The following is a 57,671-nucleotide window of genomic DNA, read 5'->3' as shown; positions in this document are numbered from 1 at the left end:
ATTCCACACAATTTTGTTCAATGTTTCGGTCACTAACCACCAGGCGATGCGGTATACCAATTAAATCATGGTCAGCAAAGAGGGCGCCTGCACGCTCATTTCGATCATCAAGTAATACTTCAACTCCTGCATTACTAAGTTGTTGGTACAGAGCCTCAGCTTGGTCTTTAACTACTTGAGATTTATGTCCATTCAATGGAATAATTACTATTTGGAACGGCGCAATATTTTGTGGCCAGATAATTCCTTGTTCATCATGGTGTTGCTCGATTGCTGCAGCAACGACACGAGTGATACCTAAACCATAACAACCCATCAACATTGTTTCTAATTGACCTTGCTCATTAATTACAGAGGCATTCATTGCTTTGGCATATTTATCGCCTAATTGGAATACATGACCCACTTCAATACCACGACAAGAGTGCAGTGTACCCTGGCCATCTGGGCTTGGATCCCCATCTTTTACATTACGTAAGTCGTATTCTTGGTAAACTTCGATATCTTTATCCCAAGCAGCATACTGGTAATGTTTATCCGCTTGATTCGCACCACAAACAAACTCATCCATAGCAAGCGCATGGTGATCTGCGATTACTGGAATGGATAAGCCAATAGGTCCTAGTGAGCCAATTGGAGCGTTTAATGTTTTTAGAATGCTTTCTTCATCAATAAATTGTAATGGAGAAGCAATGAGAGGATGTTTTGTTGCTTTTACTTCGTTAAGCTCGTCATCACCACGTAAAACCAAAGCAACCATAGGATGTTCTTTACCGCGTACAATTAAAGTCTTGATCATCTTGCTGCTGGCGATATTTAGGAATTTTGATACTTCAGCAATCGTTTTTTGTTCTGGTGTATCAACCAATGCAATTTTTTGCGTAGTAGGATTTGTTGATTTGGCAGGTTTTAGACTAATTGCTTGTTCTATATTCGCTGCATAGTTACTTACATCACTATAGAAAATTAAGTCTTCGCCAGAATCCGCAAGTACTTGGAACTCATGAGAGGCAGAACCACCAATAGCACCTGTATCTGCTTCTACGGCACGATATTTTAGACCCATACGATCAAAAATACGGCAATAAGCCTGGTACATGTCTTGATAAGTTTTTTGTAAACTTTCTATACCTAAGTGAAATGAATAAGCATCTTTCATAATAAATTCACGGGCACGCATTACACCAAAACGTGGTCTGATTTCATCGCGGAATTTAGTTTGGATTTGATAAAAGTTTGCTGGCAATTGTTTGTAAGATTGCAGCTCATTACGCATAATGTCTGTAATTACTTCTTCATGAGTTGGACCGTAGCAATATTCTCTTTGGTTAGAGTCTGTCATGGTGAGCAGCTGTCCACCAAAAGTTTCCCAACGTCCGGTTTCTTGCCAAAGTTCTGCGGGTTGTACCGATGGCATGAGTACTTCCATGGCATTGGTGCGATTCATTTCTTCACGAACGATTTGTTCTATTTTACGAAGTACTCTAAGTCCTAGAGGCATCCAAGTATAAAGGCCTGAGCCTAGTTTACGGATCATCCCAGTTCTCAACATCAATTGATGAGAAACGATTTCAGCATCGTTAGGAGTTTCTTTTAGGGTAACTAAAAACCATTGTGACGCACGCATTTATGCTCCTGAAAGTAATTTCGTAAATTCAGGCATTATATACCCAAGAAATGCCAAAATACTATTAAAGCGGGGTATTAGGGATACTGTTTTTCTTGATTTTTAAGGTTAGTTACAGGAGTATTCGTTTTTTTGTATACCGCCTCAATGAAAGCCTGCGCTGAGATAGGTTACCAAGCAACGCGTTGTATTGGTTGCGTTGGTAGGGAGTGACTTCTCATTTCAACCGTGGAAGTATTTATAGCAGTAATCATACCACTGTTTCGCTGACTGCTAATTTTGCATAAACGATACGTGTTTGCTGGGCTTTACAGCCCAGCTTGCTTTTAATGGTGTACTTTAGCATCCTTTAATACTTGAGCGATTTTAGAAGCTAAATGAGTATTCTTATCACCATCTAATTGTGCAAGTTCTTTTGCATAATCACTATAGTGTACTTCACCACTTTGAACATTATAAACAGCCCCAACAACGGCAACATCATCCTTTTCAATCATGTCTTGGATTGCTGGGCTGCGCTCATAAATATTTTGCAAAGTATTCGCTACATTTAGCTCAGTAATGTGGTTCACAAAATGGGAATTCTGACCATTACGATTTGATGTGGTTTCTGTTTCGGCATTAATTGCCGGTTTTATTTTGGCTAGCAATTGCGTGATATGTCCTTGCTCTACGCCATTACACGCAGATTGAATTGCGCCGCAACGTGTGTGACCCAAGACAACGATTAGCTTAACACCAACCATATTACAGGCATATTCGATACTGGCCAGAACATCGTCATTAACTACGTTACCCGCAACACGCACACAGAAAATATCACCGAAAGTCATATCAAAAATGGTTTCTACAGGTACCCGTGAGTCAATACAACCTAATACAATAGCAATTGGATGTTGTTCTTTTGCTGTGTATTGAACATCAAGATGAGTTAATCGGTGAATGCGCTCATCAGCTAGAAAGCGGCTATTTCCCTCATTTAAGATGTTAAGTACTTGCGATGGGGATAGGTGAGATTGCACATCATAAGTAGTGACATTAATAAAATTAATATAATTATGAATTTTATAATGCTCTTTGAATCCGGTCAGGTTTGTTGAAATTTGCTTCAGTGGTGCTTGTTCCTCTTTAAACTCTTTCAGTAGTTCAGAAATTTCTTTATCAATATACTGAGTATAATGAGCATCAATAATTAACTGAGAACCATTGGGAATTGAGTCAAGTTCTGCAATTAACGTTGATTTGTTTAAGAATGTTACTTGCTGTGGCAGTATCAGTCGGCTGGTTATTCCATTAGGATAAATCTCTTTAATAATATCAATACGTGCTTGGCTATTTGATTTCAAGATGAAAAATAAGCTTACGGCCAGACCGATTAAAATACCTATCAAAAGATTAAATACAATAATACTAATAACCGTCGCAATAAAGGGAATGAAGCGATCGATACCTTGAGCATAGATTGCGCGATAAATGTCGGGTTTGTTTAATTTATATCCTGTGTAAATGAGAATTGCTGCTAATGAGGATAAGGGGATTTTGTTAAGCGTTCCCGGAATTAACATCACGGCAAAAAGAATAAATACTCCATGTAAAATGATGGACATTTTAGTTCGTGAACCAGCTTGGATGTTAATCGAAGTTCGTACAATCACTGATGTAATCGGGATCCCACCGAGTAGACCTGCGGTCACGTTTCCCACACCTTGAGCGACCAATTCACGGTTAGTAGAGGCATGACGTTTTTGTTTATCCAGACGCTCCCCTGCTTTAAAGTTAAGTAAGGTTTCAAGTGATGCGACAATGGCAATAATAACCCCGTAAAAATAGACTTTGGCATTACTCCATGCAGTCCAGTCAGGATGTACTAATTTACTAATAAAGTCTGAGACACTTTCACTATGGGGAATATTAACCAATTGAGGCGTATCTTGCATCAATTCAGAGTCAGCCCACATATATACTTCATTTAAGAGTACACCCAGAATTACTACAATAATTGGAGCGGGTATTTCCTTAAGCACTTTATTTTTGGTTTTATCAAAGTAGATTAAAATGGCTAAAGAAAAGAGTGTAATTATCATTGCTCCGTTATTAAGGTGATTATAGAGGGTGAGCAGGGGACTTAAGGTAATGACATCCGTAGTTTCCATTAAGTGGGTTTTCAGTTCATTAAAATCACTAGAGTGAGTAAAGGCTAGTGGTAATTCTTTGATAATTAATAAAATACCGATTGCACAAAGTAAACCTTGCACCACATTTGAGGGAACATAATCCGCAACAAACCCCGCTTTTAGGCTACCGATAATAACTTGCAGCATACCGGCAAGAACTAGGGCGAATAGGAAAGAATTGAAGTCTCCTATCTGGGCAACAGCGGTGACTACAACGGCGGCCATCCCTGCAGCGGGACCACTCACGCTGACTTGTGAGCCACTTAATGCACCTACAATAATTCCTCCAATAACACCACTTATGATTCCTGAAAATAGTGGGGCTCCGGAAGCGAGTGCGATTCCTAAGCAGAGTGGAATTGCCACTAGAAATACGACTATCCCTGCGACTAGATCAAACTTTAAATAGCGTTTGGCGTAGATTCGAAATTTACGTACATCAAACATCGTTTCTGCTAGCATGAATAGTATCCTATATTGAAAATTATTTATCAGAGCCTGCTTTAAGTTACTTACTTTTATAAGCCCCGTAATTTTAGACTAAAGTGTAAGCTATTGAAACATAAATGTTACAGAAACGTAACTATTATGTAACGGTTTTGTTAAGATTGGCTTGGGTTGTTGGCTTTACACCCAAAAGAGTTCGTAACGTTCATGGTTTACGGATTTCACGGTGTTGTATTCAGGTTACATTGGCTTTTTTTAAATACATCGAGATGCTTTTGGTCTAAGTGATGTTAGAGAAATTAAATTGAAAACCTGGTTGCTCGCATTGCTCGCAACCAGGTTACAGCAGGAAAAAATGAGGGATGCTTCGCTTAAGATTCTTCAGATGTTTCAAATTCTTCCGCAGAAAAAAGTTCATCTGCTTCGTTTCTGTTTTCAGTAATCAGCTCATGCTCTAAGTTTTTAAAATTCCACATGCTTTGATCCATTAGCTGGCTTGGCTTAATACTTTGTAATGCATGCAAAATATTGCTTGGAACTTTGGGGTTTTCCTCGGCAAGCTGATCAATTAAACGCGCTACTTTTTTACGCATTAAATTTTCTTGGGAGCCACAAAGATTGCAAGGAATGATCGGGAACGCTTGTTCATTGGCAAAAGTAATAATATCTTTTTCTTGTACATAACTTAATGGGCGTATGACGATATGCTTTTTATTATCGCTTAGCAGTTTGGGTGGCATAGAACGAAGGTCACCATTATATAAAATAGACATCATTAATGTACGGATTAAATCATCGCGGTGATGACCCAAAGCAATTTTGTTATAGCCATTTTCTTCTGCATAACGATAAATAATACCCCGGCGTAAGCGTGAGCATAAAGAACAATAGGTTTTACCCTCGGGAACCTTTTCTTTCACGATGCTGTAGGTATCTCGTGTCAAAATTTCATGTTTAATGGAACGATCAGCCAGCCATTGGCGCAGTGTTGAGTCATCCCAGCCAGGTTGTGCTTGATCCAAAGTAAATGAAAACAGTTCAAATTTATTACCTGAACGACGACGTAGTTGATCAAGAATAGTTAACAGCGTGAAGGAATCCTTGCCTCCTGATAAACAGACCATTACGCGGTCACCGCGCTGGATCATATTAAAATCTGCAATGGCTTTGCCAGTGTAATGCAGTAGTTTTTTTTCAACTTGAGACGGATTGGACATGATAAAACCTTGTTATTTGCTTGTCTTACTGGCGATATGAGTGTTAACGCGCATCGTTGCCAGCCATGAATTGACGAGTTGCAGATCATTAACATTTAATGAACCGGCAAAGTATTTTAAAGTCAAAACAGAATTAATCAAGTTGTATTGATCATTAGCTAATTGCTGTTGGGCTTCGAACAAACGTTGTTGTGCGTTTACTACGTCAACCATGGTACGGGTACCTACTTCGAATTGGGCTTCGGTACTTTCTAATGAATTTTGTTGCGAGATAATTGTTTGTCTATCCGCCTTTACTTTGCTAATCCCATCAATGATCGTATTGAATGCGATACGGCTATTCACGACCACGTTGCGATAAGCTTGTTCCATTTGCTCGCTACTTCCTTGGAAATTATGCTGAGCTTGGCGTGTTTGGGAACGAACCAATCCTCCTTGGAAAACAGGGAAATTTAAGGCTAAGGCTACATTCGCTTGTTTCTGGTTTTTTGGAAGCAGGGGGTTATTGTCAGCATTAGTCACCTGGTTAAAGGTTTGAGCACTGTTTCCCTGAATCGCAATGGTAGGCCAGTTACCTGCTGAAAGCGCTTTGACGTTTTCTCGCGCTACGTCAAGATTATATTTTGCGGCAAATAATTTGTAATTTTGCTTTAAGCCGGTATCGACCCAAACATTAACGTTGTTCGGCTCAGGTCTTATCAGCGGGATTTTACCATCACGCAGAGGGGCTAATGCCTCATAAACATGATTGGTTAATTTTCTTAAATTTTCATACTGATTTATTTTATTATTACGAGAGGCAATAACCGTAGCTATAGATTGATCATAGGCGGCTTTAGCTTCATAAACGGAGGTAATTGCATCCAGACCAACTTGAAAACGTTGTTGCGCTTGCTCGTATTGGCGTTTGTTGGCTCTTTTTTTCGCTTCGGCAAATTCTAAAGTGTCTTGCGCATAAAGCACATCAAAATAGGCTTTTGCCGTTCTCAAAATTAAATCTTGTGCTGAATCGTTAAATGTGGCTTGTGCTGCTTTAACATAGGCTTTGGCTTGGCGTACTTTAGCCCATGATTCATAATTGAATAATGCTTGCGAGGCGGTTACTTGCCAAACTGCGGAATTATAATATTGGGTAGTAGCTCCAAAGGCTGAGGAATTATATTCAAAATAATTACGATTTCCCTGGCCAGAAAGGGTGAGTTGTGGAAGCAATGCAGCTCGTGCTTGAGGCACTGCTTCTGCATTGGCCATGTACGTATCATAGGCATTCTTGAAAATCGGATCATTTGCAAGGGCCTGTTGATAAACATCCATTAAGTCTGTTGCATAAGCAAATGAAGACAGTCCCATGGTTATGAGAGAGCAGAACAGCAGCTTTTTCATTATAAGATTCACCCTAAAAATACAGAGTCCGTCTTCCTGCGGCTTTGTGTTGAATAATTTTTTCTTATCACCTAATGCCATTTAGTTAGCAATTATGGCCATTCCCACACTGACAGGAATGACCGATAATGACTTAATGGCAGAATACTAATTCTTGATTTAGAATGTAAATTCTTTTGGCTTGAGCTTATCAATTAATAAAGGAATTCCTGTTTCCAAAAGCATTGATTTTTGCCAATTTCCTTGGTGATCTAATTGGTGTAATACACCTTTCATTACAGGCATGTTTCCTTCAATTGCAAATAATTTTCCGCCTGGTAATACTTGCAACATATGGGTTTCAGTTAACTTTTCTACAGCGCCAGTAAAAATAACAATATCGTAAGGAGCTTTTTCTAACCAACCCTGACAGGCATCGCCAGTAATCAATTCTACATTGTCACAATTATGCGCTTTTAATTTACGGGCTGCATTCGCAGTAAATTCAGAATAGTAATCTACGCTAATTACTTGTTTGCATAATCTGCTCAGTAATGCAGTAAAAAAACCACTACCTGTACCCACTTCAAGAACCGTTTCAGTACCTTTAAGTTCTAAAGACTGAAGAATGATCCCTTCTTCCAATGGAGTAAGCATACGCTGGCCATGCTCTAGAGGAATTTGCATATCTGAATAGGCAAACTGAGTATATTGCTCAGGGACGAATTCATGTCTTGGTATTAAATCATACAAGCTCAGAATTGACTCTTCTAAAACATCACCAGTTCGTAACTGTTGTTTAACCATGTTCGTGCGTGCGTCTTGATAACTCATTTGTTCTACCGTATTCATTGTGTTTAATGGGTTAAAACTCTGCGACCATCTTAGCAAAAAATTAGCTTATGTGCTAAGAAATAATGTCCGAATCCTTAATTTCGTGGTGACTGTGGTTAAAGTTTGTTATGATCCGCAAATTTATCGTAATTCACTTCGAAAAAGCAAATGTATTGTTTGCTTGATAAGGAGCGATGCAACTGTTGTTTCTAAGTTAATGTATAGGAGAGAACCGTGCTTGACCAATTTAGCGATTTTTTGCAAGGCGAATTAGAACAGCTGAAAAGTGAAGGACTCTACAAATCAGAGCGTATCATTGATAGTCAACAACAGGCTGATGTGACCGTAAATCATAAAGAAGTGATTAATCTTTGTGCGAACAATTACTTAGGTTTAGCAAATGATCCTCAATTAATTGCGGAAGGACAAAAAGCACTTGAGCAATACGGTTATGGTATGGCTTCAGTACGGTTTATTTGCGGAACTCAAGCACCACACAAACAACTGGAACAAAAAATTAGCCAGTTTTTAGGTAAAGAAGACACTATATTATATTCTTCTTGTTTTGATGCGAATACTGGTCTTTTTGAAACCTTATTGGGTGAAGAAGATGCGATCATTAGTGATGCCTTGAACCATGCCAGTATTATCGATGGTGTACGTTTATGTAAAGCTGCGCGTTATCGTTATGCAAATAATGATATGAACGCCTTAGAAGATCAGCTCATTGCAGCAAAAGGTGCGCGTTTTCGTTTGATTGCTACCGATGGCGTATTTTCTATGGATGGTATTCTTGCGAACCTCCCCGCTATTTGTGACTTAGCAGACAAGTATGATGCGATGGTTATGGTAGATGATTCGCATGCCGTTGGTTTTATGGGGAAAACAGGTCGTGGTACTCCTGAGCATTTTGGCGTTAGTGAGCGCATTGATATTATTACTGGTACCTTAGGCAAAGCTTTAGGCGGCGCTTCGGGTGGATATACTTCGGCAAATGCAACGATTGTTGAGTGGTTGCGTCAGCGTTCCAGACCTTATTTATTTTCTAATACCCTTGCTCCAGTGATTGCACATACTTCCTGCGTGGTTTTAGATAATTTAATGAAAGATAGCCATTTATCAGAAAAATTAAAGCGTAACAGTACATATTTCCGTGAAGGAATGTCAAAATTAGGCTTTAAGTTAATACCAGGTGAGCATGCAATTATTCCGGTGATGTTAGGAGATGCTAGCTTGGCTGGACGCATGGCTAATCGTTTGCTGGAATTAGGTATTTATGTAGTTGGTTTTTCTTATCCCGTGGTGCCTAAAGGTTTAGCACGTATTCGTACGCAAATGTCTGCAGCACATGAGTTGCACCATTTAGATAAAGCTATTGCTGCATTTGAAACAGTAGGTAAAGAGTTTTCGGTTATATAAATAGGGACATTATATTGGAGCGTCTTCGCACCATAGCGACTGAAGAATAATTCACTATTTTGAGGTAATTAAATGAAATCATTAGTCAAAGCTAAAAGAGAGCCTGGAATTTGGATGGAAGATGTAGCCATTCCTGAATACGGCGTTAATGATGTTTTAATTAAAATTAAGAAAACAGCGATTTGCGGTACTGATATTCATATTTATTCTTGGGATGATTGGGCGCAAGCGACTATTCCTGTTCCTATGACTGTAGGACATGAGTTTGTGGGCGAAATCGTGGCTTTAGGCCAGGAAGTTCAAGGTTTGAGTGTTGGTCAACGCGTTTCTGGTGAAGGGCATATTACTTGTGGTTATTGCCGTAATTGTCGTGCAGGCAAACGCCACCTATGTCGCAATACTTTAGGTGTTGGTGTCAATCGCCCTGGATGTTTTGCTGAATATTTAGCATTGCCGGCCTCGAATGTTATCGTTCTTCCTGACAATATTACAGATGAGCAAGCATCGATTTTTGATCCATTTGGTAATGCAGCTCATTGCGCCTTGTCTTTTGATGTAGTGGGTGAGGATGTTTTAATTACCGGAGCAGGTCCTATCGGTATTATGGCTGCAGCAATCGTTCGCCATATTGGTGCGCGTCATGTTGTGATTACTGATGTGAATGATTACCGTCTGGACTTGGCACGTAAAATGGGTGTTACCCGTGCGGTGAACGTTAAGTATGAAAAACTTTCTGATGTTGTCGCAGAGCTTGGCATGATTGAAGGTTTTGACGTAGGCTTGGAAATGTCAGGTAACCCATTAGCCTTAAATGAAATGATGAAAGCTATGACTCATGGTGGTCATGTTGCAATGTTAGGTATTCCGCCACAAGAAACCCCAATTGACTGGAACCAGGTAATTTTTAAAGGGCTAGTTATTAAAGGTATTTATGGTCGTGAAATGTTTGAAACCTGGTATAAAATGATTGCCATGTTACAAAGTGGACTAGATATTTCACCGGTAACCACGCATCATTTTCCAGTAGATGACTACCAAAATGCATTCCAAATTATGGCATCAGGTCAATCTGGAAAGGTTATTTTAGACTGGACCTAAGATTTTATAGAGTAGGGGCTATTTACATAGTCTTTAAATAAAGCGGAGTTTTTATGTCACAATATATTTTTACCATGAATCGTGTCAGCAAAATTGTTGAAAACCAGCGGTTTATATTAAAGGATATTTCATTAAGTTTTTTTCCTGGCGCAAAGATTGGTGTGTTGGGGTTGAACGGTTCTGGTAAGTCCACGCTGTTACGTATTATGGCAGGAGTAGACACCCAGTTTGAGGGTGAGGCAAGACCACAAGCAGGTATTAAAATTGGTTACCTGGAGCAAGAACCACAGCTCGATTTGGATAAAACGGTGCGCGACATTGTTGAAGAGGGCGTATCTGAGATGAAGCAGCATTTAGTGCGATTCGATGAAATCAGCATGCGTTTTGCTGAGCCAATGAGCGATGATGAAATGAATCAGTTACTTGCTGAACAAGGCGAGTTACAAAACGTCATTGAAGCTGGCGGCGGTTGGGACCTGGATAGAAAGCTGGACATCGCAGCTGATGCACTAAGACTACCTGAGTGGGATGCGATTATTCGCAATCTGTCTGGAGGAGAGCGCCGTCGTGTTGCGTTATGCCGTTTATTACTTTCTAACCCTGATATGTTACTACTTGATGAGCCAACTAACCATTTGGATGCCGAGTCAGTAGCGTGGTTAGAGCATTATTTAGAAGGCTTCCCAGGAACCGTAGTTGCGATTACGCATGATAGATATTTCTTGGATAATGCCGCTGAGTGGATCTTGGAATTAGACCGAGGGGAAGGCTTCCCTTATAAAGGTAATTACACCGCTTGGCTTGAGCAAAAAGAAGCTCGTTTAGAAATGGAAAAGAAACAGGAAGATTCGCATCAACGAACGATTAAGGCTGAGTTAGAGTGGGTACGTACTTCTCCGAAAGGACGTCATGCTAAGAATAAAGCGCGTTTACAACGTTTTGAAGAGATGAATTCTAAAGAGTTCCAGAAACGTAATGAAACCAATGAAATTTATATCCCACCAGGTGAGCGTTTAGGTGAATTAGTATTCGAAGGCGAGCAAATTACTAAAGCATTCGGTGACCGAATCTTAATTGATAAGTTTGACTTCAAATTACCTAAGGGCGGTGTTTTGGGTATCATTGGTCCAAATGGTGCTGGTAAATCAACCTTTTTGAAAATGATTACTGGTCAGGAGCAGCCTGATAGCGGTACTATTCGCATTGGTGAGACAGTACAGTTGGCTTATGTAGATCAGCTTCGCGATGAATTAGATTCGAATAAATCCGTTTGGCAAGAAATTTCCGATGGCCACGATATTATGCAGGTGGGTAGTTTCCAAATGCCTTCGCGTGCTTATGTTGGACGGTTTAACTTTAAAGGAACTGATCAGCAAAAGAAAATGTCCCAACTTTCTGGGGGAGAGCGCAACCGCGTACATTTAGCAAAATTGCTAAAGAGTGGTTGTAACGTCTTACTACTTGATGAACCCAGTAACGATTTGGATGTTGAAACCTTACGTGCGCTGGAAGAGGCACTGTTAAACTTTCCTGGTTGCGCTGTGATTATTTCGCATGATAGATGGTTCTTGGATCGAATTTGTACCCATTTCATGGCGTTTGAAGGTGATTCACAAATTGTCTTTATTGAAGGAAACTACAGTGATTATGAAGCAGATAGAAAACGCCGTTTAGGTGATGCTGCAAATAGACCTTCGCGGATTAAATACAAAAAGTTAGAATCTTAAGAGTGTTTTATATTGCTGTTAGGTGAATAAGATGTTAGCTCTATCGACTTCCCGCAGCTTGTCTGCGGGAGCCTGAAATCTTGCTACATTGCTGGATTCCACGGACATGCCGCGGAGGGTCGAATAGGGTTCTGAACCAAGTCTTAGCATCACGCTCAGACTTAATTGATGTACGTTAATCCTTCTCTTGCAGGAAGGAGATTTATTTTTTGGAGAAAATGTCTAAATGAAGAAGTTATTTTGGGCCGGTTTGCTGTTATGCCTTGGGTTAACATCCTGCGTAGACTTAGATGAATCTACTTTAATTACCGATGATGCAGGTTATGTGCACCGAACCATTCATTACACCAAAGACAAACGTGGACGTAGCTATTTTCCGATGAAAATTAAAGCAACTGGTGAAAAGCGTTTTGTGTTCGATCCTAAAGCATCTGCATGGGCTGCTTATGATGAAGATGGCAATCGCTTATTAACGGGAGCAGGTTCTGCTGGGGTTGATACTTGTGAAGAAAACTCAAGTCAGTCATGCAGAACAGTAACTGGTATGTTCCGTGTTTATAACAAGCAAGGTATTAACTGTCGTTCAGGAGAATATCCTGTAGATACACGCGGTGGAGCTAAAATGCCGTACTGCATGTACTTCTATCAAGGATTCACTATTCATGCAGCCTATGATGTTCCAGAGCGCCCATCTAGTCATGGTTGCGTAAGGGTGTTCCCAAGTGCAGCAAAATGGTTAAATGAAAACTTTATGAAGATTGGTACTAAAGTAATCATCTTGGCTTACTCAGACCAAAATGGTGTGAGTCGTTCCAATGCTCAGTTATTTTAAATAATGCACATAAAACCTGTATCGGGCTACGTCCTTCAGAGTAACCTGGTTGCTTGCAACCAGGTTACTCTGAAGGTTTGAACGTAGTCCGTATTAGACACAGTCGTAATACGGGATGCAGTGACAGGCCTGATTAATTAGGCTTACCTATAACGGGCTGGTTTTGCGGAGCATTAGGAGTATTCTCAGCTGGTGGGCGAGTATCAAGATTGGTATTCTCTGGGTTATTTACCAGCACAGGTTTTTTCGTAGTAACAGTACCGCGTGGAGTCGCAATCATTTGGGTAATTCCCAGATCCCCAGTCGGTTTACGATTAACCGTTAACTCAACACTCAACAATTGACTAACTTTTTCTTTCTCATTCCGATAAACCACGACTAAAGGCAAAGTGACCTTCCACTGATTATCTTTCGCATCAGTAATAAACCCTTGCCCATCAACATGACTGCTGACCTTTAAACTTTGGGATTTAATCGCCTCGATATTACCTGACTTTTGCAATGCACTACTAAAACCAGTCCAACCTTGTTCAGTAAAACAGGTCTGTAATTTTTGCATTTGTGCATCTAAAGTATTGGGTTCAAAACTAAATGACTGAATTGCCGCTTTTTCTGACCACGCTAAAACAACAGATTGTTCAACGCTTTTAACCTGAGCCGGAATTTTATAATTACAATCAATAACCACGCTAGGTGCGAGGGCTGAGGGAATCTGAGCTGCTGGAACTGCACTAGGTCCTGATTGTGGGGTGGCAGGCGGAGTTGCTGGTGGCGTTGGATCAGCAGCATATACTTGAGTGCTAATTAGAGTAGCTAAGGCACTCCAAAGTACGGTTTTCTTCATGAAATAACTCCTTTAAATTGTGTGCAGCAATTCTGCGATAATAAGCGCTGCCAGTCTGGCCGTTTTTTGATCCTGATCCAAAGGCGGCGAAAGCTCTGCAATGTCTAAACTGACTACTTTGCCACTTTGCATGATGTATTTCAAGAGTGGCAATATTTGCCAAGGGGTTAGCCCCAATGGCTGCGGGGCACTTACCCCAGGGGCAAAACATTCAGCTAAAACATCAAGACAAATAGTTAAATAAATATGATCCAGATTCAGCATAAAATCATCAAGAAAAGCCAAATGCCAGGCAAGACTTTTCTCATAAATATCTTCTGCTGTTAAATAACGTACATTTAATTCTGCTGCACGACGAAACAACGAAGGAGTATTCCCCATCTGCTGTATACCCAGGCAACAATAATCAAATTTACGCCGATTTTCTTCACACCAGGCGGCAATTTGTGAAAAAGGAGTTCCTGAGGTTCCAAGTTGATCTTTGGGGTAAGGGCGCAAATCAAAATGCGCATCAAAATTAATAATACCCAATCGCGTGTAATTCGCTGCTAGCCCCTGATGGTGTGCCCACGCAATTTCATGCCCCCCACCTAGAGCAATGGTTTGGTGTCCCTGTTGATGGCAAAAATTAATCAAACTAGCAAATTGGCTTTGTGCCAATTCCAGCTCATCCTGTTCACAGACAATATTTCCTAAGTCGACATAAACTTTGTTATTGGAGCAAGGGAGCTTTGCTAATTGAGTTTTTATTTGGTCAGGACCTAGTTTTGCCCCTGGTCTACCCAGGTTACGTCGTACTCCAGCATCGCTAGCAAAGCCAACAAAAACGGTTTTCTTCTCTTTGCTAATTAAATCGGTTTGTTGCGTGGGAAAAGTTATTTTTTGGAAAAAACGTTCAGCATTGGGGGTATCTTTTCTTCCCTGCCATAAAAGCGGGTCAGCATGTCGATAATTGGACAGATTTTCAAACATTAATATTCTCCCTGCATTAGGCTACATATCTTGAAAGTTATTGATTCTATAGTACTTGCCATAAAAAAAGAAATTTTGCCTTTACTCGGTTAAAATATGCCAACTTAATCTAATGTCTGGTATTATCTGAGTACACTTAGATAGAAGATACAGAGGATATTGTGTTTATTATTACTGGCGGTGGAAGTGGTATAGGGAAAGCTTTAGCCTTATCTTTGGATAAACGCGGTAAAAATGTATTAATCATTGGGCGTCGAGAGCGGTTATTGAAGGAAACAGCAGCTACGGCGACAAACATTCAATATTTCTGCGCAGACGTTGCAACACCTGATGGATTAGCCGCTATAAAAATGCATCTGGATTCGGTACCGCAAATTACTGCACTGGTTAATAATGCAGGTACTTTAAACCCCTTGAGCTTATTAAAAGATGTTAAGCCTCAAGAATGGCAAAATGCAATAAATACTAATTTAAATGCACCACTTTATTTATCACAAATGTTATATGCCAAGTTAAATCGAGGTCGTGTGTTAAATATTGGTTCCGGAGCTGCTTATTTTGCGATAAAAGGTTGGGGCGCTTATTGCGTTTCAAAAGCTGCATTAGCTATGTTGTCCAAGTGCTGGCACTTGGAATCTGAATCGGTTGCTTTTGCTAGTGTAATGCCAGGGATTATTGACACGAATATGCAAGTTCTGGCTCGTAGCGATGAAAATCCAGATTGTGATCAAGGTAATTTTTATAAGCGTCTGAAAGAGAAAGGACGTTTGGTGGCACCAGAAACTGTTGCAGAATTTTTAACCTGGTTATTATTGGATGTTGATGCACAAACCTATGCTTCTAAAGAGTGGGACATTTACGACACGAGTCACCATGTGTCATGGCTTAAGGCTCCACATCAAGTTCTTCATTGGGATTTTTGATGTCTGCTTGCGATAAATTATTAGTTAATGCAAGGACTATTGATGCTTTAGGCAAACAATTAGAACAACAGGCAATTGCTATTAGTGAGGGCATTATTTCCTGGTGTGGTCCGGAAGCTGAACTGCCTGCACACTTTAATGAAACTAAAGAGCGGGTTGATTGTCATGGTCAATTAATTACTCCAGGCTTGATTGATTGTCATACACATTTGGTTTTTGCGGGAAATCGAGCCGCAGAGTTTCAGATGAAACTATCTGGTGTCAGTTATGCAGAAATTGCTCAGGCTGGTGGTGGAATTATCTCTACGGTAAAGCAAACTCGTGCGGCCTCAGAAGACGAACTCATCCAGCAATCATTACCGCGAATTTTAGCCTTAAAAAATGAAGGGGTAACCACGGTAGAAATTAAATCAGGCTACGGTTTGGATTTGCCTACTGAGCTAAAAATGCTACGTGTGGCTAAACGTCTGGGAGAAATGACTGGTTTAAGAGTACGTAAAACTTTTTTGGGTGCGCATACAGTTGGCCCTGAGTTTACCGGAAATAGTCAAGCCTATGTGGATGTGTTGTGCCAGGAAATGCTTCCCGCTTTAGCTGATACGACTTTAGTTGATGCCGTCGATGTCTTTTGTGAGTCGATTGCTTTTTCGCTTGCGCAGACAGAGCAAATTTTTCATGCGGCGCTTGCATTAAATTTACCAATAAAATGCCATGCAGAGCAATTATCTAATTTGGGGGCGAGTGAGCTTGCTGCTGAATTTGGCGCTTTATCCTGTGATCACCTCGAGTTTTTAGATGAGATTGGAGCACAGGCGATGGCTAAGTCCAATACCGTAGCGGTATTGCTTCCCGGTGCTTATTATTTTTTACGCGAACAACGTAAACCACCGGTAGATTTATTACGCCAGGCGGGAGTAGGAATGGCTATTGCTAGTGATTGCAATCCAGGCTCCTCACCAACTGCATCATTAAGATTGATGATGAGTATGGCATGCCAGTTTTTTGCTTTATCTGTTCCTGAGGTATTGGCTGGAGTAACGAGCCAAGCAGCGAAAGCTTTAAGTTTAGACAAAGAGGTTGGCCAGATTGCTCCTGGTATGGCGGCAGATTTGGTATTATGGTCCGCCACTGAGGGGGCTGCGCTGTGTTATTATTTTGCATATCCATTGCCTCACCAAACAATGATTGCTGGTCAATGGGTATCTAAGAATGATTTTGGATTTGGGAACTAAATTATGATGAACCAATTAAAATTCGTTTTATCGCTGTTAGTTATTTTTTCTTCTTTTGCTGCACAGGCAGTTACTCCGGCATTACTTAAGAAAGAAACATCGACCTATATCATTGATGTAAAATACCCACAAGGCTTTAAAGACGCGAAAGTAAATACGGTAGTAAAGGCTTTTATTGAACAAACGCAAAAAAGTTTTTTTAATGAACTATCTGAAGATGAAAATGTTGCTTTAGATGTTTCAGGTAAAAGTGGGCTAAATATTACTTATGCGATTCCTTACGAACAAAATAATGCGTTGAGTGTGCGTTTTAATGTTTCTATTTATCATCGCGGTGCTGCTCATCCATTAAATACGACTGCTGTGTTGAATTTTGTTGATAATCGCCAAGTTGAGCTTGCAGAGTTATTTGTTAATGGGGCAGATTATTTAAAGACAATTTCTGAAATCAGTAGCAAAGATATTACCGCAAAGAATATCTCTGATTCGAAATGGATCAATGAAGGGACTAAGCCAGTCGCAGAGAATTACCATGTTTGGTCTTTCTCGCCAAAAGGACTTGAGATCATTTTTGATAGCTATCAAGTGGCGGCTTACGTTTATGGCCCACAAATAGTTTCAATTCCTTTATCTGCTATTTCAGCGATGTTGAAACCTGAAATACAAAAAGTTTGGAAGTCTTGATGAGTGATACACCTTTTATAGCTGCCGATAAAAAAGTAGCCGAATTAACTTTTCGGGTCATTATTTTGGCCATAATATTGACCGTATTATTGGCTATGTCAAACGCCTATCTGGCGTTGAAGTTAGGTATTTTAACTTCTGCATCGATTCCTGCAGCCATTATTTCCATGGGAATTTTACGTTTCTTTAAAAATCCGACTATTTTGGAAAACAATGCCGTGCAAACAGCGGCCTCCGCTGGAGAGGCTGTCGCTGGCGGTATTGTATATACCATTCCCGCCCTAATCATTATTGGCTATTGGAGTCATTTTGATTACCTGACGAATTTTTTTATTGCAGTGAGTGGGGGAATTCTTGGCGTTCTGTTCTCAATTCCTTTGCGCCGTATTTTAGTTAATGATCGTAATTTAAAATTCCCCGAAGGGCGAGCTATTGCTGAGGTATTAAAATCCTCGGTAGAAAAATCCAAAATTAGCGACATCTTGATGGGGGGGGCGATTGGCGGTCTAATTGAATTGTTGCAAACGGGGTTTAAACTTATTGCAAACAGTTGGGGATATTGGTTTGTTGTTAAGCGTTCTTTATTTGGTTTAGGTGCTGGTTTTTCTGCAACCATGATAGGTGCTGGTTATTTGGTCGGGCATGATATGGCCATCAGTATCTTTTTGGGCGCTATCATTTCCTGGTTAGTTGCTTTACCTATAGTAAGCCGTGTTTATCCTGAATTTTTAACGCATTACAACCCAGAGCAAGCCGCTTCATTCTTATGGAATAGTGAGATGCGTTATCTGGGGATAGGAGCTATGCTATTTGCTGGTATGTGGACTTTTTTGAAATTAGTTAAGCCATTGTCTAAGAGCATTCAAACCTCTTTCAGTACCTTTGTAGCGAAAAGTCGGATGGATCTGCAAGTACCGCGTACAGACAAAGACATCCCACTTCCTTACCTGCTTATGGGGATAGGGGTGATGGCTTCGATTTTATTTTTATTTTTCCAATTAGTGTTGCCTTTAGCACAAGTGGGATTGGATAACGATTATTCACCTACGCTAGTATTTTTCGCTGTGCTGTACGTCTTATTTATTGGTTTTATCTTTTCGGTAATTACGGCCTATTTTTCGGGAATGGTTGGGGTTACTGCCAGTCCTGGAAGTTCAGTGGTTATTTCGGGAATGTTATTTGCTGCATGGTTGCTATTAGTTGCTATCGATCATTTCCTGCCGTTGCCATTAAGCCCTCAGCAAATACAGGCAGCAGAAGCAATTACTATTATGATTGGTTCGGTAGTTACTGGAGTTGCGGCTATTGCGAATGATAATACCCAGGATTTAAAAGTAGGGCAGTTGGTTGGTGCTACTCCCTGGAAGCAACAGCTCATGCTTTTGCTTGGGGTTGTGGTTTCTTCGCTGGTAATTCCACCAGTAATGCAGTTACTATTTAATGTTTATGGTATTGCTGGGGTAATGCCGCATCCTGGAATGGATGTGAGCCAATCTTTACCGGCACCCACAGCCGCCTTGATGGCTGCAATAACAGAAGCAGTGTTTCAAAATTCATTGCCTTGGAATATGATGTTTGTTGGCTCTGGTGTCATTTTAGTAATCATTTTCCTGAACCATATCTTTAAAATAAGACGCTTCCTAAACTTGTCCATTCTTGGGGTTGCGATAGGCATGTATTTACCTCTTTCCTCCTCATTTCCTTTATTCATTGGTGGGATGATAGCTTTATTTGTACAACGGCATTTACGTCGTGTTCAGAAAGATAAGGAAGAACAGGTTACGAGAAAACAAAAGGGTACTTTAATTGCTTGTGGTTTAGTTGCTGGTTCAGCGATCATTGATGTATTGCTCGCCATTCCATTCTCCATTGCGAAAAATCCTGATGCACTACAATTGGCTGGTGCTGGTTGGAAGAATGCCAGTGTATATTTGGGTGCTTTATCCACATTATTATTAGCCTGGTGGATCAATCGCCGCGTCTGTTCTGGAAAAATTTAAATGTAGGTCTGGCCCATTGTCGGACCATGGCCCGATCCACATTTGATCTCTAGTTAAATTTCATCACGTTCTGATTTGGTTTTGAAAGAAAATAAGCCTAAACCATATAAGGCTAGGGAAGCTGGTAGAGCAGCACAGGCTAACCATTTCTCCCCTTCTCGATAATGACAAAGGACAGTTTGAATTGGTCTATATTTGGTCAAAATTCTAAAATATAAGCATTATGAACGTTATTACTAGTTTATACAGTCATTAGGTAGGTTTGAGAAATATAGGCTGGGCTTGACAGCTCAGCCTATGGGGACATTTTACAACGATGCAATACGAATCTTATGTTGTAACAGCTTTTCTTTAGCTTGTTGTGCTTGAGCCAGTTTTTCCTGTTCTTTCGTAATAATTTCAGGAGGCGCTTTATCCGTAAATTTAGGGTTATCTAATTTACCTGAGGCCAAGTTAATGTCTTTTTCCAGCTTTGCTAATTCTTTAGCTAGGCGAGCTAACTCTGCTTCCTTATCAATTAAATCAGCCATTGGAATTAAAAGCTCAATTTCTCCTAGTACTGCAGTAGCAGAAACAGGGGGTTTTTCGCCAGCTTCCAAGTAGTTAATTTGTGTTAACTTGCTTAAAGCTTTTAATGTATGCTGATACTTTTCCATACGTTCTTTGAGTTCAGGAGTGTAGTTACGAACATACAATGGGATTTGTTTTCCTGGGGAAATCGACATCTCACTACGAATAGTACGTATTGCTTGGATTGCAGATTTTAGCCATTCCAATTCTTCTTCAATGGTATCATTGAGGAATTCTTCATCCACTTGAGGATAGCTGCTTAGCATGATGCTAGCATTGCCATTCTCGTTGGTGAGTTTTGACGTACGTTGCCAAATTTCTTCGGTAATGAAAGGCATTAATGGATGCAGTAGCTTCAGGATTTGATCCAATACGTGGAACAAGGTTTTACGAGTACCGCGTTTTAATGGAGCTAGTGCATGCTCATCATGGAGGATGGGCTTGGATAATTCCAGGTACCAGTCACAGTATTCATGCCAGACGAATTCATAAACAGTATTGGCTAACAAATCAAAGCGATAGGTTTCAAAATAATGATGTACCTTGCTAATGGTTCGTTGTAAGCGGGATAAAATCCACTGATCTGCTGGGCTGTATTGGAATGGACCATCTCCGAAATCAACTTGCTCTTCATCTGTATTTAACAATACATAACGGGCAGCATTCCATAATTTATTACAGAAATTACGATAGCCTTCTACACGGGCCACATCAAAACGGACATTACGTCCAGTTGATGCTAATGAGCAATAAGTAAAGCGCAACGCATCCGTTCCATAGGCGTTAATGCCTTCAGGAAATTCTTTGCGAGTCGCTTTAATAATTTTATCGCGAACGGATTGCAACATCAGATTGGAGGTACGCTTTTCGAGCAGTGAATCCAAATCAATACCATCAATCAGGTCAAGTGGATCTAACACATTACCTTTTGATTTAGACATTTTATGACCTTCGTTATCACGGATTAGGCCAGTAATGTATACGTCTTTAAAAGGAACTTTTCCAGTGAACTTTAGACCCATCATAATCATGCGCGCAACCCAGAAGAAGATAATGTCAAAACCTGTGACTAATACCGAAGTAGGGTAGAACTGTTCCAGTTCTGGAGTACGTTCCGGCCAGCCTAAGGTTGAAAAAGGCCATAGGGCAGAGGAGAACCAGGTATCCAGAACATCTTCATCCTGTTTTAACAGGGTGCCTTCTTTAATCTTGTATTTGAAGCGAACATCATTTTCACTGTAACCTACATAAACATTACCGTTGCTGTCGTACCAGGCTGGGATACGATGCCCCCACCATAATTGACGGCTAATGCACCAATCTTCAATATTTTCCATCCATTGAAAATAAGTTTTGCTCCAGTTTTCTGGGATAAAACGAATTTCCCCATTTTTAACCGCAGCAATAGCAGGTTCGGCTAATGGTTGGATTTTTACATACCATTGATCGGTTAATAGAGGTTCAATGATAACATTAGATTTTTCACCACGAGGCACTTTTAATTTATGCGCTTCAGTTTTAACTAAGAAGCCTTCTGCTTCCAAATCTTTAATAATTTGTTCACGCGCAACAAATCGGTCCATGCCTTGATATTTTAATGGAGCATTTTTGTTAATTAATGCTTTTTTGGTAAAGATATTGATTACTGGTAGTTGATGGCGTTTCCCAACTTCATGGTCATTAAAGTCATGGGCTGGGGTGATTTTAACGCAACCACTAGCAAATTCTTTATCAACATAGTCATCGGCAATGATGGGGATGGTGCGATCGCAAAGTGGTAATTGTAACTGCTTGCCAATTAAATGCTTAAAGCGCTCATCCTCAGGGTTTACTGCAACTGCAGTGTCGCCGAGCAAGGTTTCAGGACGAGTAGTGGCAACAATTAATGACTCAGTAGAGTCTACAACAGGGTAACGAATATGCCATAAAAAACCATCTTCTTCTTCAGATAATACTTCCAGATCTGATACCGCGGTTCCTAATTTAGGATCCCAGTTAACCAAGCGAGTTCCACGATAAATTAAGCCTTCATCATGAAGCTGTACGAATACTTTTTGGACCGCAGCTGATAAACCTTCATCCATGGTGAAGCGTTCTCTAGTCCAATCAACAGAAGCACCTAAACGTCGCATTTGTTGGGTGATGGTATTACCGGATTCTTCTTTCCATTGCCATACGCGTTCCAGGAATTCTTCACGGCTTAAATCTTTTCTATAAATGCCATTGGCTTCTAATCGGCGTTCAACAACCAATTGTGTTGAAATACCTGCGTGGTCAGTACCAGGTTGCCATAAGGTTTTGTCGCCTAACATGCGGTGATAACGAGTTAAGGCATCCATAATGGTATGTTGAAAACCATGTCCCATGTGCAGGCTTCCTGTCACATTCGGAGGAGGGAGCATAATACAGTATTTTTTGCCGTCTCCTTGAGGTTGAAAGTAGTGATGGCTTTCCCATGTTTTATAACATGCGCTTTCAATCGCTTCGGGAGAGTAGATTTTATCCATGATATAAACCTGTACTGATAAAACCAAAGATAATACCACAGGTTAGGGGGGATTTTACATGGTTCAAGGGATTTTGTGATGCTGAGTAATTGGATTGGTACAAAATGTAGCTCGTATTACGATTACGTTTAATACGAGCTACGATTTGACTATTCTAGGCCCCCTCGGACACTAGATCGTCGTCCTTTTTAGTACGATGATCTTCGGCAATATAAGTGTACATAGTTGGTACTACAAATAAGGTAAAGCAGGTACCAATTAAAAGTCCGGCAGCAATAACCAAACCGATATCAAAACGGCTTACTGCTCCTGCTCCACTAGCAATTAAGAGTGGTAATACACCAAACACCATAGCTGCAGTCGTCATTAGAATAGGTCTTAATCGTATTCCTGCTGCTTCTTCTACTGCGGCACGACGATCCAGATTTTTTTCTCGTTGCAATTGGTTGGCAAAGTCTACAATCAGAATTCCATGTTTGGAGATTAATCCAATTAAGGTAATTAAACCTACCTGAGTGTAGATGTTAATGCTTGCCAGACCTAAGTTTAACGGGATTAGGGCACCGCAAATCGACATAGGTACGCTAATTAAAACGATTAATGGATCACGGAAGCTTTCATACTGAGCTGATAGAACCAAGAAAATGATGATAATTGCGAAGACAAATGCAAATAATAACGCATTACCTTCCTGCATAAATTGTCTTGATGCACCACCATAATCGGAAGAAAAGCCTTTGGGTAAGGTTTCATTTGCTGCTTCTTGTAAGAAATGCAAACCCTCACCTAAAGTTTTTCCTGGCATCATAATTGCCTGGATAGTCGCTGAATTAAGCTGTTGGAAATGAGTGGCCGCATTAGGCGCGGTTTTTTCCTCAGCGGTAACTACGGTAGAAAGAGGGACCATCGTACCACTAATGCTTTTCACATAAATACGACCAAGTTGCTCCGGTGACATGCGGAATGAGCGATCCAGTTGAGGGATAACCTGATAGCTACGTCCCTGCAAATTGAAGTAATTTACGTAATTACCTGAAAGTGCGCTGGTTAAACTGCTTCCTACCGCTTGCATGTCTAATCCCATTTCGGATGCTTTCGCGCGGTTAATCTTTAACTCGATTTGTGGTTGGTTGAATTTCAGCGAGTTATCGACATAAATAAACATACCGCTATTTCTTGCTTTCTCCGCGAGCTGATTAGAAATTTCAAATAGACTTTGGAAGTCGTTTGTCGTTTTAATCACAAATTGCACTGGAGTACCACTACCTCCACCGGGAAGGGGAGGGGGGATAATCGCGAAGGTATTTAAGCCGGCCACATGAGATAATTTATCTTGCAAGGGCTGCTTTAACTCAAATTGGCTTTTCTTACGTTCATTCCATGGCTTGAGTACCATTCCAGAAACAGGTTGACTGCTATTTACCGTAAAGTAGTTCCCAGTTTCTGGGAAGCTTTTATAGATGTCATCAAATGGCTTCGTAAATGCTTCAATATAGTTGATTGTTGCAAATTGCGGTGCCGTTCCGATGACAAAGAAGAAGCCTTGGTCTTCCTCTGGAGCCGTTTCTGCAGCACTATGCGTATAAAGATAAGGCAGCATTAAAATCACTATGGCGGCAAATGGCAGCATAATGATTCGGGTGTCTAATAGACTGTGGAGAATGCGCTGGTATTTTTCTTTTAGCTTATTAAAAACGGTGTCAAGAAAATGGACGAATTTGCCACTACCAATATCCGCTGTTAGTACTTTAGAGCACATCATTGGCGATAAGGTTAATGCAATAAGTCCGGAAATAATTACCGCACAGGCTAGTGTAAATGCAAACTCTTTAAATAAAGCTCCAGTTAATCCCCCCATAAAGCCAATTGGTGCATAAACCGCAGCCAAGGTGATGGTCATTGCAATAACTGGAGTGGCAATTTCTCGGGCACCAATAATTGCCGCGTCAAAAGGTGTCTTGCCTTCTTCAATGTGTCGATGGATATTCTCCACGACCACAATGGCATCATCGACCACCAAGCCAATTGCGAGTACAAAGGCGAGTAGGGTAAGCAGGTTAATACTGTAACCTAACATGAGCATTAGGGTACAAACACCAACGAGCGATAATGGAATTGTTACAATAGGAATAAAGACGGAACGCATGGAACCTAAGAACAAATAAATTACCACAATAACAATGGCGGCTGCTTCAATAATGGTATGGGTTACTTCATCTAATGAGGCACGAATAAAGTCTGTCGCGTCATAAACGATGGTGCCGGTTAATGAAGGTGGAAACTCCTTGGTAATTGACGGCATAAGCGTGCGTACATCACTGATTACCGTTAATGGGTTTGCTGTTGGTGTTGGAGTAATCGAAATGAATACGGCTTTTTTACTATTAAAGGTTACTGAGGTGTCATAGCTTTGTGAGCCTAATTTAACTTTAGCGATATCATGTAAACGCACAATGGAACCTTTATCGCTTTTAACAATAAGGTTACTAAATTGTGAGGCATCATTCAGGTCGGTTTTGGCGGTGATGCTCAGCGCTACGTATTCGCCCTTAGTATTTCCCGCTGCGGTTAAGAAGTTATTTTTCGCAAGCGCTGCGGAAACATCGGAAGGTGCCACATTTAAAGCAGCCATTTTTACGGGGTTGAGGAATATTCTCATGGAGTAGGTAGATCCCCCGAGAATTTCTGCTTTAGCTACACCATCAACGGTTTGCAATTGTGGTTGCACCACACGGGTTGCATAGTCGGTGATTTGTTGAGGTGTCATTTCCGTACTGTCTAAGCTGATGTACATCAAGGCGGTTGATGAGTCTGAGGCTTTTAAAATGACGGGTTGCTGCGCTTCTTTAGGCAGCTGGTTAATGGTTTGCTGCACTTTACTCATTACGTCAGTAAAGGCGACTTGTGGATCAAAGTTTAATTTGATGTTTAGGGTAATCGTACTCATGCCCTGGGTGCTTGATGAGGTCATGTAATCAATCCCTTCAGCACTGGCAACGGCATTTTCTAATGGTGAGGTGATAAACCCTGCGATCAGATCGGCATCTGCGCCAGGGTATCCAGTCATAATAGTAATAACGGTGTTATCCATACGAGGATATTGGCGAATTTGCATGTCATGCATGGCATTGAGGCCAAACAGGAAAATGAGCAAGCTAATTACCATGGCAAGTACAGGCCGCTTGATAAAAAGATCGGTAAATTTCATAAATTATCCTGACAAAAAGTAATTCATTTTCTGGGTTAAGAATTAATTCCTAACCCAAGTATTAAGGGGCTTTACGTTATCTTTTATTGCCCCAGCAGATTGGGATTGCTGGTATCGTTGAGTCTGACTTCATTATTGATTACAACAGGAGTACCGTTTTGTAGTTTGACCTCTCCGGCACTAACAACAGGTTGTCCTGCTTTTACTCCTTTTTTAATTACGGTGTAATTTCCACGTTGTTCACCAATAGTGACAAATACACGATTTACAGTAAGCAGGTCGGAACCATCTGGATTTTTCTTACCTTCTTTATCTTTTTCAATGATGTAAACCGAGTTACCGTAGAGGCTGTAGGAAATTGCTGTTGATGGCACTACAACGGTATGTGCTTTTGCTGCTTGTTCAATTTCAATTGCGGCAAACATCCCAGGCACAAAAGCATATTTTTGTACTTTATTTTGGGCATTGGTTTCAGTACTACAAGAAACAATTTGTTTACTGCTATTGGCTTCCTGATGGGTTTTAACCAGTGGCGAGCCTATTGGATTTTTAATCGCGCTCGCAGGACAGTTCGCGAGCACACCTTGCACTAGAACGTTATGCGTATTGAGATCTACTTTAGAGTTAACCGCTGAAACTTTAGCTTCAAAAAGGAGGTCAGGAAACTGTTCTAGAGAAAAGGTAATGATTTGGTTCGGATGTACTTTTTTATACAGTTGCTCTGGAAGATAAAAGTCTAAATATAGTGGATCTAATGATTGTAATGAAACAATTGTCGTTTGTCCTGGATTAACAAACTGACCCACATTGACTTGGCGGATGCCTAAACGGCCTGAAAATGGCGCAGTAATATGTTTTTGATTAATTTGCGCTTGTGTTTGATCAACCTTTGCTTGTGCTTGATCAAGCATTGCTTTGGCTTCATCTACACTGGAAATTGGCGTTGCTCCGCGCTTAAACAAATCGGATTGACGTTTGTAACTAAGTGTTTTCAGCGCCAGATCTGATTGGTTAAATTTTAGAACAGCTTGATCAATGGAATCATCCAAAGTAACTAATGGGGCGCCTTTCTCGACATACTGCCCTGATTCAAAATCAATTTTAATCACATTTCCCGATGCTTGGGAACCTAGATCCACACCATTTAGCGCAACGAAATTGCCTACAGCATTCAGCGTGGGAACCCAATTTATCTCTTTGGCAACAGCAGATGCAACCGCAACCGCAGGGGGCTGATAGCTGGCAAAAAACCGCTTAATCATAAATGCCTTAATGAAATTAAAAGCAATAATTCCACCGAAAACAACCAATAGGGCAATGCCCATGATAGTCAAACGTTTTTTCATTAGGTGCCCCTACAAATTTAAAACTGGCCAAATATATCACGAAAGGGGGCGTTAATTCTCTCAATTATATTAATTTTATTTAATGTGTTGACAATAGATTGCATTGGCCATGATACTTTGTTCTTTCTTTGTGACACACAATGTTCTTTGTTGCAGTGGTCAAAGGTTAAGATATCATTATTTAAGTTTTCACCATGTTGGTAAGCTGGAACGTGGTTACAAAAAAAACCTATTGACTAAATACAATACTTTGCTACTATGCCGCTTTCATAATGAAAAAGGGGAAAACCATGAAGTTGAAGTCCTTGCTGTTTGTAATTTGTTTAGGCTTCTTTAGCAATCTTTTTGCAGTGACTGCACATATGCATCCAAAGGCAGATGCGGCTGATAAAAAGTCTATATCTAAAGAAATTACGTTTCCTGGCTATTGCCAAATCGAAATTATAAACGATAGTTTCACTGACGTTTATGTGTATGGAACTTTTGATGATGGCAGCACAATTGATTTCAGTATTTATCGTTACGAAGCGCCTCATTATATTAACTTATTCTACTATTTCTACTGCCATAGCGGTATGTACCTGACAATTCAATCTCCATACGGAGTTGTTTATTCTGGTTGGACTAACGTAGACAGTACTATTCACGTTGTTCCTTTTCTGAAAAATGGTGTTAAAGCTGAAATATCGCGCCGATAATTTTTGATAAGTTAAAAAGTTTATTAATAGGGAAGTTGCATTTAGGTGTAACTTCCTTTTTTTGTATATGTGGAGTAGTCCAATGAAACGTTTAATACCTTGTATGTTGTTATTACCTTTGCTGTCTTCTTGTGTTTCTGAGGGGGCATATTACGAACCAGGTTATTATGCGCCACCACCTCCACCTTATGTTGAAATACATCGTTATGAAGAGCATCGTCATTATGATCACGATGATCACGGTTCTCGCCATCATCGTCATGGTTACCGACCAGCTCCTCAAGCTCGTGTATATCAAGCCCCTGTTAATGTTCATGGAAATGGCAATGCCCATGCCCATGGCGCTAGACACGGTGGACAAGTGGTAGTTATTAATCCTCGCCAGCCACAAGCACGACCACAACCCCACGTTCAGGTGCGTCCACAAGGGCCTGCGGCCAACCCACGTCCAGCGAGTCAACCGACACCTTCTGGTGCTAAAGTAATTGTTCATCCGAATACAGTAGAACACCAAAACTAAAAAAACATAGCCCATATTAGTGCAGCTAATATGGGGCACATCACGATAATACAGGTCATCCCGAATAGAGTAAGGACTCTCTTGAATGAGGCATCATAAATCTAAACAATGCCTCATTCAGGAGAGACTTTGTCATACACATCCACAGGATGATGTGCTGGATGGCATTCGTATCCGATTAAATTTTGTGGTAGTCTTAGCTGCGTTTTTTTTATTTGAGGGATTGCAGTGATGCGTAACCTATTTAAAATCCTCCATCTGGGGTTTTTATCTTTAATTTTGGCTGCATGTGTTGCTTCGCCCGGTAGCGAAAGCACAGGGGAGTTTCTAGATAGCTCCACGACAACCACTAAAGTAAAAGCCACCTTAGTGAATGATTTAGGAGCGACTGGACTTTCAATACAAGTTAAAACTTTTAAAGATCAGGTACAATTAAGTGGTTTCGTGCCTACCGAGCGCTTAAAACAAAGAGTTGGCGCTATTGCTGCAGGTGTAGATGGTGTGAGCAGCGTTATTAACGATATCGTTGTTAAACCTTGATGTAATTATTTCCAGGCTAAGGAACTTACTTATGTTTGATGGAAGCTATACCATAGAAAATTTTGATAAAGAGCTCTTCCTGGCAATTGTCGAGGAAGAGCGTCGACAAGAAGATCATATTGAACTTATTGCATCGGAAAATTATGTGAGTCCTCGAGTGCTAGAGGCTCAAGGTTCGGTGCTGACAAACAAATATGCCGAAGGTTATCCCAGCAAACGTTATTATGGCGGTTGTGAGTACGTTGATGTGGCCGAAGTCTTGGCAATTGAACGTGCGAAAAAGCTGTTTGGGGCTGATTATGCCAATGTGCAACCACACTCTGGCTCCCAGGCAAATGCTGAAGTGATGATGGCGTTATTATCTCCCGGTGATGTTATTTTAGGTATGGCATTATCCCACGGTGGTCATTTAACGCACGGTTCTAAAGTTAATTTTTCTGGAAAATTGTATCAGGCTGTGCCTTATGGGGTGGATGAACAAACGGGATTAATTGATTACGATGAATTAGAACATTTAGCTTTAGAGCATAAACCTAAGTTAATCATTGCAGGTTTTTCAGCTTATTCACGTGTTCTTGATTGGCCACGTTTTCGAGCAATTGCTGATAAAGTAGGTGCTTACTTAATGGCTGATGTGGCCCATGTTGCTGGCTTGATCGCAGCAGGTTTATATCCTTCACCTATTCCTTATGCTGATGTAGTTACTACAACGACTCATAAGACCTTAAGAGGCCCTCGTGGTGGTTTGATTTTATGTCGTGCAAATGAGGAAGTTGAGAAAAAATTAAATTCAGCTGTATTTCCAGGCATGCAAGGCGGACCGTTAATGCATGTTATTGCAGCTAAGGCAGTCGCCTTTGCGGAAGCCTTATTACCAGAATTTAAAGCCTATCAAGAGCAAGTTTTACTGAATGCAAAAACGATGAGCTCGGTTTTAATCAGTCGGGGATATAATATTGTTTCCGGTGGCACTGATAATCATTTACTGTTAGTGGATTTAACTAATAAGGACATTACCGGTAAAGATGCTGATGCTGCTTTAGGCCGTGCCAATATTACAGTAAACAAAAATTCAGTACCTAATGATCCACGTTCACCCTTTGTTACCAGTGGTCTAAGGCTGGGAACCCCGGCGGTTACAACCCGAGGATTTAGGGAAAAAGAAATTACTCTTCTATCAAATTGGGTAGCAGATATTCTTGATGATATTAACAATGAAGCGACTATAGCGCGGGTTAAAGAAGATGTATTGCGTTTGTGTTGTGAGTTTCCGGTTTATAGGTAATCATGTATTGTCCATTTTGTCATGCAGAAGAAACCAAGGTTGTCGATTCGCGTTTAGTGGCTGATGGTGCTCAAGTACGTAGAAGGCGCGAATGCCTCGAATGCCATGAACGTTTCACAACGTTTGAAACTGCAGAGTTGATTATGCCTTTAATTATTAAGCGCGATGGTCGACGTGAAGCATTTAGTATCGATAATTTGCGTTCGGGTATGTTACGAGCGCTAGAAAAGAGACCGGTAAGCGTTGATTCTTTAGAAGAAGCGATCATCGCCATTACTCAAGAAATTCGTCGTAGAGGTGAGCGTGAAATTGACTCACAACTCGTTGGCGAGTTAGTTATGCACGCTTTGTATAGTCTGGATCATGTTGCCTATGTGCGTTTTGCTTCAGTGTATAAACGCTTTAAAGATGTAAGTGATTTCAGACAGACGATAGATCAAATGAAAAAAGATTAGGGTTTGTTTATTGCAAAATATAAACAGGCTCACAGTAAAAAAAGGATTTTGATGGGGACTAGCTTAAAAGAGTAAACTTTTAAGGTTCAAGCAAACACAAAATAAGTGTTCATAGAATAGGTAATGTGCCGTCATTTGCTAGCCTAGGCGAAGCGATGATGGCTGTTTTTTTTATTTTAGCCATGCTCTGGGCACTTACAACAAAATTCATGAGGTTATAGTGGAAAAGCAGTCTATAAGTGGAAAACGTAAAGCCCGGAAATTATCACTTCAGGCACTTTATCAGTGGTTAATGTCTGGTGCTGATTTATATGAAATTGAAGCTCAATTCCGAGTGGCAAATAATATGGAAAAAGTTGATGCTGATTATTTTTGCCGCTTATTATACGGTATTCCAGAGAATGTACAGCAGCTTGAAGAGAGCTTTGTTTCATTTTTGGATAGAGGCATCAGCGAATTAAATCCGATTGAGTTGACAGTGTTACGCATAGGGGCTTTTGAGTTAATTAACTGTCCAGATATTCCTTATAAAGTAGTTTTAGATGAAGCCATATCATTGACTAAAGAATTTGGCGCACAAGACGGATATCGTTACGTCAATGGGGTATTAAATAATCTGGCTCAACAAGTTCGTGCAGTTGAAATCAGCCTAGATAATGGTAATGGATGAGTTTTCTCTAATAGATAAGTTTTTCAAGCCGTTAGATCTAAAACGCGATGATGTTTTATTGGGTATTGGGGACGATGCTGCATGTTTGCATGTTCCCGAGGGCATGAATATATTAGTTAGCACGGATACTTTGGTTGCCAAAGTACATTTTCTTCCCGACTGGGATGCATACGATATTGCTTATCGTTCAGTTATGGTTAGTGTTAGTGATTTGGCTGCCATGGCGGCTCAGCCCTGTTGGGCTACTTTGGCATTGACCTTACCTCAAATGGAGCCTTCTTGGCTTGAGTCTTTTGCTCGTGGCTTAAGTGATTCGTTAAAGCAATTTAATATCGCTTTAATTGGTGGAGACACTACCTGTGGTCCACTTTCAATTACGTTAACCGTTTTTGGTCAAGCGCCTTGTCGTCAGGAAGTACGTCGTAGTGGTGCTAAACCTGGTGATCTTATTCTTGTATCAGGAAACTTAGGGGCAGCTGCTTTGGCGGTTAAATTTCTTGATGCTCAAGACATACCTTCATCGGATCAGGCCACCTTAATGCATAAACTATTGCACCCAACACCACGCATTGATTTAATCAAATTTTTACGTCTTTATGCTACGGCAGCTATAGATATTTCTGATGGGCTTAGTGCTGATCTTAATCATATTTGTACGGCCAGTGGGGTTGGTGCTTGTCTTAATCTAGATGCCATTCCCATAGAACCCCTGGTGAAGCATTATTATCGCAATAAAGCAGTTGACTTAGCCCTTACAGGCGGTGATGATTATGAGTTATGTTTTACAGTGCCTGAGCTGAAATTTGATTCACTGATGAGTACCTTAAAGCAAGCAGGGGTGGTTTGTTACCCCATTGGTGTGATTGAAAAACAGCTTGGGTTAAGAATTAAAACGGCTGAGAATCTGTATCATGAAATAGTCCCAAAAGGCTATTTGCATTTTTAAATCTGTAGCGTGTGTTAATTTAAGAATCTGCGTTAGGATGACGTACATGATCAGGTGAACAGTTTGCAACTGTAGTGAGAATAATAATGAAGCAAATCAATTTAGCAAATCGTGTGTGGCAAGACCCTGTTTATTTTATCGCTTTTGGTTTTGGTTCTGGTTTGATGCCTAAGGCACCAGGAACTTGGGGGACCGTGGCTGCTGTACCAGTCTATTTATTATTGATGCATTGCAATCCAATTGTTTACCTTATTTTAACCGCATTGGCATTTGTCTTGGGTGTTTGGGTCTCCGATAAAGTAAGTAATGAGTTAGGCGTACATGATTATAAAGGGATCGTTTGGGATGAAGTTGTTGGTTATCTATTAACGATGTTTATGGCACCGCAAGGATTTAAATGGATGCTATGCGGTTTTATTCTGTTTCGAATTTTTGATATTTGGAAACCCCAACCTATAGGATACATTGATGAAAAGGTAAAAGGTGGAATGGGGATTATGTTGGATGATGTATTAGCCGCACTACCTGCTTGGCTCATAATGCAGCTATTAGCTTGGAGTTTTGCGTGATGAATGAGAATCATAAGGAACTAATTAGTATTGGGTTAACGGTAGGTATTGTTGCCCTTACTTTATTTATTATCCATCGCTTTATCCCCTCGATGATTTGGGCGGCAATCATTGTTATTGCTACCTATCCTTTGTATAAAAAATGGCGGTATCTGTTTGGTAATAAAGACAACCTCGCAGCCTTTCTTTTTACAACTCTAATTGGTTTACTTTTCCTTCTTCCGTTAAGCTGGTTGGTGCGAATCCTGATTACTGAAGTTCAGTATTTCATTAATTTTTTACAAAATATAAATCAACAGGGTGGTGCTGCTCCAGAGTTTTTGAAAAATTTTCCATTCATTGGTAATGAATTGGTAGCCTATTGGGATGACAATATTGGCCAACCAGGTAAGATTCGTGATTTTCTCTCCAATGTGCATTTATCATTAGCTCCCACTAGTTATTATGTGAAACAGATAGGAACGAATTTAGCGCATCGTAGTATTCAGGTTGGTTTTACTTTATTAACATTATTCTTTTTCTATCGTGATGGGGATCAATTATTGTTTCAGATTTATCAAATAGGGGAATATTGCCTGGGAGAAAGATGGTTCCGCTATGCTGATAGATTACCTAAGGCATTGAGTGCAACTGTTAATGGCACCATCGTTGTCGGGCTGGGAGTAGGGATATTAATGGGTATTTGTTATGGCTTGGTAGGTTTCCCTGCTCCTACGTTGACTGGATTTATTACTGCTTTAGCGGCCATGATTCCTTTTGTTGTACCTATTGTTTTTGTTATTGTTGCGATGATTTTATTTTCAGCTGGAAGTATGGTTGGCGCGATCATTGTTTTGGTTTGGGGAACCTTAGTGATGTTTATTGCGGATCATTTTGTTAAACCCGTGCTTATTGGTGGTGCGATTGAACTCCCTTTTTTGGCCGTGTTATTTGGTATCTTAGGTGGGGTTGAGACTTTAGGTTTATTGGGCTTATTTATCGGGCCGGTGGTTATGGTACTCTTTGTTACGTTATGGCAGGAGCCTCAGGCCATGCCTCATATTAAACGTAAAAGGTCTATTCATTGTGGTTGGCAATGAACTGAAGCTCGTATTACGCTGCGCTAATACGGGCTTCTAGTCATATTACCAAGAACTGGCGAATTCCCGCAGCTTGAACACGGGAACCATAAACTCGGCTAAGTTAGAGTCCTTGGTGCAGGGTTGCACGCAACCAGGCTTGTATCTTATTTATAGCTGCAAGAATCAAATCGATAGATTGCCCCAATACTACCCATTTGGGCCTGGAATGATCTTCCGAACGTATTGATACTTGTGGTGGACATATAGCGATATGCTGCGTTGAGTGCGTAATTTTCTGAGAAGTTATATGTTAAACCCACAGTTCCCTGATAGGTAAACACATTTTTTTTGGCACTAAACGAAATCGCGTCAAGTGGGCCAGATGCGTTTAAATCAAGGTTTAAGAACGAGTAACCAATACCGCCGCCAATAAACGGAGATATTGTTTCCAAAAACTCTGGAAAATCAAAATAGATATTAGTCATGAGCACATTAGCAGAGGTTCTGCCACTAAATGATGTTAGATCAAAGTTCGTAACACGGAAACGATCGGGATTGGCAGAGATGTACGTATATTCAAACTCATAACGAACGGGATTATATTGATAACCTAGACGGCCCCCTGCATTCCAGCCATCGCGGTAGCGTACGTTAGAAAGCTGTACACCTAAAATATTAGTATTTACGTTCGATGATAAATAGCTATAGCCTCCAAAAGCACTCATATACCAGCCATCAACAGCAGTAGATGCTGATGCGATGCTTGATGCTAATAAAGCAGCAGAAAAAAGTACAGATCTCATGACTTCCCTTTATTATTATTTTTGTGAAGTCATGTTATCGTGTTGCCCTAAATTTGCAAGTCCTTAAATTCAAAAAAAATTAACAAATATTTTAACGATACTCCGTTATTGCCACAGGTCTGTTATGCCTATTATTTCATCGTAAAAACAAAAAATTTTTATCACTACTATAATGAATTGGCCACATTGATTTTGCTCGCTCATGTTATGTGCTATTGAGAAATATACTATCTGTGTGAATCGTCTACTTGTTTCAAATGAACATTGGTGCAATGATAAATTTTTAACAGATTGAAATGGAGTTTCATAATGACTGACACTAAAAAGAAAGGCACGGCAAAACCGTTATTGGAGATACCGTCTAGTTTTATTGAACAGATTGTTGATCTTATTTCTGATGCGACCGATGGAGGTCGTCAGAAAATAGTCGATCTGGCTGAACAAGCCAAAGTAAAATACAAATATTGGCTTTATTATTTTACACGTACCCGTGACATCAACAGCTTTATTCATGACTTAAAAGAAACCAATGATTCTTATTTTCGCTGGGAAGCTGTTAAAAAGCTTTTAAGCGAAGGCGAATGGAATAATGGCTCTTATAATTTCTACTTTCTTTTAGAACTTACCTGCGCTATTGATGGATATCAATCTTTAGAGGAGCAGGAAAAACTTTCCTTTGTGCTTAAATTAAAAGAGCCAATTATGAATCGCTTAAATTATTTAATTGCCGATCATAAGAAAGCACTAGAGGAAGCAAAACATCGTAGTGATGAGCTTGTGCAAGCAGGTTTAGCTAAACAACGCTTATTCGATTCGGCAATTGTTGAGCAAGATCTCGATGCTGCGAAAAATAAAGCTGCAAAAGAAGCGGATAAAGTTGTTTTTTGCCTGGTAAAGGATACTAAGCAGTGGACGCTTTCTTTAGTGGATGCCACCGGTAAAATACATCCATTGGATGTAAGCGTAGAGCTTAAATTATTTCTATCCCGCAAGAAAATTACCGATCTAACCAAATTAAGTACTGAACAGCTAGAACATATAATCACCGAGTGCCAGCAAGCAAAAACCCAATTGCTTGAACGTTTACAATTAGTGATCAATTCTGAGCAAAATAATATAGATCTGGTGAATAAAGGTCTTAATTCAGCCTTTGTTTTACGCACCGATCCACCTAAGGCCAATCTTTGGTGGGTAAGCAGTTTAGGCGCACTCAATTTTATTGAGCTCAAAGATTATCCTTTGCTTCATGAATGTTTAACTAGCTGTCTTGGACTGTTGCACGATAATGACTTTAATGAGGCGGCTAAAAAAGAAATTGAGAACACAATAAAACTTCATTTATTGGGAGTAAAAACAGCTAAAGCTTTAAATACGGCAACTGTTTCCCTGATGAATCGACAGTTGGGTAGTATTATTGGTAGAAAAATGGGGCAACAAAACATTGATGAAGTAAAACATAATGCTCATGAACGTGCGTTTAGTTTACTTCAATGCAAGATCAACCCAGAGGAACGAATCAGCGATTTGCAGCGTATGCATATTACCTCAACCTTTATTCTACACCATACGGACAAAGAGCATGCTCTTTGGTGGGCAAATAGTTTAGGTCATATCAATCAAATTAGATTAAAAAATTATCCTGAACTTTCCAGTTGGCTTGGTACTCATCCTGCTCCATTTAATGCAGAAGATGAATTAGCGTTTAAAAACTATTTGTTAAACATTAATCCGATTCATGAGTTAGATAAGAATAGTTTTCAAAATATTAAGGCCATGCTTGAAAATAGACTGAAGCTGCATGTTGAAGAGCAAGTGCAGCAGACGCTTGAATTGGTAAAAGACACTCCTAAGGTTGATGCATCATTTAAGGAAGAGACGGAGAAGGTTAAGCCTCAGCCTTTAAGCAAAGATAGATATACAGCTATCAGTAAATTGCCTACTATTTGGCATGAACGCAGGATTATGGATGAAGCTTTAGAAAATGCCGAAGTGCTATCGCGTACGCTTAATTCTTAATATGATGTAGATTATAGGTCATCCCTAACTAGTGAGGGCCTCCTGAGAATAATACCACATTCAGGAGAGCCTTCATCGTATTCCTCAGGATGACGTAGATTTAAACCCATTCGTTATCGGATAACGCCAATCTTTACCAAAGGCCATTGCACTTACTTTGATTCCAGGAGCTGCCTGGCGTCGTTTATATTCATTGCGTTTAATCATCTGGATTACTTTAGTAACCACTTCAGGTTTGAATCCTTGTTGAATGATTGCTGCCGGGCTTAAATTCTTTTCCATGTACGCCACAATAATCGCATCTAAAATCTCATAGTCAGGCAAGCTGTCTTGGTCGGTTTGATTATCCCTTAACTCAGCCGAAGGAGGGCGAGTAATCACCCGTTCAGGGATTACTTTCGATACGTTATTTCGATAATGAGCTAGTGCATAAACCTGGGTTTTGAGCACGTCTTTTAAAACCCCAAAGCCACCACACATGTCACCATACAAGGTCGCATATCCTACTGCAGACTCACTTTTATTTGAGGTGGTCAGGACCATTTTCCCAGTTTTATTTGACATAGCCATTAACAATAAACCGCGAATTCGAGCCTGGATGTTTTCCTCAGTAAGATCTGCGGGGCATCCATGAAACTCAGGTTTCAAGGTCGTCATTAGGGCTTCAAATGCGGGTTCAATGGATAACATAGAATGAGCGACTGCTAGTGCGTGTAGTTCGAGCATGGCATCCTCAACGCTCATTTCTGCAGTATAGCGTGAGGGCATAAGAACTGCATGTACTCGTTCTGCTCCTAAAGCATCTACAGCGATGGCTAAGGTGAGTGCAGAATCAATACCTCCTGAGAGGCCTAACAAAACGCCTGGAAATTGATTTTTATTAACATAATCATGGGTTCCACAAACTAATGCTTCATAGAGTAATGCCTCTTTAGTTGGCAGGGCCGCTATAGGACCTGAAAGCTGTTTGCCTTGCAATTCAATGGTACATAAATCTTCTTTAAACGCTGCGGCGCGGGCGCAGACAGTGCCTTGTTGATCCAGTGCAAATGAATGTCCATCAAATAATAATTCGTCTTGTCCGCCAATTTGATTTACGTAGGCAATAGCAACACCTTGCTTCGCATAGGATTTTAATAATGCTTCGCGTTTTTGATATTTGTGTTCATCAAATGGGGACGCATTGGGGATGAGTATTATCGAGACACCGTGTTCAATTAAGTCCGTGATCGGACCGGGTTGCCATGCATCTTCACAAATGCAAATACCTATCTGGTAATTCTTTATTTGTAGAATACACGGTTTTCTTACGCCTGCGGTGAAATAGCGTGCTTCATCAAAAATTTCATAATTAGGTAATTTCTGTTTGTGATATTCCCTAATTATTTGCCCTTGATACAAAATGCTCACACTGTTGTAGCAGTTTTTTTGATCTATACTTGGATGACCAACAAGGATATAACAGTCTTTGGTTGCTGCTTGGATTTGTTTTAAATGCTCCACCACCGAAAGATGAAATTCATTCCGAAAAAGTAAATCCTCGGGAGGATAGCCTGTTAAGGCTAATTCAGGAAAAACAATGACATCATGGTCATCTTGCTTGTTTTTTATGATTTCAATAATTTTATCCCGATTGAGCGCTAATGCTCCAACTGTGGGATTGATTTGAGCCATAAGAATTCGAAGCGTGTTTTGCATGATATTAAGCGCACTTTGATAGGAATGGGCAGTAAATTATTACAAAGTGCACCTAAATGAAAGATATAAGTGTTAATTAGATTGAAAATTGCATAAAATAGACGCTTTTGTCTAGAACATCCCAAATATTATGTTAAATGAAGCACTATCAAAAATGCCAGAAGCGTTTGAGGCCAAAATATTATTGCGTGGGCAAGAATATTTTGAGAATGGCCATGTGCTGAATATTCGTTTTAGTGAGGGGCTCTTAAAAGGGCGAGTTAAAGGCAGTTCCAGTCAGATCTATGATGTGCACATGGATTTAAAAGCCTGGCCTGGAAAACGTGCGAGTTGCACTTGCACTTCACCAATTAACTGCAAACATGCGGCAGCCTGTTTATTTGCCTTACGCGCTCAAACCAATACGGTGTCACAGCCTGCAAATAAGCTTGATAAGCGCTTAGATAGCTGGTTAAAAAATCTGCGTGCCCAAGAAGCCGCGGTGGTTAAGACTCATGAGTCCACGCATCATTTAACCTATTTAATTGAACTGAGACTTGAAGGTTATGAGCATAAAGTAATCGTCAAATTGGCTTTAGCTAAATTATTAAAACGTGGTGGTTATGGAAAGATGATCACTTTTAACAGCCTTGCTGAATCCAAGAAACAACACTTTACTGGTGATGATAATGAATTAGTCGCTCAATTACTGTTTAAATGCGGTGTTACAGGCTGGTTTGATTCCTTAAGCATTCGTAATAGCGAATTATTAGCAGGAATTCTTGCTACAGGCAGAGCTTTTTTTGTTCATGATCAAGAACATGCTATTCATCTGGGTGAAACCTATAACGGCACATGCCAGTGGGTTTTGGCACAAAATGGTAGCCAGAACTTATTGTTGATGCATGATGATGAAGTTGTTAAGCCTTTATTGCTAGACGAGAGTTGGTATTTTGATTATGACATAGGAGTCATGGGCTATTTAAAAACTCCTTATCCAATAAAACAGCTCGGACATTTATTAGAAGCACCCCCCATTTCTATTGAGCAAGCGCCATTACTGGCGAAAAAAATGGAACAAACTTGCCCTGAGTTTCCAGTACCGCAAGTTTTTACTATACAAGAAACGCGTCAAGTTACTCCTATACCTATGCTAATTTTGGATGCAGTAAGCGAGGAACAGGAAGGACCATCTTGGTTTTATGATGATGAGGAATTGAATGCCTTATTCATTGCACGTGTTTTTTTCAATTACAATCAGTCACGAATCGCGCTTAACGAAGACTGCGATACGGTAGTGACTCAAGAAAATGGCATTTTAATTCATTACCAACGCGATAAACATTTTGAAGCAGAAAAACTAAACGAATTACATCAGATTCTTAAATTGAGAGCAGCTAAAGGTTGGGAAAAAGCGCAGTGTAATAAAACCAGGCAAGCTGATTTCGTATTAGAAAATATTACCCAAGCCTCAGATTTAGAGTTTCTTTACAGCCAAGCAATACCACTATTAAACCATCGGGGCTGGCAGGTAGACATGATAAGCTCATTATATCAGCAAGTGGTTAGTGTTGATGACGTGGAATGGTTTTCTGATTTACATGAAGGTAGTGGCACCGATTTCTTCTCCTATCAATTAGGTATCTTAGTCGAGGGTAAGCCTGTCAGTATCGTTCCTTTGGTGGCTGATTTAATCCAGCATTACAAAGGGGGGGAGTTGGATGCCCTTCCAGATGAGCAATTAGTTAAATTACCTTTAGATGATGGGCGTGCTTTACAGTTAGAAATGGGGCGTATTAAACCTTTGGTCCGTTTGCTTTTGCAATTTGGTTTGCGTCATATAGATGAAAATCAAGATCTGCAAATTAACAAATACCAATTGATCTTAATGCAGGAAGCAGAATTAGCACTAGCGGCCACGAAGTCACGTTGGCAAGGTGCTGAAATGCTACGCGATGAGTTAAAGCGCTTGGTTAAGTTAACTGACATTCCGGAGGTTCCGGTTCCTCATGGGTTACAAGCGCAATTAAGAGACTATCAACGCCAAGGATTAAGTTGGATACAGTTTCTGCGTACGAGTAGTTTCAGCGGTATTTTAGCTGATGATATGGGGTTGGGAAAAACCATTCAAACCTTGACGCATTTGCTTTATGAAAAAGAGCAGGGACGTACACGCACGGCTACATTAATTATTGCGCCCACCAGCTTAGTTGGCAATTGGGAGGCTGAGGCTCGGCGTTTTACTCCGGCATTAAAAGTCTTGGTTTATCATGGTAGCGAGCGGCATCAGGATAACTTTGACGATTATGATTTGGTTATTTCCACCTACGGACTCATTCATCGAGATAAAGAAAAATTTGTGAGTTATCCTTTTTATTATCTCATCTTGGATGAGGCACAATTTATTAAAAATGCCCGCACTAAAACAACGCAGATTATCCAGCAATTGCATGCAGCGCATCGTTTATGCCTCACGGGTACACCTTTAGAAAATCATTTAGGGGAATTATGGTCTTTATTCCACTTTTTAATGCCAGGTTTATTAGGAGATACCAAACAGTTCAGGCTTTGGTTTAGAAATCCTATAGAGAAACATGCCGATATGCATCGACGTGAAGTTTTAGTCAACCGAGTTAAGCCCTTTATCTTAAGAAGAACCAAAAACCAGGTTGCTCGTGAGTTACCGCCGAAAACAGAAATGACGCGGACTATTGAAATTGTTGGGCCACAGCGAGATCTTTATGAAGCCATTCGCATGAGCATGGAGAAAAAAGTTCGCGATGCGATTGTGAAGCAAGGCTTAGGTAAAAGTCATATTATTATTCTTGATGCTTTATTGAAGCTGCGTCAGATTTGTTGTGATCCGCGTTTATTATCATTACCCGAAGCAACGATTGCCCATGGAACTTCAGCTAAGCTTGAGACCCTAATGGAGCTGCTTGATAATTTGGTGGAAGAGGGCAGACGAGTACTCATTTTCTCGCAATTTACATCTATGCTGCAATTAATTGAAGATGAGTTGCATGCGCGTAATTATGATTATTTAAAGCTTACCGGACAAACACAAAACAGACAGGCTTTAGTTGAGAAGTTTCAGGAAGGAAAGATCCCTGTGTTTTTAATTAGCTTAAAAGCAGGGGGAACGGGACTGAACTTAACGCGTGCGGATACGGTTATTCATTATGATCCCTGGTGGAATCCGGCAGTAGAGGATCAGGCTACGGATAGGACGCATCGTATTGGTCAGGTAAATCCAGTGTTTGTTTATAAGCTGATTACTTCGGGTACGGTCGAAGAAGCTATTTTAGGTATGCAAGAGCGTAAGCGTCTATTGGTGGATGGGATATTATCCGCAGATCCGGCTAAGGCGATGAGTTTAAGCGAAGACGATATCGAGCAGTTTTTTGCGCCACTGTAGCAACTGTGGGGTGGGTGCGAATTTTTGACGCATTTTCAAACAACTACTCCTTCAAAAAAACATAAAATTTAATGCTTTTTCATTGAAAAACTGGCATAGTCGCAAATCATGGCATAAGCTATATATGATTGTAATTATGGAGAAAACTATGAAATTATGGAAAGCGATTTGTGGTTTGGTTTTTGCTGTATCATTTGTTCCTAGCGCCATTGCTGCATCAGGTTCGCCTGTAGGTCAATGGACAACAATTGATGATAAAACTGGTGCCAAAAGAGCTGTTGTAATGGTTTCTGAATCTGGCGGCGTTATCAGTGGCGTTATTCAAAAAGTATACCCACAAGCAGGCGATACTGGAATTTGTGAGAAATGCCCTGGCTCGTTTAAAGGTAAAAAAATTGCGGGCATACGTTTCTTATGGGGTTTGAAAAGTGATGGTAATAATGAGTGGAGTGGTGGCTCTATTCTAGACCCTAAATCAGGTAAAATTTATAAAGCAAAAATGACTCTAGATGGAAATAAACTTCATGTTAGAGGATATTTAGGCGTATCCTTATTAGGACGCACTCAAACATGGGTTAGATAATTCCCGTAACCTGGTTGCAAGCAACCAGGTTTTCTTTTAGAAATCCTCCTGCCAATCCCGTCGCAGTCCTTTTAGCAGATGACATCCTAGCAAAAGATCATTACAATAGCCGTTGTTCCAACTCACATGCCTACCTAATTATGCTTGATCTAAAAAAACCTAAAAAAACCGTTGATCCATTAAGAAGACCCCCACATTCAGTCGAAGCAGAGCAATCGATTATTGGTGGCTTGATGTTGGATAACCAGGTTTGGGATAAAATTAGTACCAAATTATGCGAGGCAGATTTTTACCGTACGGAACATCGTATTTTATTCCGGGCAATTTCCGCATTATCCAAAAAAGACCAACCCTTTGATGTAGTCACGCTTCTTGATACTTTAAAATCACATAATGAGCTGGATGATGCCGGCGGTGAAGCTTATTTGTTTGAATTAGCAAATAACACACCTAGTGTGGCGAACGTCAATGCCTATGCTGATATTGTGCGTGAAAAATCCGTACAAAGACAATTGATTGGGGTAGCTACAGAAATTGCTGACGCAGCCTATAACCCCGAGGGCAGGGAAGTACCTGAATTATTAGATATGGCTGAAACCAAGGTATTTGCCATCGGGGAGCAAACCGGAGGCGATGGTGGTCCTGAAAATATTAAATCCATTTTAGTGCGTACCGTTGAAAAGATTGATGCCTTGTACCACAACGGCGATGCGCTCACCGGGGTTCCGACAGGACTTAGTGATTTAGACAAAATGACTTCAGGCTTACAGCCCTCTGATTTGGTTATCGTTGCAGGTCGTCCTTCTATGGGTAAAACCACCTTGGTAATGAATATGGCAGAGCATGTCGCGATTCAGTCTGGAAAGCCCGTAATCGTATACTCAATGGAGATGCCCTCAGATTCATTAGCCATGAGGATGATGTCTTCTTTAGGTCGTATTGATCAGCATAAGATAAGAACTGGAAAGCTTGATGATGATGATTGGCCACGGGTGACTTCTGCGGTACATATGCTGTCTGAAGCCACTTTATTTATTGATGATACCCCAGCGTTAAGCCCCTCGGAAATGCGCGCTCGCTCGCGTCGTGTAGCCAAAGAACATGGTTCCGTTGGCTTAATTGTGGTGGATTATCTGCAGCTCATGAAAGTACCTGGCTTTAGCGCTGAAAACAGAACTGCGGAAATCTCGGAAATTTCACGAAGCTTGAAGTCCCTTGCTAAAGAATTGCAAACACCAGTAATTGCTTTATCCCAGTTAAACCGAAGTTTGGAGCAACGTGCTGACAAACGTCCCGTAATGTCTGACTTAAGGGAATCGGGTGCTATCGAGCAGGACGCGGATTTAATCTGCTTTATTTACAGGGATGAGGTGTATAACGAAGACAGCCCTGATAAAGGAACTGCTGAGATCATTATTGCGAAACAAAGAAATGGTCCTATTGGAAAGGTCCGTGTAGCCTTTATTGGTAAATATACTCGATTTGAAGATTTGGCATTTAATGGTTATCAAGAGGGATTCGAATAGTGTCAAGACCGACCCACTTGGTTGTTGAATCTAGTGCTTTACTGCATAATTTGGCGCAGATAAGACGATTTGCTCCAGGAAAAAAAGTAATTACTATGGTCAAAGCCAACGCCTATGGCTGTGGTATCCATGCGGTGGTTCCTGTGCTTGAAGGGCATGTTGATGCTTTTGGTGTCGCCTGTATTGAAGAGGCCATGGTTATTCGTCGCCTGGGTAGTCGTACTCATTGTATTCTGTTCCAAGGAGTGTTTAGCCCGGATGAATTTAAATTGGCTGCAGAACACCAATTAGGTTGTGTCATGCATCAGCCACACCAAGTACAGTGGTTATTAAATACGCCATTGGATAAGCCGATTAAATTATGGGTGAAGGTAAATACAGGCATGCATCGTCTGGGGTTTAAGCCTTATGAATTGCAAGAGCTGATGAGTGCTTTACAAGCTTGTTCCTGGGTGGATAAAGACATTGGTTTAATGACTCATTTAGCCTGTGCTGATGAGCCAGAACGTGCGGAAAATTATCAGCAGATTTCTCTTTTTGAACGTATTTCCGTTGCCGGTTTTAGTCAACGTAGCATGGCCAATTCCGCAGCAATTATTTCTTTCCCACAAACTCATGCGGATGTAGTCAGACCAGGCATTATGCTGTATGGGGTATCACCTTTTGCGGATAAGACTGCAATTGACTTGGGATTAGTGCCCGTAATGCGTTTTGTATCCGCGATTAGTGCGGTTTATGATAATCCATCTTTTGCACAAGTAGGGTATAGCGGTGTTTGGAGCAGCCCAAACCCCTCACGAATTGGTATTGTTGCTGCAGGCTATGGTGATGGTTATCCGCGCCATATTGCTGCGAATACGCCAGTTTGGGTGCAGGGTAGGGAAGTTCCTATTGCGGGTCGTATTTCTATGGATATGTTGGCTGTTGATTTAACGAAACATCCTGATATCCAACCTGGAGCTCCGGTTGAGTTGTGGGGGACTCATATTTTAGTAGAGCGTATTGCTCAAGCCGCAGGGACGATTGCTTATGAGTTGTTATGCCAAATTTCTGAGCGCGTGCGTCATTCTTAGTCAGTTTTTCCTTAGCTTAATGGCGGTGCGTCCCTGACCATCCCCATTGCGTCATTGCTTGCTAACTCCTTGAGACTAGTTAAAAAATATTAAGCATTTAAACAATGCACTATTTTAAAGACCAAATAGTTCATTAAGTTCCTTTCTTTAGGAAGATTGATTGAAAAATAGATAGGCAGATGGTGCTCTTTTTAACAAGTATATCAGAGAGTGATCAAATTACAATCTCCATTTATTGTGGTAACGTTTGCTCAATTAAGTGCCATGCCCTCAATAAAAGGATATGGATCATAATCATTCAGGGTGTTAGAATGATGTCGATTTTTTAACCCTTTAATCTGGTGACAATCATGAAAAAGTTAACTGTTGCATCCTTATCTTTGTCTTTCTTACTTGTCGGTTGTACCGGAGTGAATAATGAAGGTATAGGCGCCCTTTCTGGTGGTGTCGTTGGTGGATTGCTCGGTAGCCAGTTTGGTAGTGGCGGTGGTAAAGTCGCTGCAGCAGCTGGTGGCGCTCTTATTGGGGCTGTTTTAGGCGGCCAAATTGGGCGAAGCATGGATAAAGTAGACAAAATGCAAATGCAAAGAGCATTGGAAACTGCACCAACCGGTAGAGCCGTTAATTGGTCAAACCCAGATACTGGATATCGTTATACCGTTCAACCTACTCGAACTTACTATCATGAGCACCATCATGAGCGCTTACCTTGTCGTGAATATACTACAAAAGCATGGATTGATGGACGAACTCAACTTCTCCGTGGTAGCGCTTGCCGTCAACCTGATGGAAGTTGGCACGTAGTGAACTAGTAGCTAGCGAAATATAAAAGTCGCGAAACAATAACAAAATTGCCGTCATTGCGAAGGCATAAACGTAGCCCGTATTAGCGCTGCCGTAATATGGGCTACAGCTTATTAAGCTACAGGCTTATCCTTAACTTCTTTCGCCCCCTTATTACAACAAGCACAACCGCAATTGCTAAACTTATTGTATAGCCAGGCAATAAGAAAACCCATAATGAAGGCATCAATAAATGCAATAACTGCCCCCAAAATACTTCCTTTAATCGATGGAGTATATCCAGGATATAAATTTCCCATTGATATAACAAAATCATGTCCATAAGCATAATAAGTAGCAACTAAGCCTAGCAATAATATGGATATTCCCCAAAGCACACCAAAAGCCAGACCCAAACCTACAGGATTTATTCTGCAACCACTCATAATTATCTCCATATAAAAGGCCTCGATAGAAAAGAGGCTGTGTTGGTTTACGGGTGGTTCACAATTAAACCTGTTTGCTGGCCAGCCCAAGAGGCATAAAATGCCTCTTGTAGGAGTATAGCTCTACTTCAGGTCAAGTAGTAGTTTTTGACAAATTGAAAAATATTGGGCCTCTAATTGATGCAGATCGATTAAAGAAACACATTCGTTAACTTGATGGATGGTGGCATTAACAGGGCCTAATTCAATAACTTCTACACCATAAGGGGCAATGAAACGACCGTCAGAAGTACCGCCACTGGTTGATAATTCAGGTGTATAACCTGATTGCTCCAGAACCGCTTGTTGCGTACTTTCCAATAGCACTCCTTGAGTGGTTAAAAAGGGTTCCCCACTTAAACGCCAGTTGATGTTAGGGCTAAGGCCAAACTCATTAAAGGTTGCCATAACGTGTTCTTTTAAGCTCTCTTGAGTCTGCTCTGTAGAATAGCGGAAATTCAAGTGCATATTGATTTCACCAGGAATAATATTTGGTGCTTGGCCGCCTGAACTAATGGAGGTTATTTGCATGGACGTTGGTGGAAAATAAGCATTGCCTTCGTCCCAACGAATGGCAGTTAATTTAGCTAAGGCTGGGCTTATTTTATGAATGGGATTTTCTGCTAGATGCGGATAGGCAACGTGTCCTTGTTTTCCATGCAGGCAGATTTTGGCACTTAACGAACCCCGTCTGCCAATTTTAAGCACGTCCCCAACATGGGCGGTACTGGAAGGCTCTCCAACAATACAGTAATCAATATGAATTCCCTGTCGTTGCAATTGTTCCATAACATAAGGTGTTCCTAAATCATAATCATCACCTTCTTCACCGCTGGTAATGAGAAAGCCTAATCGTCCTGGAAAAGCAGGGTAGGCTTCAACGAAGCGTTTTGCCATGAGTAGCATACACGCAAGGCTGCCTTTCATATCGGCAACGCCACGGCCATAAAGCATGCTGTCTTTATCTACCAAAACAAAGGGATCCGTATGCCATTTTGACTCATCACCTATGGGCACTACATCAGTATGGCCTGCAAATACTAATAAAGGGCCACTGTTTCCATAAAGAGCAAAAAAATTAGATACAGGGCCATTATTCATCCGTTCACAACTAAATCCTGCATTCTGCAAGAATTGAATCATAAATTCCTGACACCCTGCATCATCAGGAGTAACCGATGGGAAATTAATGAGTTCAGTTAATAGTTCCTTTATTTTACTCATAATTTAGTTAGCTCTTAGTAATTCATTAATGCTCACCTTCGCTCGGGTTTTTTCATCCACCTGTTTTACAATCACGGCACAATACAAGCTATGGCTTTTATCTTCGCTAGGTAGGCTTCCAGCAACAACTACGGAGCCTTCAGGAATACGACCATAAGTGATTTCCCCAGTGAGGCGATTGTAGATTTTGGTACTTTGTCCCAAATAAACGCCCATGGACAATACGGAATTGCGCTCTACGATTACTCCTTCAACGACTTCAGAACGCGCACCGATAAAGCAATTATCTTCAATAATGGTTGGATTTGCCTGTAACGGTTCTAATACGCCGCCAATACCAACGCCACCGGAAAGATGCACATTCTTACCAATTTGCGCACATGAACCAACGGTAGCCCAAGTATCAACCATGACCCCCTCATCGATATAGGCGCCAACGTTTACATAGGAGGGCATTAAGATGCTGTTTTTAGCAATATAAGCTCCTTTGCGCACCATGGCATGCGGCACAACACGGACACCAGTTTGTTGAAATTGCGCTTCGCTATAGTCTTGATATTTCAGTGGGACTTTGTCATAAAATTGACAAAATCCAGCATCGATAACTTGATTAGGAAATAATTTAAATGATAAAAGGACCGCTTTTTTAATCCATTGATGCACAACCCAGTCATCATTTACTTTTTCTGCAACACGGTACTGTCCACTATCCAGGCAAGAAAGTACTTCATTCACGGCCGCAATGAGCTCAGGACTTGCAGTGCTCATGGATAAGGTTTGGCGCTGTTCAAAGGCTTGTTCAATAATGGTTTGTAACGTATGCATATGTTTTTCCTAAATAATGTTATGACAAAGCGCTGTGTAAATCAGCTTGCAAATCTTCTACGTGCTCAATACCCACGGAGAGACGAATAAAGCCATCTTCAATGCCTAAAGCTTTGCGCTGCTCTGGTGGAATGGATGCATGCGTCATAATCGCTGGGTGTTCAATTAAACTTTCAACGCCACCTAGGCTCTCAGCAAGGGTGAATAATTCACAACGCGATAAAAAGCGTTTCGCTTCTTCAATACCACCGTCGATTACTATGGAAATCATGCCGCCAAAACCTTGCATTTGCTCTTTAGCTAATTGGTGTTGCGGATGGCTAGCAAGACCTGGGTAGATTACTTTGTTTACTTTAGAATGTGAGCTTAGCCAGTTTGCTAAGTGCTCCGCATTTTCACAATGTCTTTGCATGCGCAAGGATAGGGTTTTCAGGCTTCTGAGCACTAAAAAGCTATCAAATGGACCGGCAATGCCTCCACATGAGTTTTGTAAGAATGCCATACGATCGGCAAGATCCGCATTGTCGCCCACAACAACGACGCCACTAATTACATCGGAATGACCATTTAAGTATTTCGTTGCCGAGTGCAGCACAATATCAAATCCCAATTCAATTGGACGCTGAATCCAGGGAGTAGCAAAGGTGTTATCCGCTACTGTAATTAGGTTATGACGTTTTGCAATCGCTGCGATTTCACGTAAATTCGCCAGCTTTAGCATGGGATTGGATGGAGTTTCTACCCAGATTAAGCGTGTTTTAGGAGTAATTGCGGCTTCAATGTTGCGCGCGTCGGTCATATCTACAAAAGAAAACGATAAGTTGGAGGTGCGAGTCTTCACTTTATCGAATAAACGAAAAGAACCACCATAAAGGTCGTCCGTAGCAATCACATGGTCTCCAGCATCGAGCAGGTCAATCACAGTATTTATGGCCGCCATTCCCGAGCCAAAAGCAAAACCACGCTGACCTGATTCCAGGCTGGCAATACAGCCTTCATAAGCTGCGCGAGTAGGGTTTTGCGTGCGCGAATACTCATAGCCTTGATGTACTCCAGGAGCGCTTTGTCGGTAAGTAGATGTTGCATAAATTGGAGTCATTACTGCGCCGGTGCTTGGGCAGGGTTCTTGGCTAGCATGAATAGCTCGTGTATCGAAGTGATTCTTTTTCATTCAATATATTCCTTATAGGTAATCGTTTGTATTCTAGTGGGGTAATTTCCTCTAGGCAAGGTATCAATTGATGTTAAATTTAGGACGAATGGAAGCTATTAGCTTTAAATCGGTGGCTTTTGGGGCATTTTTGCCGCAATAATTTTGATTTCTTTTGATTTTATGCGATTCTTATCCAGAAATCGCGTTTAATCCAAGGCTTAGGAAACTATGAAGGTTGATTTTCATTATTTATGGTCAGGCAAATATGCACAATGGATTGCCATTGCTTTAATTTCCTTTTTTTCTTCATTGATTATTATTGAATTTTTTTCGCTAAGGTTTACACCGATTCAAGCACAAATAGCTCCTGAACCGGGTAAGGGGGTGATTCCTGTTGCTCAGAAAGAGGATTCTTTTAATGACATTATTAAGGCATCCCTTTTTGGTGTTTATGTTTCCAATGATTTAAGTGATGGCAGTGTCAAAAAATCCATGTTAAATGTTACTTTGGTAGGAATCTTATTTGCTGGTAATATGGAGGATTCTCAAGTGATCATTCGTGCTGCAAATGGGGAAGAGAAGACCTATAAAATAGGTGACACCATTCCGGGCGATGCAGTAGTTAAACGAATTACTGCCAATGGGGTACTTGTTGAGCGTCAAGGGGCTTTGGAAAGTTTGAGTCTACCCAAAAATGAATTAATCTTTGAGCCGGTAGCTAAGCCTTTAAAAGGGGAATAGATTAGATGAAACATGCTTTAAAATTATTAATCGTTGTACTGTTTATTCCAGGATTAGCTGCCTGTCTGACACGCACCGCCAATTTACGCGAGGGCATTACTAACTTTCGTGTGGAGAACTATCGCACCGCATTTATACGTTTGAAACCAGAAGCTAAAAAAGGTCAGCGTGATGCGCAATATGCTATTGGTTATATGTATTATTACGGGAAGGGCGTGGTTGAGGATCGTAAAAAAGCATGGTTTTGGATCACTGCAGCGGCCAATGCCGGCCAGCCTGATGCTATCGTGGCCGCGAAAATTCTGGATGGGAATATGAATACTCCGGTGGTTAATCCGAAGGTTTATTGATCATTATTTTGATTGCAGACCCTAGCGCGTATTAGGCTGCGCTAATACGCGCTATATATTCTTATAATAAAGACAAAATCTTACTCGTGGGTTTTGCCAATCCCAAAGAGCTTAAATGTTCTTTCGCAAACCATTGCCCCTTAGGCTCAGCCAATTTGGTTCCCAATACTTTAATTTTAATCCGTAGTGCATTTATTTCCAAAAGAAAATGACTAAAACGATGTTTAAAAGCAATCAAATGCTGAGGCGCTTCACCGTTTAAATCATATTCCATTTTGATAAAATCAAGGGGGCAGCTGCCTTCATCTATACTCGGTAAACACCATAAACCACCCCATAATCCTGAGGGAGGTCTTTTTTCTAAATAAATTTTGCCCTCGTGATCGCATAAAACCAATAATTGTTGCTGTTGTACTGGTACAGGTTTTTTTACTTTCTTGGTTGGGTATAAATGTTGTTCTCTATATTTTAATGCCAAACAATGATCTTGTACCGGGCAATGCTGGCAATCAGGGTTTTTCGTGGTGCAACAGGTTGCTCCTAGATCCATAATGGCTTGCGTGTAATCTGCGCACTGTTCTTGAGGCATGCACGCATTGGCAAGTTGCCATAATTGCTTTTTTATTGCAGCTTGCTCAGGATGTCCCTTAATGGCGAAAAAACGCGTTAAAACTCGTTTCACATTCCCATCTAAAATCGCCGTAGGTTGGTTAAAGGCTTGAGATAAAATCGCGGCTGCTGTTGAGGCGCCAATTCCTGGCAATGCATGCACCAGCTCAAGTTGATTAGGAAAAACTCCTTGATACTCAGAAGCAATAATTTGCGCGGTTCGATGAAGATTACGAGCGCGGCTGTAATAACCTAATCCGGACCATAGGGAAAGGACCTCATCTTCATGAGCATGGGCTAAATCGTTAATATTTGGAAAACGCGCCATAAAACGTTCGAAATAGGGGATAACGGTTTGTACCTGCGTTTGTTGCAGCATAATTTCAGAAATCCACACTCGATAAGGGCTACGGGGTAATTGCCAGGGTAGGTTTTTGCGCCCATGGCTAGCAAACCATTCAAGCAAAGGCTTGCTAAATTGCACAGGTAAATTATTCACTTAAATCATTGTCTAGTTAATCAGTCAAGATAATATCTTAATTTTAATATGATTAATACCTGAACATGATGCAGAAAAAATTTTAAAATTTATTCGCGAACTCCCCATCCATGGTCTATCGTTTTAGTAAGGCTTGTTTACAAATAGCCCTTAGGACATGCCTAAATATATAAAAAGTCCCCTCATCAGCGGAGAAAATTTCATCGCAGGGAGGGGGCTTTTTTTGTGATTTATGTAGAAAGATATAATAAGGAGATAATTATGCGCCAAAAATCATATGAAATAATAGTCTTAAAGCCTACGGCTGTTTTTTTATCATTTCTGGCGTCACAACTACCAGAGGCCAAATTACCCGATCTGCGTTTATTGCAAATCGACAATACAGCTTACACTATTCCAAAACAAGCATCAGATGATGCCGTCCTTAATGAGATAGAAAAACGTTTCCCTGAAATGTTTCGTCATGAAATTTCTCGTTGGTTAGGGGACAGTGTTCGTTCTGAGATTGAAACTAATTTTTTAGATTTTCTGTGTTGTTTCCGATTTGAATTGCACAACCATATTATCTTGATGGAACCTTCCATCGAAGAAGGGAAACAATTACTGCTCTTCAAACCTCGGGTGGCTTTACTTAATTGGTTAAAATCAACAGCTGAGGGTCATAATGAGCTTGTTGAAGTAATTGAACGTGTGCACTTATCTCATTTAGAAGAAAATGCCACGGTGATGGTGAAGAATTTTTCTAATTTAACGGAAATTAAGCCTTTTATTAAAAACTACTATCAGCCGATATTTTCAACGGCGATGACTCGTATTAGCAATCCATCTGAGCAATGGCCTTCGATTGATTCGTTTCATCAGTTTAATGAGTATTTTGCAGTTGAAATACATACACAATTGATTCATTTGTATCAGTAAGGGAGTGGATTATGGATCCGATGGTTATGGGGCTTATTTGTGCAGCAGTATTTGGGACGGTGATGGTTGCATCTGCGTTTATTAGACAATTATTACTAAGTAGAGATAAAAAATTAAATGATGAAGCACAAAGTAGGGCGTTAGCGCAGGAAGCCGGTGAGTTAGAGAAAATCCGAATACAAATGCAAAATGAAAAACGTTTTACTGCACATTATCAAATGCTTGGTGAAAACAAGGATGCCATTAAGTATCTGGATGCTCAAATCTCAGAGCTTTTAAATAAAAAAACGGAGCTCATCGAGCGTTATGCACAAGCAACCCTTAAAGAGTCTGGAGTTATCATTTCTAGTGGGGAGATTTCTCCTGAACGTAAATTGATTTGTGATAAATTAAGAGATGAAATTGATAAAAAAATCGGATTTTATGACGCTGAGTTGCAGATATTGCAAAAGCGACGGGCTATATTATGGGATACACATGCCGATTTTGAACGGTATCTGTTAAATCAAGAGAAAGCGAGTAACGTCAATTTGGATAATATTTATAAGCAACATTCTGCTTTATTAGAGAAAGTTTATTTACGCCATATTGATGATACGGAAGTGGTTGCTGTGAAACTTATTGATGCGGGTACCGTGTCGTTTAAAGACATGCTGATGGCGCCCATACAATTTTTAATGCAATTTTTTGGAGCGGGTAGTGCCTTACCGAGTATTGCTGTAGTGCAAACCCGAGTGGAACATAGTGCCAGACAAGAAGTGGAGCGTACAGAAAATGATATAAACAATCCTGAAGAGCGCACTAATCGGCATCTCCATGCACTTGATGAACCAAACGATCAGAGAGGAGATATTAATAATACCTCTGTTTCTTTTGCTTTATAAGCGAGGATTAAGTTGTGATTTTAAGCCAAGTGGTGACATTTTGCCCAATGTATAATACAATCACGTTCTGAAAAACTCGCTCATTTTTACCAAACTATCGGCGTGTCGCGGCTAATCCGCGGGATGTTGAAAAATGAGAAGATTTCTCATAATCTCGTTGCATTTAGGGATGCATACAATTTTATAATTGCTGTGGAGTATTACAACAATGAGGCAACATCGCTTAGGATTTATTTTAGGTGCTATTTTGGCTGTTCCTGCGTACAGTGTTAATGTAAATGCACTTCTTCCAGATGAACAAAATACGGTACAAGTATTTCAACAAGCATCACCTAAAGTGGTCTATGTTCATCGCTTGGCAACAGTAACTAATCATTATTCTTTCAAAAAAATGCAGGTTCCTGATGGTTCGGGTTCAGGTATGATTTGGGATGATAAAGGTCATATTGTTACTAATTATCATGTAATTAAAGGTGCAGATAAACTGGCTATTACTTTGGGTAATATGACCGTTCCTGCACGAGTAGTTGGTTCTGAGCCACGTAAAGACATCGCGGTATTACAAGTGAAATCACCGAATGCTTTATCGACGCTAAAATCGTTTAAACCTTTTGACATTGTGCATCTTGTCGATTTGATTGTTGGCCAAAAGGCTATTGCAATCGGTAATCCTTATGGTTTAGATCACAGTTTATCTAAAGGGGTTATTTCGGCATTAGGTAGACAAGTTCCAGGTATTGGAGGGGTAACTATTCGTAATATGATCCAAACGGATACGCCAATTAATCCAGGTAATTCTGGTGGTCCATTATTAAATAGTGCTGGGCAATTAATCGGTATGAATACCATGATTTTTTCTCGTTCAGGTGCTTCTGCAGGAATTGGATTTGCTGTACCGGCTGATGATATTCAACGCATTGTGTCTCAAATTATCACGCATGGGCGTGTTGTATTATCAGGAATAGGTATTCACAGTGTTGCGCCTAATATTGCGCAGCGTTTAGGCGTACGTAAGGGTATATTGGTTGCTGAGGTACTTCCTCGTACACCTGCATCACAAGCAAATTTGCAAGGAACACATCGTGATCCATGGGGACGCACAGTGATAGGTGATGTGATTGTTGCCCTTAATGGTCATGCAGTTAATAATTATGATGAACTCTATAATTTGTTGACTGATATTAAGGTTGGTGAAAAAATTACGGTGTCAGTACAGCGTGGCAATAAGCAGATGGATGTGGCCATGAAGACTATTGATATTGCTGGAGCATAATATAGCTTTTCCTCATCATTCCGACGCAGGAGAACCCTCGTTGCGTTCGGGATGACAGGGGAATTATTTAAGGAGATAGGGATGTTACTTAATAAAGAAGAGTCATTGTTATTATTAATTGATGTTCAAGAAAAACTTACCCCTGCTGTAATGAACAGCGAGGTTCTCATAGCCCAATGTGAGTGGCTTTTAAAACTAGCCCGCAAATTGTCAGTTCCCATTTTAGTCAGTGAACAATATTTCAAAGGCCTTGGCGCAACGGTTGCTTCACTTCAAGAATATTATGATTCGCAAGAATGTATTGATAAAGTTCATTTTTCTTGCATGAGTGATGCAAACTATGCTCAGCGTCTAAAACAATTGAATAAAAAACAATTGGTTCTAATCGGCATGGAGGCACATGTGTGTGTGCTGCAAACTGCTTTAGAAATGAAAGAGCATGGTTTTGATGTTTTTGTAGTTGTTGATGCAGTCAGTAGTCGGGGAGCGCAAAATATAAAATACGGCCTGAAACGCATGCAGCAAGCAGGAATTCAATTAGTTACTTCAGAAATGGTATTTTTTGAGTGGATAAGAAAGGCTGGAACACCTGAGTTTAAAGAGTTAAGTAAAGAGTTTTTGTCTTAGGTTTTTCTGTATACCTAAATTTTTGGGCTGTGCCATTTAAAAGACATAAAAAATGTTTTCATTGCGAGCGCAGTGAAGCAACCCAGTACTGAACTCTAACGAAGCATCATTCTGGAGTGCATCGTCAAGGCTCGCAATGACGAATTCATAGCTGTACAGACACATGTGGCTTCGTTTGCATTCTTTCTTGCGGGGACTTGAACGAGAAATGGATAATACACGTTTATAATTACGGAGAAGTTTAGTGAATTTTACAAATCAAGTAGCATTAATTACTGGTGGCGCTTCAGGTATGGGAAAAGCTTGTACTCAGTATTTGCAGCAACGAGGAATGCGGGTGGCTATTTGGGATAAACAAGCAGACCCTCAAAGTGAGGCTGATTTATTTATTAATTGTGATGTAACCAGTGATGCCTCTGTGGAAGAAGCAATGCAGCAAACAATTGCTAAACTTGGTGCGCCAAGAGTTTGTATTAACTGTGCGGGAATAGCACCAGCAAAACGTATTGTTGGTAAAGAGGGAGCAATGCCATTGGCTGCATTTAAGCAAGTCATTGACGTGAATCTTATTGGCACTTTTAACGTAATGAGAGTTGCCGCACATGCAATGTCTGCATTGGAGTTGGATAGCAAATCTCAGGAGCGAGGAGTTATCATTAACACCGCATCAATTGCCGCCTTTGAAGGCCAGGTAGGGCAGGCGGCTTATAGCGCTTCCAAAGGGGGTATTGTCTCCATGACTTTGCCTGCTGCACGAGAATTAGCTCAGTTTGCTATTCGTGTAAATACCATTGCACCTGGATTGATTGGTACTCCGTTATTACTCAATATGCCCCAAGAGGTTCAGGATAATTTAATTTCCACGATGACTTTTCCTAAACGCTTTGGTCAACCTGAAGAGTTTGCTGCTTTAGTAGGGCATATTATTGAAAATGGGATGATGAATGGTGAAGTTATTCGTTTAGATGGTGCACTGCGCATGCGATAGGGTTTACTATCTTACGTGTAGGTTGGGCCACGGCTCAGCCTACAATTTATCCGCTTTTATCCAGTATCGGGGGTGAGATTAAGCTTCTTCGTGATGGTGATTAGTCTCGTTTGAAGAGGATAAATTACCATGAGCATTATAAACACTCACTGCATCGGGTTTATTTCCTGACAGAGCATTAACAAGCTCCTGACGAACATAAAGATTATTTGCAATCACTTGACCATTTACGGTATTTAATTCACGACAACGCGTCAAAGCATGGGTTAATTTGCTATTTAATGTTTTTACTAAGTTTATTTCAGGTTCTGGGCACTCTCTAAGAAAGGCATTTAGCGCATATGCTGCATCAAGTACTTGATTCGCAGGGTTAATCAGCACCATACGCTGTTTCGAGCTGTCTTCTAACTTATTGGATAAATCTTGCTTTTTACTGGCACATTCTTCCATTTGAGCATATTGGCGAGTTTCCAAAAGTCCTTTTTCTTCGGCTAATAAATCATTAAGTGACTCAACCCAAGAAATTTCTTGTTCTAAATGCTTGCATAATGTCTTTACTTTGTCGTTACTCATATAACTACCTTAAATTTACGCCATCTCAGTATTATTTAACATTTTTGCAGCAATCTTGTCACTATTAATTTGGTAATTACCTAATTCTATTTCAGCTTTGAAATAGAGAACACGAGCGTCACTAACTTCTGGAACAGAATCTAATGATTTTGTAATCGCTTCAAGTTGTTTGGTTGTATTGCTGATGCTAACGTTGTCATCAAACGATGAAGAGCCTTCAGCTAAAATTTTATTAATTTCCAGCTGCTTACCTTTCAAACGGTTGTCTGACTCTATAGGTTTTACATGAGTAGCATCACTAATTTGATTAAACATAAACTTATCCTCACGTTGTTTTGTGTTTATTTCATACTGATGACCTATAGTTACCAGTCCTAAAATTTGCATCAGTAAACGCGTTATCGGCAGCTTGAGAAAATACTTTAGTAAATTTTCTTAATTTTATGATTTTTTTATTAAAAAATAAATTCTTGGCTTAAAAAACTACGGTTACTCTTTTTTCCCCAGAAACTTGAGCTTCAACGATTTTTTTTGAGCTTAAATTTCGTACTTTGATGGTTTCCCCTAGAGAGCCGTCGGTAATTGCAATCCCTTCCATACTAATAGTTAAATTATTATTGCCGGTTATCATAGAGATCTTTTCTCCTTTACGAACTACTTTAGGTAATTCAATATTGGCTGGAGTAAAGGGATGATTCGCCGCGATATTTTGCTTGCAGACTTGGCCAATTAAATCGTCGATGTCATTAAAATAACCATTTTTTAATTTATGGACATCCATTTCGGTTTGATAAATATCATTACCTGTAATTTTAGCGCCTTTCATTAAGGTGCGATTTGCTACAAAAATGTTAAATAATACTGAGATGGCGTAAA

General features: G+C 40.4%; 50 protein-coding genes (1 of these 50 cut by a window edge). 30 read left to right on the top strand and 20 right to left on the bottom strand.

The window, feature by feature from the left end:
- From ACQY7T_RS14680 to ACQY7T_RS14660, 5 genes are all read right to left on the bottom strand, one after another.
- On the bottom strand, positions 1-1,627 hold the 5' portion of the coding sequence (locus ACQY7T_RS14680) for a proline--tRNA ligase (protein ID WP_428414286.1). The gene continues 80 nt to the left of window position 1, outside the view; the window shows 1,627 of its 1,707 coding nt (coding positions 1-1,627); it begins with the start codon at positions 1,625-1,627; the stop codon falls past the left edge of the window.
- Between the two features lie 326 nt (positions 1,628-1,953).
- Positions 1,954-4,263: a bifunctional SulP family inorganic anion transporter/carbonic anhydrase gene (locus ACQY7T_RS14675; RefSeq protein WP_428414285.1), complete on the bottom strand. Its 2,310-nt coding sequence runs from the start codon at positions 4,261-4,263 to the stop codon at positions 1,954-1,956.
- 356 nt (positions 4,264-4,619) lie between these two features.
- Entirely contained in the window at positions 4,620-5,465 is an 846-nt protein-coding gene (ttcA, locus tag ACQY7T_RS14670; protein WP_428414284.1) for a tRNA 2-thiocytidine(32) synthetase TtcA, read from the bottom strand.
- A gap of 12 nt (positions 5,466-5,477) precedes the next feature.
- Complete coding sequence (locus ACQY7T_RS14665) at positions 5,478-6,848, bottom strand: TolC family outer membrane protein (RefSeq protein ID WP_428414283.1); 1,371 nt, start codon at positions 6,846-6,848, stop codon at positions 5,478-5,480.
- A 159-nt stretch (positions 6,849-7,007) separates the two neighbouring features.
- On the bottom strand, positions 7,008-7,661 hold the full coding sequence (locus ACQY7T_RS14660) for a protein-L-isoaspartate O-methyltransferase family protein (protein WP_428414282.1): 654 nt from the start codon (positions 7,659-7,661) through the stop codon (positions 7,008-7,010).
- Between the two features lie 234 nt (positions 7,662-7,895).
- Here ACQY7T_RS14660 and ACQY7T_RS14655 point away from each other — a divergent pair, with 234 nt between their 5' ends.
- The 4 genes from ACQY7T_RS14655 (at position 7,896) to ACQY7T_RS14640 (ending at position 12,737) form a co-directional block, all read left to right on the top strand.
- Complete coding sequence (locus ACQY7T_RS14655) at positions 7,896-9,080, top strand: glycine C-acetyltransferase (protein ID WP_428414281.1); 1,185 nt, start codon at positions 7,896-7,898, stop codon at positions 9,078-9,080.
- Between the two features lie 72 nt (positions 9,081-9,152).
- The gene (tdh, locus tag ACQY7T_RS14650) at positions 9,153-10,178 is read left to right on the top strand and encodes an L-threonine 3-dehydrogenase (protein ID WP_428414279.1); all 1,026 of its coding nucleotides are present in this window, start codon (positions 9,153-9,155) and stop codon (positions 10,176-10,178) included.
- 53 nt (positions 10,179-10,231) lie between these two features.
- The gene (gene ettA, locus ACQY7T_RS14645; RefSeq protein WP_428414278.1) at positions 10,232-11,905 is read left to right on the top strand and encodes an energy-dependent translational throttle protein EttA; all 1,674 of its coding nucleotides are present in this window, start codon (positions 10,232-10,234) and stop codon (positions 11,903-11,905) included.
- Between the two features lie 226 nt (positions 11,906-12,131).
- On the top strand, positions 12,132-12,737 hold the full coding sequence (locus ACQY7T_RS14640; protein WP_428414277.1) for a L,D-transpeptidase: 606 nt from the start codon (positions 12,132-12,134) through the stop codon (positions 12,735-12,737).
- A 133-nt stretch (positions 12,738-12,870) separates the two neighbouring features.
- Here the strand turns inward: ACQY7T_RS14640 and ACQY7T_RS14635 are convergent, their stop codons facing one another.
- Both ACQY7T_RS14635 and hutG read right to left on the bottom strand, forming a co-directional pair.
- Positions 12,871-13,581, bottom strand: a complete 711-nt coding sequence (locus ACQY7T_RS14635) for a DotI/IcmL family type IV secretion protein (RefSeq protein WP_428414276.1) — start codon at positions 13,579-13,581, stop codon at positions 12,871-12,873.
- Positions 13,582-13,593: 12 nt separating this feature from the next.
- Positions 13,594-14,553 (bottom strand): formimidoylglutamase, encoded by a 960-nt coding sequence (gene hutG / locus ACQY7T_RS14630; RefSeq protein WP_428414275.1) that lies wholly within the window; start codon positions 14,551-14,553, stop codon positions 13,594-13,596.
- 161 nt (positions 14,554-14,714) lie between these two features.
- On the opposite strand from hutG, the gene ACQY7T_RS14625 reads away from it, so the two are divergent.
- The 4 genes from ACQY7T_RS14625 to ACQY7T_RS14610 are packed head-to-tail and all read left to right on the top strand — an operon-like array spanning position 14,715 to position 19,392.
- Positions 14,715-15,476, top strand: coding sequence for an SDR family NAD(P)-dependent oxidoreductase (locus ACQY7T_RS14625; protein ID WP_428414274.1), 762 nt, complete (start codon positions 14,715-14,717; stop codon positions 15,474-15,476).
- On the top strand, positions 15,476-16,708 hold the full coding sequence (gene hutI / locus ACQY7T_RS14620) for an imidazolonepropionase (protein ID WP_428414273.1): 1,233 nt from the start codon (positions 15,476-15,478) through the stop codon (positions 16,706-16,708). The genes ACQY7T_RS14625 and hutI overlap by 1 nt, the downstream gene beginning before the upstream one ends.
- Before the next feature lie 3 nt (positions 16,709-16,711).
- On the top strand, positions 16,712-17,392 hold the full coding sequence (locus ACQY7T_RS14615) for an RsiV family protein (protein WP_428414271.1): 681 nt from the start codon (positions 16,712-16,714) through the stop codon (positions 17,390-17,392).
- Complete coding sequence (locus ACQY7T_RS14610; RefSeq protein WP_428414270.1) at positions 17,392-19,392, top strand: OPT family oligopeptide transporter; 2,001 nt, start codon at positions 17,392-17,394, stop codon at positions 19,390-19,392. Before ACQY7T_RS14615 ends, ACQY7T_RS14610 begins: the two co-directional genes overlap by 1 nt.
- A gap of 308 nt (positions 19,393-19,700) precedes the next feature.
- Here ACQY7T_RS14610 and ACQY7T_RS14605 read toward each other — a convergent pair whose 3' ends face one another.
- From ACQY7T_RS14605 to ACQY7T_RS14595, 3 genes are all read right to left on the bottom strand, one after another.
- Positions 19,701-22,469 carry a valine--tRNA ligase gene (locus tag ACQY7T_RS14605; RefSeq protein WP_428414269.1) on the bottom strand — a complete coding sequence of 923 codons (2,769 nt, stop codon included), beginning with the start codon at positions 22,467-22,469 and terminating at the stop codon, positions 19,701-19,703.
- A 154-nt stretch (positions 22,470-22,623) separates the two neighbouring features.
- Entirely contained in the window at positions 22,624-25,677 is a 3,054-nt protein-coding gene (locus tag ACQY7T_RS14600; RefSeq protein WP_428414268.1) for an efflux RND transporter permease subunit, read from the bottom strand.
- 83 nt (positions 25,678-25,760) lie between these two features.
- A complete protein-coding gene (locus ACQY7T_RS14595; RefSeq protein ID WP_428414267.1) occupies positions 25,761-27,023 on the bottom strand; it encodes an efflux RND transporter periplasmic adaptor subunit in 1,263 nt (420 codons plus the stop codon).
- A 290-nt stretch (positions 27,024-27,313) separates the two neighbouring features.
- Here ACQY7T_RS14595 and ACQY7T_RS14590 point away from each other — a divergent pair, with 290 nt between their 5' ends.
- From ACQY7T_RS14590 to ACQY7T_RS14550, 9 genes are all read left to right on the top strand, one after another.
- Positions 27,314-27,721, top strand: coding sequence for a hypothetical protein (locus ACQY7T_RS14590; RefSeq protein ID WP_428414266.1), 408 nt, complete (start codon positions 27,314-27,316; stop codon positions 27,719-27,721).
- Between the two features lie 82 nt (positions 27,722-27,803).
- Complete coding sequence (locus ACQY7T_RS14585) at positions 27,804-28,241, top strand: hypothetical protein (RefSeq protein WP_428414265.1); 438 nt, start codon at positions 27,804-27,806, stop codon at positions 28,239-28,241.
- A gap of 231 nt (positions 28,242-28,472) precedes the next feature.
- Positions 28,473-28,781 carry a BON domain-containing protein gene (locus ACQY7T_RS14580; protein ID WP_428414264.1) on the top strand — a complete coding sequence of 103 codons (309 nt, stop codon included), beginning with the start codon at positions 28,473-28,475 and terminating at the stop codon, positions 28,779-28,781.
- Positions 28,782-28,812: 31 nt separating this feature from the next.
- Positions 28,813-30,066: a serine hydroxymethyltransferase gene (glyA, locus tag ACQY7T_RS14575; RefSeq protein ID WP_428414263.1), complete on the top strand. Its 1,254-nt coding sequence runs from the start codon at positions 28,813-28,815 to the stop codon at positions 30,064-30,066.
- A 2-nt stretch (positions 30,067-30,068) separates the two neighbouring features.
- On the top strand, positions 30,069-30,521 hold the full coding sequence (nrdR, locus tag ACQY7T_RS14570; RefSeq protein ID WP_428414262.1) for a transcriptional regulator NrdR: 453 nt from the start codon (positions 30,069-30,071) through the stop codon (positions 30,519-30,521).
- A 220-nt stretch (positions 30,522-30,741) separates the two neighbouring features.
- Positions 30,742-31,191: a transcription antitermination factor NusB gene (nusB, locus tag ACQY7T_RS14565; RefSeq protein WP_428414261.1), complete on the top strand. Its 450-nt coding sequence runs from the start codon at positions 30,742-30,744 to the stop codon at positions 31,189-31,191.
- Positions 31,184-32,137 carry a thiamine-phosphate kinase gene (gene thiL / locus ACQY7T_RS14560; protein WP_428414260.1) on the top strand — a complete coding sequence of 318 codons (954 nt, stop codon included), beginning with the start codon at positions 31,184-31,186 and terminating at the stop codon, positions 32,135-32,137. The genes nusB and thiL overlap by 8 nt, the downstream gene beginning before the upstream one ends.
- An 86-nt stretch (positions 32,138-32,223) precedes the next feature.
- Positions 32,224-32,706 carry a phosphatidylglycerophosphatase A family protein gene (locus ACQY7T_RS14555; protein WP_428414259.1) on the top strand — a complete coding sequence of 161 codons (483 nt, stop codon included), beginning with the start codon at positions 32,224-32,226 and terminating at the stop codon, positions 32,704-32,706.
- Positions 32,706-33,785, top strand: a complete 1,080-nt coding sequence (locus tag ACQY7T_RS14550) for an AI-2E family transporter (protein ID WP_428414330.1) — start codon at positions 32,706-32,708, stop codon at positions 33,783-33,785. The genes ACQY7T_RS14555 and ACQY7T_RS14550 overlap by 1 nt, the downstream gene beginning before the upstream one ends.
- A gap of 146 nt (positions 33,786-33,931) precedes the next feature.
- Here ACQY7T_RS14550 and ACQY7T_RS14545 read toward each other — a convergent pair whose 3' ends face one another.
- Positions 33,932-34,570 carry an outer membrane protein gene (locus ACQY7T_RS14545; RefSeq protein WP_428414258.1) on the bottom strand — a complete coding sequence of 213 codons (639 nt, stop codon included), beginning with the start codon at positions 34,568-34,570 and terminating at the stop codon, positions 33,932-33,934.
- A gap of 309 nt (positions 34,571-34,879) precedes the next feature.
- Here ACQY7T_RS14545 and ACQY7T_RS14540 point away from each other — a divergent pair, with 309 nt between their 5' ends.
- On the top strand, positions 34,880-36,586 hold the full coding sequence (locus tag ACQY7T_RS14540) for a hypothetical protein (RefSeq protein ID WP_428414257.1): 1,707 nt from the start codon (positions 34,880-34,882) through the stop codon (positions 36,584-36,586).
- An 84-nt stretch (positions 36,587-36,670) separates the two neighbouring features.
- Here the strand turns inward: ACQY7T_RS14540 and ACQY7T_RS14535 are convergent, their stop codons facing one another.
- Positions 36,671-38,284 (bottom strand): NAD+ synthase, encoded by a 1,614-nt coding sequence (locus ACQY7T_RS14535; protein ID WP_428414256.1) that lies wholly within the window; start codon positions 38,282-38,284, stop codon positions 36,671-36,673.
- 130 nt (positions 38,285-38,414) lie between these two features.
- Here ACQY7T_RS14535 and ACQY7T_RS14530 point away from each other — a divergent pair, with 130 nt between their 5' ends.
- From ACQY7T_RS14530 to ACQY7T_RS14510, 5 genes are all read left to right on the top strand, one after another.
- Positions 38,415-41,681: an SNF2-related protein gene (locus ACQY7T_RS14530; RefSeq protein ID WP_428414255.1), complete on the top strand. Its 3,267-nt coding sequence runs from the start codon at positions 38,415-38,417 to the stop codon at positions 41,679-41,681.
- A gap of 148 nt (positions 41,682-41,829) precedes the next feature.
- Entirely contained in the window at positions 41,830-42,264 is a 435-nt protein-coding gene (locus ACQY7T_RS14525; protein ID WP_428414254.1) for a DUF2147 domain-containing protein, read from the top strand.
- A gap of 140 nt (positions 42,265-42,404) precedes the next feature.
- Positions 42,405-43,790, top strand: coding sequence for a replicative DNA helicase (dnaB, locus tag ACQY7T_RS14520; RefSeq protein WP_428414253.1), 1,386 nt, complete (start codon positions 42,405-42,407; stop codon positions 43,788-43,790).
- Positions 43,790-44,863 (top strand): alanine racemase, encoded by a 1,074-nt coding sequence (alr, locus tag ACQY7T_RS14515; RefSeq protein ID WP_428414252.1) that lies wholly within the window; start codon positions 43,790-43,792, stop codon positions 44,861-44,863. The genes dnaB and alr overlap by 1 nt, the downstream gene beginning before the upstream one ends.
- Positions 44,864-45,213: 350 nt before the next feature.
- A complete protein-coding gene (locus tag ACQY7T_RS14510) occupies positions 45,214-45,675 on the top strand; it encodes an RT0821/Lpp0805 family surface protein (RefSeq protein ID WP_428414251.1) in 462 nt (153 codons plus the stop codon).
- Positions 45,676-45,780: 105 nt separating this feature from the next.
- Here the strand turns inward: ACQY7T_RS14510 and ACQY7T_RS14505 are convergent, their stop codons facing one another.
- From ACQY7T_RS14505 to ACQY7T_RS14490, 4 genes are all read right to left on the bottom strand, one after another.
- Positions 45,781-46,092, bottom strand: coding sequence for a bacteriophage holin (locus tag ACQY7T_RS14505; RefSeq protein WP_428414250.1), 312 nt, complete (start codon positions 46,090-46,092; stop codon positions 45,781-45,783).
- A gap of 123 nt (positions 46,093-46,215) precedes the next feature.
- Entirely contained in the window at positions 46,216-47,355 is a 1,140-nt protein-coding gene (dapE, locus tag ACQY7T_RS14500; protein ID WP_428414249.1) for a succinyl-diaminopimelate desuccinylase, read from the bottom strand.
- 3 nt (positions 47,356-47,358) lie between these two features.
- Positions 47,359-48,180 carry a 2,3,4,5-tetrahydropyridine-2,6-dicarboxylate N-succinyltransferase gene (gene dapD / locus ACQY7T_RS14495; RefSeq protein ID WP_428414248.1) on the bottom strand — a complete coding sequence of 274 codons (822 nt, stop codon included), beginning with the start codon at positions 48,178-48,180 and terminating at the stop codon, positions 47,359-47,361.
- 19 nt (positions 48,181-48,199) lie between these two features.
- Positions 48,200-49,351, bottom strand: coding sequence for a trans-sulfuration enzyme family protein (locus ACQY7T_RS14490; protein ID WP_428414247.1), 1,152 nt, complete (start codon positions 49,349-49,351; stop codon positions 48,200-48,202).
- A 210-nt stretch (positions 49,352-49,561) separates the two neighbouring features.
- On the opposite strand from ACQY7T_RS14490, the gene ACQY7T_RS14485 reads away from it, so the two are divergent.
- Positions 49,562-50,074: a type II secretion system protein N gene (locus ACQY7T_RS14485; protein WP_428414246.1), complete on the top strand. Its 513-nt coding sequence runs from the start codon at positions 49,562-49,564 to the stop codon at positions 50,072-50,074.
- Positions 50,075-50,079: 5 nt separating this feature from the next.
- Complete coding sequence (locus ACQY7T_RS14480) at positions 50,080-50,424, top strand: tetratricopeptide repeat protein (RefSeq protein ID WP_428414245.1); 345 nt, start codon at positions 50,080-50,082, stop codon at positions 50,422-50,424.
- 61 nt (positions 50,425-50,485) lie between these two features.
- On the opposite strand, the gene mutY is transcribed toward ACQY7T_RS14480, so the two are convergent.
- Positions 50,486-51,532, bottom strand: a complete 1,047-nt coding sequence (gene mutY, locus ACQY7T_RS14475; RefSeq protein WP_428414244.1) for an A/G-specific adenine glycosylase — start codon at positions 51,530-51,532, stop codon at positions 50,486-50,488.
- Positions 51,533-51,793: 261 nt separating this feature from the next.
- On the opposite strand from mutY, the gene ACQY7T_RS14470 reads away from it, so the two are divergent.
- From ACQY7T_RS14470 to ACQY7T_RS14450, 5 genes are all read left to right on the top strand, one after another.
- Positions 51,794-52,450 (top strand): hypothetical protein, encoded by a 657-nt coding sequence (locus ACQY7T_RS14470; protein WP_428414243.1) that lies wholly within the window; start codon positions 51,794-51,796, stop codon positions 52,448-52,450.
- Positions 52,451-52,461: 11 nt separating this feature from the next.
- On the top strand, positions 52,462-53,334 hold the full coding sequence (locus tag ACQY7T_RS14465) for a hypothetical protein (protein WP_428414242.1): 873 nt from the start codon (positions 52,462-52,464) through the stop codon (positions 53,332-53,334).
- Positions 53,335-53,542: 208 nt separating this feature from the next.
- Positions 53,543-54,607, top strand: coding sequence for a S1C family serine protease (locus ACQY7T_RS14460; protein WP_428414241.1), 1,065 nt, complete (start codon positions 53,543-53,545; stop codon positions 54,605-54,607).
- A gap of 81 nt (positions 54,608-54,688) precedes the next feature.
- Positions 54,689-55,234: an isochorismatase family protein gene (locus tag ACQY7T_RS14455; protein WP_428414240.1), complete on the top strand. Its 546-nt coding sequence runs from the start codon at positions 54,689-54,691 to the stop codon at positions 55,232-55,234.
- Positions 55,235-55,478: 244 nt separating this feature from the next.
- Positions 55,479-56,222 carry an SDR family NAD(P)-dependent oxidoreductase gene (locus ACQY7T_RS14450; protein ID WP_428414239.1) on the top strand — a complete coding sequence of 248 codons (744 nt, stop codon included), beginning with the start codon at positions 55,479-55,481 and terminating at the stop codon, positions 56,220-56,222.
- Positions 56,223-56,300: 78 nt separating this feature from the next.
- Here the strand turns inward: ACQY7T_RS14450 and ACQY7T_RS14445 are convergent, their stop codons facing one another.
- From ACQY7T_RS14445 to flgA, 3 genes are all read right to left on the bottom strand, one after another.
- Entirely contained in the window at positions 56,301-56,795 is a 495-nt protein-coding gene (locus ACQY7T_RS14445; protein ID WP_428414238.1) for a flagella synthesis protein FlgN, read from the bottom strand.
- Between the two features lie 15 nt (positions 56,796-56,810).
- Positions 56,811-57,110 carry a flagellar biosynthesis anti-sigma factor FlgM gene (flgM, locus tag ACQY7T_RS14440; RefSeq protein WP_428414237.1) on the bottom strand — a complete coding sequence of 100 codons (300 nt, stop codon included), beginning with the start codon at positions 57,108-57,110 and terminating at the stop codon, positions 56,811-56,813.
- 160 nt (positions 57,111-57,270) lie between these two features.
- On the bottom strand, positions 57,271-57,671 hold a 401-nt coding region (gene flgA, locus ACQY7T_RS14435), incomplete at its 5' end, for a flagellar basal body P-ring formation chaperone FlgA (protein WP_428414236.1).

Origin of the sequence: Legionella sp., assembly GCF_965140895.1 — a bacterium.
Taxonomy (GTDB): Bacteria; Pseudomonadota; Gammaproteobacteria; order Legionellales; family Legionellaceae; genus Legionella.
The sequence above is the reverse complement of the archived record's forward strand: the minus strand, read 5'-3'. Positions and strand labels throughout refer to the sequence as shown.

What these genes read in the sequence shown, in the direction of transcription:
- ACQY7T_RS14595 (WP_428414267.1), bottom strand. Translation starts at nt 27,023, where the DNA reads ATGAAAAAACGTTTGACTATCATGGGCATTGCCCTATTGGTTGTTTTC.
- dapE (WP_428414249.1), bottom strand. Translation starts at nt 47,355, where the DNA reads ATGAGTAAAATAAAGGAACTATTAACTGAACTCATTAATTTCCCATCG.
- ACQY7T_RS14555 (WP_428414259.1), top strand. Translation starts at nt 32,224, where the DNA reads ATGAAGCAAATCAATTTAGCAAATCGTGTGTGGCAAGACCCTGTTTAT.
- flgM (WP_428414237.1), bottom strand. Translation starts at nt 57,110, where the DNA reads ATGTTTAATCAAATTAGTGATGCTACTCATGTAAAACCTATAGAGTCA.
- hutG (WP_428414275.1), bottom strand. Translation starts at nt 14,553, where the DNA reads ATGTTTGAAAATCTGTCCAATTATCGACATGCTGACCCGCTTTTATGG.
- ACQY7T_RS14660 (WP_428414282.1), bottom strand. Translation starts at nt 7,661, where the DNA reads ATGAGTTATCAAGACGCACGCACGAACATGGTTAAACAACAGTTACGA.
- nrdR (WP_428414262.1), top strand. Translation starts at nt 30,069, where the DNA reads ATGTATTGTCCATTTTGTCATGCAGAAGAAACCAAGGTTGTCGATTCG.
- ACQY7T_RS14610 (WP_428414270.1), top strand. Translation starts at nt 17,392, where the DNA reads ATGAGTGATACACCTTTTATAGCTGCCGATAAAAAAGTAGCCGAATTA.
- ACQY7T_RS14445 (WP_428414238.1), bottom strand. Translation starts at nt 56,795, where the DNA reads ATGAGTAACGACAAAGTAAAGACATTATGCAAGCATTTAGAACAAGAA.
- ACQY7T_RS14675 (WP_428414285.1), bottom strand. Translation starts at nt 4,263, where the DNA reads ATGCTAGCAGAAACGATGTTTGATGTACGTAAATTTCGAATCTACGCC.
- ACQY7T_RS14455 (WP_428414240.1), top strand. Translation starts at nt 54,689, where the DNA reads ATGTTACTTAATAAAGAAGAGTCATTGTTATTATTAATTGATGTTCAA.
- ACQY7T_RS14585 (WP_428414265.1), top strand. Translation starts at nt 27,804, where the DNA reads ATGAAACGTTTAATACCTTGTATGTTGTTATTACCTTTGCTGTCTTCT.
- ACQY7T_RS14590 (WP_428414266.1), top strand. Translation starts at nt 27,314, where the DNA reads ATGAAGTTGAAGTCCTTGCTGTTTGTAATTTGTTTAGGCTTCTTTAGC.
- ACQY7T_RS14545 (WP_428414258.1), bottom strand. Translation starts at nt 34,570, where the DNA reads ATGAGATCTGTACTTTTTTCTGCTGCTTTATTAGCATCAAGCATCGCA.
- ACQY7T_RS14665 (WP_428414283.1), bottom strand. Translation starts at nt 6,848, where the DNA reads ATGAAAAAGCTGCTGTTCTGCTCTCTCATAACCATGGGACTGTCTTCA.
- ACQY7T_RS14510 (WP_428414251.1), top strand. Translation starts at nt 45,214, where the DNA reads ATGAAAAAGTTAACTGTTGCATCCTTATCTTTGTCTTTCTTACTTGTC.
- dapD (WP_428414248.1), bottom strand. Translation starts at nt 48,180, where the DNA reads ATGCATACGTTACAAACCATTATTGAACAAGCCTTTGAACAGCGCCAA.
- glyA (WP_428414263.1), top strand. Translation starts at nt 28,813, where the DNA reads ATGTTTGATGGAAGCTATACCATAGAAAATTTTGATAAAGAGCTCTTC.
- ACQY7T_RS14605 (WP_428414269.1), bottom strand. Translation starts at nt 22,469, where the DNA reads ATGGATAAAATCTACTCTCCCGAAGCGATTGAAAGCGCATGTTATAAA.
- tdh (WP_428414279.1), top strand. Translation starts at nt 9,153, where the DNA reads ATGAAATCATTAGTCAAAGCTAAAAGAGAGCCTGGAATTTGGATGGAA.
- ACQY7T_RS14550 (WP_428414330.1), top strand. Translation starts at nt 32,706, where the DNA reads ATGAATGAGAATCATAAGGAACTAATTAGTATTGGGTTAACGGTAGGT.
- ACQY7T_RS14580 (WP_428414264.1), top strand. Translation starts at nt 28,473, where the DNA reads ATGCGTAACCTATTTAAAATCCTCCATCTGGGGTTTTTATCTTTAATT.
- ACQY7T_RS14530 (WP_428414255.1), top strand. Translation starts at nt 38,415, where the DNA reads ATGTTAAATGAAGCACTATCAAAAATGCCAGAAGCGTTTGAGGCCAAA.
- thiL (WP_428414260.1), top strand. Translation starts at nt 31,184, where the DNA reads ATGGATGAGTTTTCTCTAATAGATAAGTTTTTCAAGCCGTTAGATCTA.
- ACQY7T_RS14505 (WP_428414250.1), bottom strand. Translation starts at nt 46,092, where the DNA reads ATGAGTGGTTGCAGAATAAATCCTGTAGGTTTGGGTCTGGCTTTTGGT.
- ACQY7T_RS14615 (WP_428414271.1), top strand. Translation starts at nt 16,712, where the DNA reads ATGATGAACCAATTAAAATTCGTTTTATCGCTGTTAGTTATTTTTTCT.
- ACQY7T_RS14465 (WP_428414242.1), top strand. Translation starts at nt 52,462, where the DNA reads ATGGATCCGATGGTTATGGGGCTTATTTGTGCAGCAGTATTTGGGACG.
- ettA (WP_428414278.1), top strand. Translation starts at nt 10,232, where the DNA reads ATGTCACAATATATTTTTACCATGAATCGTGTCAGCAAAATTGTTGAA.
- ACQY7T_RS14600 (WP_428414268.1), bottom strand. Translation starts at nt 25,677, where the DNA reads ATGAAATTTACCGATCTTTTTATCAAGCGGCCTGTACTTGCCATGGTA.
- ACQY7T_RS14635 (WP_428414276.1), bottom strand. Translation starts at nt 13,581, where the DNA reads ATGAAGAAAACCGTACTTTGGAGTGCCTTAGCTACTCTAATTAGCACT.
- ACQY7T_RS14640 (WP_428414277.1), top strand. Translation starts at nt 12,132, where the DNA reads ATGAAGAAGTTATTTTGGGCCGGTTTGCTGTTATGCCTTGGGTTAACA.
- ACQY7T_RS14460 (WP_428414241.1), top strand. Translation starts at nt 53,543, where the DNA reads ATGAGGCAACATCGCTTAGGATTTATTTTAGGTGCTATTTTGGCTGTT.
- ACQY7T_RS14485 (WP_428414246.1), top strand. Translation starts at nt 49,562, where the DNA reads ATGAAGGTTGATTTTCATTATTTATGGTCAGGCAAATATGCACAATGG.
- ACQY7T_RS14540 (WP_428414257.1), top strand. Translation starts at nt 34,880, where the DNA reads ATGACTGACACTAAAAAGAAAGGCACGGCAAAACCGTTATTGGAGATA.
- ACQY7T_RS14525 (WP_428414254.1), top strand. Translation starts at nt 41,830, where the DNA reads ATGAAATTATGGAAAGCGATTTGTGGTTTGGTTTTTGCTGTATCATTT.
- dnaB (WP_428414253.1), top strand. Translation starts at nt 42,405, where the DNA reads ATGCTTGATCTAAAAAAACCTAAAAAAACCGTTGATCCATTAAGAAGA.
- ACQY7T_RS14535 (WP_428414256.1), bottom strand. Translation starts at nt 38,284, where the DNA reads ATGCAAAACACGCTTCGAATTCTTATGGCTCAAATCAATCCCACAGTT.
- ttcA (WP_428414284.1), bottom strand. Translation starts at nt 5,465, where the DNA reads ATGTCCAATCCGTCTCAAGTTGAAAAAAAACTACTGCATTACACTGGC.
- hutI (WP_428414273.1), top strand. Translation starts at nt 15,476, where the DNA reads ATGTCTGCTTGCGATAAATTATTAGTTAATGCAAGGACTATTGATGCT.
- ACQY7T_RS14490 (WP_428414247.1), bottom strand. Translation starts at nt 49,351, where the DNA reads ATGAAAAAGAATCACTTCGATACACGAGCTATTCATGCTAGCCAAGAA.
- ACQY7T_RS14470 (WP_428414243.1), top strand. Translation starts at nt 51,794, where the DNA reads ATGCGCCAAAAATCATATGAAATAATAGTCTTAAAGCCTACGGCTGTT.
- ACQY7T_RS14480 (WP_428414245.1), top strand. Translation starts at nt 50,080, where the DNA reads ATGAAACATGCTTTAAAATTATTAATCGTTGTACTGTTTATTCCAGGA.